The organism is Streptacidiphilus jeojiense, from assembly GCF_000719095.1.
GTDB classification, from domain to species: Bacteria; Actinomycetota; Actinomycetes; order Streptomycetales; family Streptomycetaceae; genus Streptacidiphilus; species Streptacidiphilus jeojiensis.
Genome location: NZ_JOEH01000044.1, coordinates 1 through 42242 on the forward strand (window position 1 = coordinate 1; position 42242 = coordinate 42242).

The window sequence follows — 42242 nt, forward strand, 5'->3', positions numbered from 1 at the left end:
GGGCAACGGCAAGGGGCAGATCTTCGTCAAGGGCGAGGTGATCAAGACCGTGCCGGAGTCGAAGATCGTGGAGACGCTGATCGAGGAGGCCCTGAAGCTGGCGGAGCAGATGCAGGACGCGGGTGTCGCGTCCGGCGAGCCCACCGTCGCCGTCAGCTGACCGCAGCCCCCAGCCGAACCGGCCAACTGCCCGACTGCTGAACGAAGGTGATCACATGTCGCTGCTGGAGTCCATTCAGAGCCCCGCCGATCTGCGGCTGCTCCCCGCCGACGAGCTGCCACGCCTCGCCGAGGAGATCCGTGACTTCCTGATCGAGGCCGTCACCCGAACGGGCGGACACCTCGGACCGAACCTGGGCGTGGTGGAGCTGACCATCGCGCTGCACCGGGTGTTCGACTCCCCGAAGGACCGGATCCTCTTTGACACCGGTCACCAGAGCTACGTCCACAAGCTGCTCACCGGCCGTCAGGACTTCAGCCGGCTGAAGGCGGCCGGCGGCCTGTCCGGCTACCCGTCCAGGGCCGAGTCCGAGCACGACGTGATCGAGAACTCGCACGCCTCCACCGTCCTCGGCTACGCCGACGGCCTGGCCAAGGCCAACGAGCTGCAGGGCCGGGACGACCACAGCGTGGTCGCGGTGATCGGCGACGGCGCGCTGACCGGCGGGATGGCCTGGGAGGCGCTGAACAACATCGCCGAGGCCCGGAACCGTCCCCTGGTCATCGTGGTCAACGACAACGAGCGCTCCTACGCGCCGACCATCGGCGGGCTGGCCAACCACCTGGCCACCCTGCGCACCACCCAGGGCTACGAGCGCTTCCTGTCCTGGGGCAAGGAGGCGCTGCAGCGCACCCCCGGCGTCGGCGCCCCGATCTACGAGGCGCTGCACGGGGCCAAGAAGGGCTTCAAGGACGCCGTCGCCCCGCAGGGCATGTTCGAGGACCTGGGCCTGAAGTACATCGGCCCGATCGACGGCCACGACCCGCAGGCGCTGGAGTCGGCGCTGAAGCGCGCCAAGGGCTTCGGCGGCCCGGTGATCGTGCACTGCCTCACCGAGAAGGGCCGCGGCTACCGCCCGGCCGAGCTGGACGAGGCGGACCACTTCCACCAGGTCGGCGCGATCGACCCGATCACCTGCGAACCGCTGCGCCCGTCCAGCGGCATCTCCTGGACCTCGGTGTTCGGCGGCGAGCTGGTGGAGATCGGCAGGGAGCGCAGCGACGTGGTGGCGATCACCGCGGCCATGCTCCAGCCGGTGGGCCTGGGCAGGTTCGCCAAGGAGTTCCCGGACCGGATCTACGACGTCGGCATCGCCGAGCAGCACGCCGCGGTCAGCGCCGCGGGCCTGGCCACCGGCGGGCTGCACCCGGTCGTCGCGGTCTACGCGACCTTCCTCAACCGGGCCTTCGACCAGGTGCTGATGGACGTGGCGCTGCACCGCTGCGGGGTCACCTTCGTGCTGGACCGGGCCGGGGTCACCGGCACCGACGGCGCCAGCCACAACGGCATGTGGGACATGTCCATCCTCCAGGTGGTCCCCGGCCTGCGGATCGCCGCTCCGCGCGACGCCGACCAGCTCCGCGCGGAGCTGCGGGAGGCACTGGAGGTGGACGACGCGCCGACCGTGGTCCGCTTCCCCAAGGCCGAGGTCGGCCCGCCGATCCCGGCGATCGAGCGGATCGGCGGCGTCGACGTGCTGATGCGCACCGCCGAGCCCGGCACCGCGCCGGACGTGCTGATCGTCGCGGTCGGCACCATGGCCCCGGCCTGCCTGGACGCGGCCGCGCTGCTCACCGCCGACGGACTGACCGCGACCGTGGTCGACCCGCGCTGGGTCAAGCCGGTCGACCCGGCGCTCACCGAGCTGGCGGCCCGGCACCGGCTGGTCGTCACGGTGGAGGACAACGGCCGCGTCGGCGGCGTGGGCTCCGCGGTGGCGATGGCGCTGCGGGACGCCGAGATCGACATCCCGACCCGCGAGCTGGGCATCACCCAGGAGTTCCTGGCGCACGCCTCACGCAGTGAGATCCTGGACCAACTCGGCCTCACCGGACCCGGCGTCGCCGCGCAGACCGCGGGCTTCGCCAAGGCGATCGGGCTGGGGCGGCGCCGGCAGCAAGAAGCCGTACCGACCGGATTGGAAGCCCAGCGTGGCATCTGACATCGTGACACCCAAGGCAGACGGGACCCCCGAGGCGGAGGAGCAGGCCGTGGCGCCGGCCTCCGCCGGCCGCCCCTTCGACGTCGCCGCACTGCTGGCGGAGCGCGGGGCCGAGCGCTACCAGCTGCACAGCGAGTACCTGAACCACCAGCTGCCGCGGATGCTGCACACCATCGGCTTCGACAAGGTGTACGAGCGGGCCCAGGGCGCGTACTTCTACGACGCCGAGGGCAACGACTACCTCGACATGCTGGCCGGGTTCGGCATCTTCGCCCTCGGCCGGCACCACCCGGTGGTCCGTCAGGCGCTGCACCAGGTGATGGACCTGGAGCTGGCCGACCTGACCCGTTTCGACTGCCAGCCGCTGCCGGGCCTGCTCGCCGAGAAGCTGCTGTCCTACGCCCCGCACCTGGACCGGGTCTTCTTCGGCAACAGCGGCACCGAGGCGGTGGAGACCGCGCTGAAGTTCTCCCGCTACGCGACCGGCAAGCGCCGGATCCTGTACGCCGACCACGCCTTCCACGGGCTGACCACCGGCTCGCTCTCGGTCAACGGCGAGGAGGGCTTCCGCAAGGGCTTCGCCCCGCTGCTGCCGGACACCGCGCTGGAGCTCGGCGACCTCGCCGCGCTGGAGCGCGAGCTGAAGAAGGGCGACGTCGCCGCGCTGATCGTGGAGCCGATCCAGGGCAAGGGGGTGCACCCCACGCCGCCCGGCTACCTCAAGGCGGCCCAGGACCTGCTGCACCGTCACAAGGCGCTGCTGATCGCCGACGAGGTGCAGACCGGGATCGGCCGCACCGGCGACTTCTTCGCCTACCAGCACGAGGCCGGGGTGGAGCCCGACCTGGTGTGCGTGGCCAAGGCCCTGTCCGGCGGCTACGTACCGGTCGGCGCCACCCTGGGCAAGCAGTGGATCTTCGAGAAGGTCTACTCCTCGATGGACCGGGTGCTGGTGCACTCCGCCAGCTTCGGCTCCAACGCCCAGGCCATGACGGCGGGGCTCGCCACCCTGCACGTCATGGAGGACGAGCAGGTGGTGGCGAACGCCCGCCGGGTGGGCGACCTCTTCCGCGAGCGGCTGGCCGAACTCAAGCCGAAGTACGAGATGCTGGCCGACGTGCGCGGCCGGGGCCTCATGATCGGCATCGAGTTCGGCCGCCCCAAGTCGCTCAAGCTGCGCACCGGGTGGACGGCCCTGCAGGCGGCCCGCAAGGGGCTCTTCGCGCAGATGGTGGTGGTCCCGCTGATGCAGCGGCACCGGATCCTCACCCAGGTCTCCGGTGACTTCCTGGAGGTCATCAAGCTCATCCCGCCGCTCACCATCACCGAGACCGAGGTGGACCGCTTCGTCGCGGCCTTCACCGAGATCATGGACGAGGCGCACAGCGGCACCGGCCTGATGCGGGACTTCGGCAAGACCCTGATCAAGCAGGCCGTCGCCAACCGCTAGGGACTGTCCGGACAGCTCGTACGACGGGCCGTCAGACCTCCAGGTGCTCCTCGATCTGCTTCATCCGGTGCCGCGCCATCGCCAGGTTGGCGCGGTGCCGGTCCAGGGCCAGGTAGAAGAAGATGCCCTTGCTGCTGTGCCGGGTCAGCGGCCGGATGATGTGGTACTGGTTGGTGAGCGTGATCAGAATGTCCTCGATCGTCTCGTTGTGGAGATTGAGCATCTCCATGGTCCGCATCTTGGCGCGGACCACGTCGGTGTTGCCGGCGGCGGCGACGTTGAGGTCCAGTTCCTTGGTGGCGCCGAGGGTCCCGAGGGCCAGGCCGCTGCTGTAGTCGACGATCGCGACGCCCAGCGCTCCCTCGACACTCATGGCCTCCTTGAGCGCGGTCTCCATGTTCGGCATGTGCGGGCATCCTCCTGAACGGGGTCGGACGGGGGGACCATTCGTGGTCCCCGCAGTCCACGACCCTAGGAGCCGGGTCTTGCGGCACATGCCGCTTGGTCGAAAGTGATCAGGAGAAGCCGGTGGATCAACCTCGCTGGATCACCGCTTGACTCTTTATGATCGCTAAATGTCCGATAAAGATCGCTGAATCGGCGGTCCGGTCGGTTCGAAGATCACCCCGCGGCCCGGCGGGACGCCTTCCAGCTGCACCGGTATTGAATGGCCGGGGGAATGGGCGGTGTTTACGGCCGTCGCCCGAGTGACCAACGCCATATCGACGGTTGCGTTTGAAGTGACGAACGCAACAGCGGGGCGGAGGGAATCTGCAGGATCAGCGGCTCGAATTGGCGTGCCGGGCCGCCAGTTCCTCGCGCCGCAGGATCAGTACCGGGCGCTCCGGCGCGACCGCGTCGGTGCGCAGCGCCCTGCGCCGGTTCCAGAGGGCGCGCATGCGCTGGTCCGCGGTGGCGATCACCGGCTCAAACAACGGCAGCACCAGCAGCACCAGGGCCCCCGCCGCCCAGCCGGCCAGCACGTCGCTGACCCAGTGCGTGCCCAGGTACACGGTCGTCAGGCCCACGGTGGTGCCCAGGAACCCGGCCAGCACCGCCGCGATCCGGCGGTGCCGGACCGCGAGGTAGGCGAGGACGCCCCAGGTCACCACGGCGTTGGCGGTGTGCCCGGAGGGGAATATGCCGCCGCCCTGGAAGAGCGCGCTGGAGTCGATGACGTGGGCGTAGTGCGGTCCCAACCGCCCCATGCCGATCTTCACCGCCCCCACGGTCATGTTCAGCAGCACCAGCGCGACGCCCAGCACCAGCAGCGGCCGCCAGCTCCGGCTGCGCCAACTGCGCCAGCCCAGCCAGGCGGTGGCGATGATCGCGGAGGGGCCGCGCTGGCCCAGCACCACGTAGGAGTTGAGGAATCCCTGGGCCTCGGGCCAGTGCTCGTACGGCTTGTAGAGCATCACGTCCCAGTCGAACGCGACCAGGCGCGAGGTGGCCAGTACGGCCACGATCACGGCCAGATAGAAAGCAGAAGTGAAGAGAAAGAGGGCTTTGTGTGTGCGACTCAGCGGGGACCACGGATTCGCCGCTGGAGCGGGCTGTCGCGGGGCTGTCGTCCTGGCGGGCTCTGCCGGTGGGGCCTCTCTCTGCTGGTTTCGCACCTCTTCGACTTTACAGGGGGTGCCAGGGGTGGTCCGCAGCCGGTAGGCCTTCGTAATAACGCTGTTACCTCTGCGGTCGTAAGTTCTGTATAAACGGTCCCGGTACGCCGGGAGTGGTACGGGAGTCGGCTTGAATAGTGATCAGAAGCGAATGCAATCAGCCGCTCGAAGGTTTGGTCGGGGAATTTCGGGGCAGTCGTGGAAGTTAAGCTTCGGATGAGAATTGCCGCGCATGCGTTTCTTTTCGCCGCCACCGGAAATACGAGGGCCCGGGACCAGGTGACCTGGTCCCGGGCCCTGGTGGCGGGCACGGCGGGTGTCAGACCGTGCCGCCGCCCAGCGTCAGCCCGCCGTCCAGCACCAGGGTCTGCCCGGTGATCCAGGACGCCTGCTCCGACAGCAGGAAGGCCACCGCCCCGCCGACGTCCTCGGGCACCCCCAGCCGCTTCAGCGGGTAGGTCGCCGCCACCTCCTCCTCGTGGCCCACGAACAGGGCCTCCGCGAACTTGGTGCGCACCACCGCGGGCGCCACCGCGTTCACCCGCACCGTGGGGGCCAGCTCGTAGGCGAGCTGCTGGGTGAGCTGGATCAGCGCCGCCTTGCTGGCCCCGTACATGCCGATGCCGGGCGCCGGGCCGAGCGCGCTGACCGAGGAGACGTTGACGATCGCGCCGCCCCGCTCGCGCAGCGAGGCCTTGTGCACCAGCTGCACCCAGCCCAGGGTGGACACCAGGTTGATGTCCAGGATCTTCCGGGCCGCGGCCAGGTCCAGATCGACCATCGGGCCGTAGGCGGGGTTGGTGCCGACATTGTTGACCAGGTGGTCGATCCGGCCGAACCGCTCCATGGTCCGGTCCACGACCTCGGCGCGGTGCGCCTCGTCATGGCTCTTCCCGGCGATGCCGAGGGCCCGCTCCGGACCTCCCAGCCGCTCCACGGCGGTGGCGAGGCTCTCCGCGTCCCGTCCGGTGATCACCACCCGCTCGCCCCTGGCCACCAGTGCCTCGGCCACGGCGAAGCCGATGCCCCGGCTGGCTCCGGTCACCAGCGACACCTTGTCGTTCGGTGTTGCAGTCATGCGTCCGTCCTTTTCAGAGCGTGAGGTCGACCAGCTGCGCGAGCGCGGCCCGGTGCCGGTCCGCGGTGCCCAGAGCGATGGAGGCGCTCTTGGCCCGCTTGAGGTAGAGATGGGCCGGGTGCTCCCAGGTGAAGCCGGTGCCGCCGTGCAGCTGCACCGCCTCCTCCGCGGCGACCACCGTGACCTGCGAGGCGAAGGCCTGCGCCAGTGCCGCCGCCACCGGCAGGTCCGGCGATCCGGCCGCCGCGGCGCCGGCCGCGCTGCGGGCCACGGCGCGCAGCTGCGCCACCGAGACCCAGAGGTCCGCCAGCCGGTGCTTCACCGCCTGGAAGGAGCCGACCGGGCGGCCGAACTGGTGACGCTGCTTCACATAGGCGGTGGTGGTCTCCAGCGCCCACTCGGCGACGCCCAGCTGCTCGGAGGCCAGCAGCGCGGCGCCGATGGCGAGGGCGGTGTCCAGCGCGGCCACCGCGGCCTCACCGGAGGCGATCCGGCGACCGGCCGCCCCGGCCAGGGTGAGATCGGCCAGCGGCCGGGTCATGTCCAGGCTCACCACCGGCGCGGCGGTGAAGTCCCGCACCGCGTACAGCCCGGGGGTGCCGTCCTGGTCCAGGGCCGGGACCAGCAGCGTGGTGGCCGTCCGGGCGTCGGCGACCAGGTGCACCGTCCCGTGCAGCAGGCCGTCGGAGCGCAGCTGGACGGCCGAGGGGAACGGCGACCGCGGCGCGGCGGCGAAGGGCACGGCCAGGGCGGCCACCACCTCGCCGGAGGCGACCAGGGGCAGTAGCTCGGTGTCCTCGGCCGCCAGCAGCGCCGCCGTGGCCAGCACCGCGCTGCCGAGGTAGGGGACCGGCGCGGCGGCGCGGCCCAGCTCCTCCAGGACCACGGCGGTCTCCCGCCAGCCCGCACCGGCGCCGCCCCACTTCTCCGGCACGGCAAGGCCGGTGACGCCCAGTTCGTCGGCCAGGGCCCGCCACAGGGCGGTGTCGACGGGCTGCTCGGACTCGGTCCTGGCCAGCGTCGCCGCCTGCGGCGCCCGGGCCGCCAGCAGCGCCCTGACGTTGCCGCGGAGCTCCTGCTCCACCTCGGAGTACTGCAGGTCGGTCCGCAGGTCTGTGGGTTCGCTCATCGCGGCAGGTCCTTCCAGGCGACGTCCTTGTCGACGCGGATCTCCTGGGGCAGTCCCAGGACCCGCTCGGCGATGATGTTCCGCAGGATCTCGGAGGTCCCGCCCTCGATCGAGTTGCCCTTGGCGCGCAGATAGCGGTAGCCGGGGGTGCCGCCCTCCATGGAGGGGTGCGAGGGACGCCGGAAGGTCCAGTCGTCGTAGACCAGGCCCTCGCCGCCGAGCAGCTCCAACTCCAGGCCGGAGATCTGCTGGTTCAGCCGGGCGAAGGCCAGCTTGGCGGCGGAGCCCTCCGGGCCCGGCTGCCCGGCGGCGAGCTGCTGGCGCAGCCGTTCGCCGGTGAGGCGGGCCGCCTCGGCGTCCACCCACAGCCGCAGCAGGCTGTCCTGAAGCCCGGGGGTACGCAGTTCGGGCCGCTCGCGCCAGGTGCGGGCGACGGTACCGATCAGCCCGCCCTCGCGGGGGACGGCGCTGCCGCCGATGGCGACCCGCTCGTTCATCAGCGTGGTCTGGGCGACCCGCCAGCCGTCGCCGACCTCGCCGAGCCGCCGGCTGTCGGGGATCCGCACGCCGGTGAGGAAGACCTCGTTGAACTCGGCCTCGCCGGTGGCCTGGCGCAGCGGGCGGACCTCGACGCCGGGTGCGGTCATGTCGCAGACGAAGTAGGTCATGCCGCGGTGCTTGGGCACCGAGGGGTCGCTGCGGGTGACCAGGATCGCCCACTGCGCCTCGTGGGCCAGCGAGGTCCACACCTTCTGCCCGTCCACCACCCAGGAGTCGCCGTCGTGGACCGCGCGGGTGCCGAGCGCGGCCAGGTCGGAACCGGCGCCGGGCTCGCTGAACAGCTGGCACCAGACCTCCTCGCCGGTCCACAGCGGGCGCAGGAAGCGCCGGTGGATCTCGGCGTCGCCGAAGGCCAGGAGGGTGGGCGCGGCCATGCCGAGGCCGATGCCGTGCCGTCCGGGGTCCAGGGTGGGGGCGCCGGCGGCGGCGAACTCGTCGTTGACCGCCTGTTGCAGGGAACGCGGCGCGGCTCGGCCTCCCAGGCCTTCGGGGAAGTGGATCCAGGCCAGGCCCGCGTCGTAGCGGGCGCCCAGGAACTCCGCGACGGGGGTGCGCACGGGGTCGTGCTCGGCGAGTAGCTCGCGCACGGCGGCGCGGAGGGATGATTCGGTGACTTCTGGTGTGCTCATGTGGGTGGGGCCCTCTCGACGGTGAGCGGAGGATTTTCGGGTGCGGCGTGTGCCGGGCTGGTCGCGCAGTTCCCCGCGCCCCTGGGTAGGTGCAACCTGCTCACGGTGGGTCAGTTGCAGCCCCCTAGGGGCGCGGGGAACTGCGCGACCAGCCAACTACGGTCCGCACCCGAAGAACCGCCTAGTCCAACGGTCCGCCGGCCACGTACACGACCTGGCCGGAGACGAATCCGGCCCCTTCGCTGACCAGGAAGGAGACCGTGTGCGCGATGTCGTCCGGAACGCCGACACGGGCCACCGGAATCTGCGTGGCCGCCGCGGCCTTGAAGTCCTCGAAGCCCATGCCCACCCGCTCCGCGGTGGCCGCGGTCATGTCGGTGGCGATGAACCCGGGGGCCACGGCGTTGGCGGTGACGCCGAACTTGCCGAGCTCGATGGCCAGGGTCTTGGTGAAGCCCTGCAGCCCGGCCTTGGCGGCCGAGTAGTTGGCCTGGCCGCGGTTGCCCAGCGCGGACGAGGACGAGAGGTTGACGATGCGTCCGTAGTGGGCGTCCACCATGTGCTTCTGGACCGCCTTGGACATCAGGAACGCGCCCTTGAGGTGCACGTTCATGACGGTGTCCCAGTCCGCCTCGGACATCTTGAAGAGCAGGTTGTCCCGCAGCACGCCGGCGTTGTTGACCAGCACGGTCGGCGCGCCCAGCTCGGCCACGATCCGCTCCAGCGCGGCGGCCACCTGCGCCGCGTCGCTGACGTCGGCGCCGACGGCGAGGGCCGTGCCGCCGGCGGCGGTGATCTTCTCGACGGTGTCCTTGCCGGCCGCCTCCTCCAGGTCCACCACGGCCACGGCGAAGCCGTCGGCGGCGAGGCGGATCGCGGTGGCGGCACCGATGCCGCGGGCGCCGCCGGTGACGATGGCGACGCGGGGGGTCTGTTCGGTCATGGCTGTTGTCATTCCTTCACTGAGGGGAAGTGAGTCAGTTGGATGTGGCTTCGGCGCGGTAGGGCTTCAGTTCGCGGTGGGCCAGCGAGCGCCGGTGCACCTCGTCGGGGCCGTCCGCGAAACGCAGCGTACGGGCCGAGGCCCACAGTTGGGCAAGTGGGAAGTCCTGGGAGATTCCGCCGCCGCCGTGCGCCTGGATCGCCTTGTCCAGGATCCACTCCACGGTGGACGGCGTGGCGATCTTGATGGCCTGGATCTCGGTGTGGGCGCCCTTGTTGCCGACCGTGTCCATCAGCCAGGCGGTCTTCAGCACCAGCAGCCGCAGCTGCTCGATCCGGACCCGGGATTCGGCGATCCACTCCTGCACCACGCCCTGCTCGGCCAGCGTCTTGCCGAAGGCGGTGCGGGAGACGGCCCGACGGCACATCAGTTCCAGCCCGCGCTCGGCCATCCCGATCAGCCGCATGCAGTGGTGGATCCGGCCGGGGCCGAGCCGGGCCTGGGCGATGGCGAAGCCCATGCCCTCCCCTGCGATCAGGTTCTCGGCCGGGACCCGGACGTCGTCGAAGACGACCTCGGCGTGGCCGCCGTGGGCGCCGTCGGTGTAGCCGAAGACGTGCATGCCGCGGAGCACCTGCACCCCGGGCGTGTCGCGCGGCACCAGGATCATGCTCTGCTGCTTGTGCTTCGGCGCGTCGGGGTCGGTCCGGCCCATCACGATGAAGATCTCGCAGGTGGGGTCCATGGCCCCGGAGGACCACCACTTGCGCCCGTTGATCACGTAGTGGTCGCCGTCTCGCTCGATCCGGGTGGCGATGTTGGCGGCGTCGGAGGAGGCGACCTCGGGCTCGGTCATGCAGAAGGCGCTGCGGATCTCGCCCTCCAGCAGCGGCTCCAGCCAGCGCTTGCGCTGCTCGGGGGAGCCGAACTCGGCCAGCACCTCCATGTTGCCGGTGTCGGGCGCGGCGCAGTTGAGCGCCTCGGGGGCCAGGTGCGGTACATGGCCGGTGATCTCGGCCAGCGGCGCGTACTGGAGGTTGGTCAGCCCCGCGCCGCCGTGCTCCGTACCCGGAAGGAACAGGTTCCACAGGCCACGACGGCGAGCCTCGGCTTTCAGCTCGGCCATCACCGGCGGCCGGGTCCACTCGTTCTCGGCGGCGGCGAGCTGTCGCGCGGCGACCGCCTCGGCCGGGTGGACCATCTCGTCCATGAAGGCCAGCAGCCGTTCCTGCAGTTCCACGGTGCGGTCGTCGTACCGGAAGTCCATCAGTCTGCCTCCAGCTTGAGAAGGGTCTCCAGAGCGGAGGTGACCAGCGGGGCAACCATGTCGCCCACGTGCGAGAAGCCCTCGCCGACGGTCTTGCCCTGGGTGTAGCGGAAGTGGATGCCCTCGGCGATGACCGCCAGCTTGTAGCCGGCGAAGGCGGTGTACCAGGGGAGCGGGGTGAGGTCCAGGCCGGTGCGCCCGGCGTAGCGGTCGAGCAGGTCGTCCATGGCGGGGAAGCCGGCCGCGGCGCTGACCGCGCCGGCGACCGGGTTGCCGGGCAGGTCGCGGGAGACGTCCCAGTAGACCTTCATCAGGCCGACGTCGGCGAGCGGGTCGCCCAGGGTCGCCATCTCCCAGTCGAGTACTGCGGCGACGCTGTCGTCCGCCGCGATCACGGTGTTGTCCAGGCGGTAGTCGCCGTGCACGATCGCGGCCCGCTGGCCGGTCGGGACGCCCTGGCCGAGCCGCTGCTGCAGTTCGTCCATGCCGGGGATCTCCCGGCTCCGGGAGGCCTCGAACTGCCGGAACCAGCGCGTGACCTGACGCTCCAGATAGCCCTCGGGGCGTCCGAACTCCGCCAGCCCCACCGCTGCCGGGTCGACCGCGTGGAGCTCGGCCAGCACGTCGACCAGCCGGTAGGAGAGCGCCCTGGCCCGCTCCGCGCCGAGGTCCTTGGAATCGTCGGCGAAGCGGTAGACCCGTCCGTGGACCTCGTCCATCAGGTAGAACGGCGCGCCGATCACCTCGGCGTCGGTGCACAGCAGGTGCACCGCGGGGACCGGGACGCGGCTGTCGGCCAGCGCCGCGATCACCTGGTACTCCCGGGACATGTCGTGCGCGGTCGCCAGCACGTGGCCCAGTGGCGGCCGGCGCAGCACCCAGTGGTGCACGCCGTCGCGCAGCAGGTAGGTCAGGTTGGACTTGCCGCCGGTGATCAGCTCCGCGGTGAGGCCGCCCTCGACCAGTCCCGGACGGACCCGGTCGAGGTGGCCGCGCAGGCGGCCCAGGTCGAGGCCGGGGGGATCGAGCGATTGCTCGGGCATGCATACCTCCTGGCTCGGGATACGGCAGAGTGGTGCGCATGGTGGGGGCACCGGTGCCGCTGTCCGCCACCATACCGACTGGTAGGTATGTCGGCTAGAGTGGTCCCGGACACGCCGGAAAGGAAAGCCATGGCCACAGCAACGCGCGGTGCGGCTCCGCCCGTGCAGGAGCGCCTGCTCGCCGCCGCCAGCAGGCTGTTCGCCGAGCGCGGCTTCGCGCTGACCTCCGTGCAGGAGATCGTCGAGCGCGCCGGGGTGACCAAGGGGGCGATGTACCACTACTACGCCTCCAAGGACGACCTGCTCCAGCAGATCTACACCCGGCTGCTGGACGTGCAGTCGGCCCGGCTGGAGGCGATCGCCGGGGCCGGCCTGCCGGTGCGCGAGCGGCTCCGCGCCGCCGCCGCCGACGTGGTGGTCAGCACCCTGGAGAACCTGGACGACGCGATGGTCTCCTGGCGCTCCATGCACATGCTCCCGCAGGAGCGGCTGGCCCAGGTGCGGCTGGAGCGGCGGCGCTACCACGAGCGGTTCCGGGCGCTGATCGAGCAGGGCCAGGACCAGGGCGTGCTGCGGACCGACGTCTCCGCGGACCTGGCCACCCACCAGTTCTTCGGCGGGGTGCACCACCTCGGCAGCTGGTACCACGCCGACGGCGAGCTCACCCCGGCTTCGATCGGGGAGACCTTCGCCGACCTGTTGCTACGCGGACTTGACCCGTCCGGATGATCGCGTATGACCGGAACGGACCATCCCGGATCACGATTAGGCCGCAGGTCCGATCGGCGTGTCGTCTGGCTTCGGTTGGTTTGTATAGTGTGCGCCAGCAGCCGTCGGTTGCTCGGTGAAACCTCCCCGCACTGCACGGCCCCGGCCGGAGTACGCGGGAAGCGGGTACGCCGCTGCCATGCCGCGTGTCACCCTCCCACAGGGGGCGTGCGAAGGCGTTTCAAGAGGGACGGTTCTCTATGGTGCTGGGGGAGATCGATATGACGGGTGCTCCGCTCCGCCTCTCCCAGTCACCGGGACAGCTGCTTCGGATAGCCCAGCAGGTGCATACCCGGCTCTGGGCCGAGCACGTCGGTCAGGACCTGACCGCTCCGCAGTACGCCGCGCTGATCGCGCTGGCCGTCGAGCCGGGCGCGGACCAGCGCACGGTCGGGGAGCGGGCCTCGCTGGACAAGGCGACGATGGCCGAGATGGTGGGCCGGCTGGTGCGGCGCGGCCTGGTGCTGCGCCGCCGCGACCCGGCGGACGGGCGGCGCAAGCTGCTCACCCTGTCCCCGCTCGGCGTCCGGATCGTCGACGAGGTCTCCCCGGGCGTGGCCCGGGTGCAGCAGAGCCTGCTGGAGCCGCTGACCGAGGCCCAGCGCAGCGACCTGATGTCGATGCTGGCCCGGATGGCGCGGATGGAGGACGTGGCGCTGGAGACCATGGTCGAGGCCAGGCCCATCCTGGACGCGCCCCGGGTGGTCGGCTACCTGATCCGGGTGGCTCAGCAGGTGCACACCCGGCTGTGGACCGAGCTCGCCTCCAACGAGCTGACCGCGCCGCAGCACGCGGTGCTGGCGGCACTGGCCGAGGAGCCCGGCATCGACCAGCGCACGGTGGGGGAGCGCGCCTCGCTGGACAAGGCCACCATGGCCGAGCTGATCAGCCGGCTGGTCCGGCGCGGCCTGGTGCTGCGCCGCCGCGACCCCTCGGACGGCCGCCGCAACCTGCTGGCGCTGGCCCCGGCCGGGGCCCAACTGCTGGAGCAGGTCAACCCCGGGGTGACCGAGGTGCAGAACCGGATGCTCGCCCCGCTGGAGCCCGAGGAGCGCGAGCGCTGCGTCGAACTGCTGGCCGTGGTGGCGCGCATCGCGCAGTAGTTCGATCGAGTAGGCAGCGCGGCCCCGGTACCGGATCGGTACCGGGGCCGCTCCGCGTTTAATCGGTTGCCGGAGGGCGGCGGCAGGCGCCATCGTCATGGGCTATGCGCAGCTTCTGACGTGATGTCAACCCGTGCCGCCCCGTGACCGCACCGGCGAGCGGCTGTTCCTGCCCGTACCACCGCATTGACGGAGCGTCATGCCGCTTGCCCGAATTCCGCTGCCCGATCCGGGCAGTCCCGATCTGCGTTCCCCCGGCCGCTTCCTGGCCTGGCTGGCCCGTTCCCAGCGCCGTGGCCAGTGGATGTCCATGCTCTGGGGCACCCTGTTCCTGGGCTGCCGCAGCGCGGTCCCGTTCTGCATCGGCGCCGGCATCCAGGCCGTGGTCGAGCACCGCCGCGGCGAGCTGTGGGCGGCGGGGGCCGCCGCGCTCGCGCTGGGCGTGCTGCAGACCGTCGCCTCCTCGCTCTGGCACCGCCAGGCGGTGTGGAACTGGATCCACGCCGCCGCCCAGACCCGGCAGCTGGTCGCCCGACAGGCCTCCGAGCTGGGTTCCGGGCTGGTGCGCCGGATCGCCACCGGCGAGATGGTCGCGGTCAGCTCCGGCGACGTCGAGAAGATCGGCTGGTTCGTGGAGACCAGCTCCCGCTGCGCCGCGGCGCTGACCACCTGGCTCGGCCTGTCCGCGGTGGTGCTGTACCGGGAACCGCGGCTCGGCCTGGCCGTGCTGCTGGGCGTCCCGCTGCTGGCCGTCGCGGTCTGGCCGCTGCTGGGCCCGCTGGAGCGGCGCTACACCCGCCAGCGCGAGCTGGGCGGCAAGGCGGCCGAGCTGGCCGCCGACACCGTCGCCGGGCTGCGGGTGCTGCGCGGCATCGGCGGTGAGCAGCTGTTCCTGGACCGCTACCGGGCCGCCTCGCAGCAGGTCCGCCGGGCGGCCGTGCGCACCGCCCGGACCAGCTCCCTGATGCAGGCTCAGCAGCTGCTGCTGCCGGGCCTGTTCATCCTCGGGGTGACCTGGTACGGAGCCCGTCTGGTGGTGTCCGGCGACATCGGCGTGGGCGAGCTGGTCGCGGTCTACGGGGCCGGCGCCTCGCTGGCCTGGCCGCTGATGCTGATCGGTGAGACCGCGGAGTCCTGGACGGCGGCCCGGGTCGCCGCCGCGCGCGCCGTCCGGGTGCTCTCGGTGACCCGGGACGACCGGCCGACTCCGGACACCATGGCCGACACGCCGACGGAGACCGCGCCGACGGACACGGCGCCGCTGTCCGCGCCCGAACGCTCCGACCTGCACGACCCGGTGACCGGTCTGACCGCCGCCGCCGGCCGGCTCACCGCCGTGGTCTGCGGCGACCCGGACCAGGCCGGCGCGCTGGCGGCCCGGCTCGGCGGACACGTCACCGGCGGTGCCGACCCGGGAGCGGGGGAGCCGTCGGCCACCCTCGGCGGACGCGAACTGGACCGGCTGCCGCTGGCGGCGGCCCGCACGGCCGTACTGGTGCACGACAAGGACCCGGTGCTGCTCTCCGGGACCCTCGCCGAACTGTTCGACGTCCCCAGGTCCGGCGCGGTCGATCCCGGGCGCGCCCTCGCCGCCGCCTGCGCCGACGACGTGCTGGCCGCCCTGCTGGACGCCTCGCCGGATGCCGGCGGCGACCCGATGCGGGCCAGGATCACCGAACGCGGCCGCTCGCTCTCCGGCGGCCAGCGGCAGCGCCTCGCCCTGGCCCGGGCGCTGGTGGTCGACCCGCCGGTGCTGGTCCTGGACGAACCCACCAGCGCCGTCGACTCGCACACCGAGAGCCGGATCGCCGCCGGGATCGCCGAGCTGCGGCGGGGACGCAGCACCGTGGTGCTGGCGACCAGCCCGCTGCTGCTGGACCGGGCCGACCAGGTGGTGCTGATCCAGGACGGCCGGGTCGCGGCCCGGGGCACCCACCGCGAACTGATGCACGACGAACCGCGCTACCGCGCGGTGGTGACCCGCGAGACCACTGAGGACCAGGTGACCGCATGAGGGCCCCGGAACAGCACGCGACCCGGACCACGGCGCTGCTCCCGGTCGGTTCGCCGGCCTCGGTGCGCCGCTACCTGCTGCTGCTGGCCCGCCGCCACCGGGCCGGCTTCGGCACCGCCGTCGGCCTGCACGCCGTCGGCGCGGCGGCCGGGCTGGTCGGCCCCTGGGTGCTGGGCGAGGTGGTGCAGAACCTCAGCACCGGCAGCACCGACGCCTACATCACCCGCGCCGTCCTCTTCTACCTGGCCGCACTGCTGGTGCAGTCGCTGTTCACCGGACTGTCCCGGCTGCGCGGCGGCATCCTCGGCGAGGAGATCCTGGCCGACCTGCGCGAGGACTTCCTGGTCCGCTCGGTCGCGCTGCCGCCCGGGGTGCTGGAGCGGGCCGGCACCGGCGACCTGGTCTCCCGGGCCACCACCGACGTGGACCGGCTGGCCACCACCGTCCGCGACGCCGTCCCCGAACTGTCGGTGGCCGTGGTCTCGCTGGTGCTGATGCTGGGCGCGCTGTTCGCCACCTCCCCGCTGCTCGCGGTCACCGCCCTGATCGGCACGCCGATCATCGCCTGCGGCTGCCGCTGGTACTTCCGCCGGGCCCCGCAGGCCTACCGGGACGAGTCGGCGGCGTACGCGGCGATCAACACCGTGCTCGCCGAGACCGTGGACGCCGGGCACACCGTGGAGGCGCTGCGGCTCGGCCCGGAGCGGGTCGAGCTGACGGACCGTCGGATCGGCCAGTGGGTCGACTGGTCCCGCTACACCCTGTGGCTGCGGGCCAACGTCTTCTTCCCGTCCATCGACTTCCCGTACGCGCTGAGCCTGGTGGCCACGCTGACCCTGGGCGGTGTCTACACCCTGCATGGCTGGACCACCCCGGGCCAGCTGACCACCGGCGTGCTGTACGCGCAGATGCTGACCGGGCCGATCGACCTGATCCTGCGCTGGTACGACGAGATCCAGGTCGGCCAGGCCTCGATGGCCCGGCTGGTCGGCGTGCGGGAGATCCCCGACCCGGAGACCGACGAGGGCCTGCGGCCGCAGGGCCGGGAGGTGCGGGCAGACCGGGTCCGCTTCGGCTACCGCGAGGGCGCCGACGTACTGCACGGCATCTCCCTCGACGTGGCGCCGGGCGCACGGATCGCCCTGGTGGGACCGTCCGGCGCGGGCAAGTCCACGCTGGGGCGGCTGCTCGCGGGGATCTACACCCCCCGGGCCGGCGAGGTGACGCTGGGCGGGGCGGCGCTCTCCGGGATGCCGCCGGAGCGGGTGCGGTCCGAGGTGGCGCTGGTCAACCAGGAGCACCACGTCTTCGTCGGCACCCTGCGGGACAACCTGCGGTTGGCCCGCCCCGACGCGGACGACCAGGAACTGCGCGGGGCGCTGGACGCGGTGGACGCGGACCACTGGTTCGACGCCCTCCCGGACGGGCTCGACACCGCGGTCGGCTCCGGCGGCAGCCAGCTCACCCCGCCGCAGGCCCAGCAACTGGCCCTGGCGCGGTTGGTCCTGGCGGACCCGCACACCCTGGTCCTGGACGAGGCGACGTCCTTGCTGGACCCCCGTGCGGCCCGTCACCTGGAACGGTCCCTGGCCAAGGTCCTGGACGGGCGGACGGTGGTCGCCATCGCCCACCGCCTGCACACCGCGCACGACGCCGACCTGATCGCCGTCGTCGAGGACGGCCGCATCACCGAACACGGCACCCACGACGCCCTCCTCACCGCGGACCGCGCCTACGCTGCGCTGTGGCAGAGCTGGCGCAGCGACGGCACCTAGGTGCACGTTGGGCAGCGGAGCCAGTTGCAACCACATAGGGGCGCGGGGAACTGCGCTGCCAACCATGCAGGACCGTAGCTGGCTGAGCGCGCAGTTCCCCGCGCCCCTATGGGTCTGCAACTGGCTCAGTTGCACTTGCTAAGGGGCGCGGGGAACTGCGCGACCAGCCCTCTACGGAGGTGCATGGTTGGCAGCGCGCGCAGTTGATCAAGCAGAGCCTCGCGCCCCTATGTGTGGTCGGCGTTGTGTGATTCGAAGACCTTGGGGCGGGCTGAGCGCAGCGCAGTCGTGATTGCGCCGAGGAGGACGGCGTCGTCGCCGAGTTCGCTGGGGGCGACCCGCGGCCGCAGCGGGGTGAGCAGGTGCAGGGTGTCCTGCACCGTCTGCAGCAGCAGGTCCGCGCTGTGGCCCACGCCGCCGCCCAGGACCACCAGGTCCGGGTCCAGGACGGAGGACACTGCCGCGACCACGTGCGCCAGCCGCTCCCCCTCCTGCCGCACCGCGGCCACCGCCGCCGGGTCCCCTTCCCGCGCCGCCTCGAACACCCGCTTCGCGGTCAGCGGCTGAGGACCCGTCATCCCCAGCTCACGCGCCCCGCGGACCACGGCCTCGCCGGAGACCGCGTCCTCCAGCGTCCCCCGGAGGGCAGCACCCTGCACCGGGGCGGGTCCGGCCGGCGGCATCGGATGGGTCAGCAGCGGCAGGAAACCGATCTCACCGGCCGCGCCGTGCGCCCCGCGGAACAGCTCCCCGTCGGCCACCACGCCCATCCCGAGCCCGGTGCCGATGAGGATGTAGACGAAGAGCCGGCTGTCCCGGCCCGCGCCGCAGGCGTATTCGCCGATGGCGGCCAGATTGGCGTCGTTGTGCAGGGTCAGCGAGGTGCCCAGGCCCTCCCGCATCCCGGCGACCAGGCCGCTGCGGCCCCACCCGGGGAGGTTGACCGCGTAGCGGACCCGTCCGGTCCGCTCGTCGAACACGCCGGGCGCGCCGACCACGGCCTCCACGATGTCGCCCCGCCGGAGCCCGGCCGCGGCGGTGACCCGCTCGGCCGCGGCCAGCACCGACTCGGCGACCGCGCTGCCGCTGCGGCCGTTGTTGGGGACGTCCTCGCGGGCCACCACGGTGCCCGCCAGATCGGCGACGGCCAGCCGCAGCCAGGCCCGGCCGATGTCGACGCCGAGGACGTACCCCGCGGTGGGGTCGGCCTCGTACAGCACCGCGGTCCGGCCCCGGTCGGGGACGACGGTGCCGGCCTCGCGGGCCAGGCCGACCTGCTCCAGGGCGGCCAGTGCGGCGGAGACGGTGGGCTTGGACAGCCCGGTGTCGCGGGCCAGCTGCGCCCGCGAGGCGGGGCCGGCCGTGCGCAGCCGTTCCAGCAGCAGCCATTCGTTGTTGCTGCGCAGCCGCCGGCGGTTCCAGCGCTGGTCGGCCGGGGGATCGGCGGGGTGCTCGGTCATGCTGCCTCGGCTGCCTCTCCGGTCTGGCGACCAGTCCTGGACTCCTGCGGTGATCACTGTAATGACCGAACCCGACCGAACCCTTGACGCCCTAAGTAAAGATACTTAACTTAATCCCACCCCATCTGTCCACTGCTGGGGCAGCGTCCACTCATGGAGGTCCGCAGTGCCGACCGCACCCACGCCCGCGCCCGCCCCACCGTCGACGGAATCCCCAGGACTGGTCCGGCGCATCGGCCTGTTCCAGGCGACCGCCATCAACATGAGCCAGATGTGCGGCGTCGGTCCCTTCATCACGATCCCGCTGATGGTGGCCGCCTTCGGCGGTCCGCAGGCGATCATCGGCTGGATCGCCGGCGCGGCGCTGGCCCTGGTCGACGGGCTGGTCTGGGCCGAACTCGGAGCCTCGCTGCCCGGTTCCGGCGGCACCTACGTCTATCTGCGGGAGGCGTTCCAGTACCGCTCCGGGAAGCTGATGCCCTTCCTCTTCGTCTGGACGGCCATGCTGTTCATCCCGCTGATCATGTCCACCGGGGTGGTCGGTCTGGTCTCCTACCTCGGCTACCTCTGGCCGGGCATGACCTCGCTGGAGGGCGACCTGGTCGGGCTGGGCGTGGTCGCCCTGGTGGTGGTGCTGCTCTGGCGGCGGATCGAGAGCATCGGCCGGATCACCGTGGTGATGTGGGCGGTGATGATCCTCGCCGTGCTGGCATTGATCATCGCCTCGTACAGCCACTTCCACGCGGCGCAGGCCTTCGACTGGCCGGCCCACGCCATCCAGCTCACCCACGGCAGCTTCTGGATCGCCTTCGCCTCCGGGCTGACCATCGGCATCTACGACTACCTCGGCTACAACACCGCCTCCTACACCGGCGCCGAGATCAAGGACCCCGGACGGGTCATGCCCCGCGCCATCGTCTACTCGATCATGGCGATCATGTGCATCTACCTGCTGATGCAGATCGGTGTGCTGGGCGTGGTGAACTGGCACGACATGCTGGACACCAACTCGGCCGCCTACACCTCGGTCGCCTCGGTGGTGCTGGAGCGGGCCTGGGGCCACAGCGCCGCGCAGGTGGTGACGGTGCTGATCCTGATCACGGCCTTCGCCTCGGTCTTCACCGGGCTGCTCGGCGGCTCCCGGGTGCCCTACGACGCGGCCCGGGACCGGGTCTTCTTCAAGCAGTACGGAAAGCTGCACCCGCGGCACCGCTTCCCGGTGCTCGGCCTGCTGAGCATGGGCGTGATCACCGCCGCCGGCTTCCTGCTCGGCCGCCACACCAGCCTGCAGACCCTGATCAGCCTGCTGACCACGGTGATGGTGATCGTCCAGTCGCTGGCCCAGGTGCTGGCGCTGGTGGTGCTGCGCAGGCGGCAGCCCGCCCTGCACCGCCCCTACAGGATGTGGCTCTACCCGCTGCCCGGCGTGCTCGCCGGCATCGGCTGGCTGGTGGTGTACGGCTTCGCCGACAAGGCGGCGCCGGGCATCCATCCGATCGAGTGGTCGCTGGCCTGGCTGGCGGCGGGCTGCCTGGCCTTCGTGCTGTGGTCCCGCTTCGAGAAGGTCTGGCCGTTCGGGCCCAAGGAGATCCGCGAGGAGTACCTGGAGCGGCAGCGGCTGGAGGACGCGCCGGTGGCGTCGTAGCGGCCGCCGTCCGTTGCCCCGTGCGGCGCAGTCCGCCGTGCGGGGCAGGCCGGGCCTGCCCAGAATGGGCCCATGGCCAAGAAGAGTGACACCGCGGAGCGCCGCAAGGTCGGCGGGGTGACCGTCAATGCGCGGACGGTGGTCTTCGCAGTCGTCGCGGTGCTGGCTGTCTGGTTCATCCTGATGAACACCTCCTCGGTGAAGATCCACCTCTGGGGGATCTCCACGGTCACCTCACCGCTGTGGGTGGTGCTGGCGGTGATGCTGGTGGCCGGGATGCTGCTGGGATGGTTCGTGCGGCGGTACCGGGACCGCGCCTGAGGGCGTTGAAAGAGGCGTGCGGGGCTCCGGTTGCGCCCCCGTCGGGTGACCCCCGCCACACGGCCGGTGCCGTCCACGAAGCCCGATAGTTGATCCACTCCTTACCTGGGAACAAGCTGTCGTTCATCTGGGGGAGGGCTGTCCCCGGCCTCGCGGCAACCGGGGCCCCGCGGGTGTTTATCCCCTGCTCACGCCCGTGTGTCCGGATTCCGGAACAACTGGAATCCGGTGTTTCGGTTGTCCGGGGGCTGGGTATCCGCGGCTCCGGAACGGCCTCGCGAACGGTGTTCGACTACGGAGTCGCATAGTAATAGGGCCCTTGGACCTGGGCCGACGACCCGCTAACAATGGCGAAGTCGTCACGGCAGTCCCGCTGGTCGCAGCGGGGTCGCCTTCAGTCCGGCACCAACCGAAACCGGTGCCCCAGGCGCTGATCCGGCTCCCCAGGGCACCTGTCCCGCCCTGAGGAATCCGTCGGCCAGCCGCCGAGCCCAGCCGATTGAGGTCCCTCTCCCATGCTGCACCGCAAGCCTGTACTTCGTATGCGCAAGCGCACGGCCGCCATCGTCGCCGCTGTCTCCGTCAGCGGGATGGCCGTCGCCGGCGCCGTGGTCGTCGACTCCTCCGCCGCGGCCCCCAGCTCCTCCGTCTCGCAGGCCGACAGCCTGCAGAAGGTTGCCGACCTGCAGACCGCGGCCTCCGCCTCGGCCTCCGCGTCCGCCAAGGCCGCCGCGGACAAGGCTGCCGCCGCCAAGGCCGCCGCCCGGAAGGCCGCCGCCGTCAAGGCCTCCGCGTCCGCCTCGGCCGCCGCCAAGGCCGCTGCCCAGAAGGCGGCCGCGGAGAAGGCTGCCGCCGCCAAGGCCGCTGCGGACAGGGCCGCCGCCGAGAAGGCCGCTGCCGCCAAGGCCGCCGCCGACCAGCTCGCCGCGGAGAAGGCCGCCGCCGCCCGGGCCGCCGCCGCTGCCACGCAGCAGGCCGCCTCCCGCTCGGAGACCCGGACCACGCTGAGCGGCAGCCCGCAGTCCATAGCCGCGCAGATCATCCCGGCCGACCAGCTGGACTCCTTCGACGAGATCATCTCCCACGAGAGCGGCTGGGACGTCCACGCCACCAACGCCTCCTCCGGTGCCTACGGTCTGGGCCAGGCCCTGCCCGGCTCCAAGATGGCCTCGGCCGGATCCGACTGGCAGGACAGCGCCGAGACCCAGATCCGTTGGGCGCTCAGCTACATGAACGACCGTTACGGCAGCCCGAACGCCGCCTGGCAGTTCTGGCAGGCCAACAACTGGTACTGACAGCCGCCGCAGGCTGAGCACCGCTTCCCGTCCGGTCGGTGAGCCCCGTCCCACCGGGGTTCCCCGACCGGACGCGGGCGGTTCCCGGCTCAGGCGCCGCCGCAGGAGAGCAGGCCGGTGGTCGGGTCCAGGGCGCAGCCGGCGGGCAGCGTCGGCGGTTCGGTGAAGCGGACGCTCAGGAACCAGGCGTCACTGGCGAAGCCGGCCTTGTCGAAGCGGGTCGCGGCCTCGAACCTCGCCTCGTTGAAGCGCACCGCCTGCTCGAAGGTGACGCCGGTGAACCAGGCGTCGCCGGCGAAGTGCGCCTCGTTGAAGCGGGCGGTGCCGCCGTGGAAGAAGGCTCCGTTGAAGCGGGCCGCCTGGGCGAAGGAGGCGCCGCTGAAGCGGGCGGCCGCGTTGAAGGTCGCCCCGCCGAACCGGGCCGGGCCGTCGAAGACGGTCTTGTCGAACCGGGCCGCGTCCTCGAAGGTGGCCTCGCCGAACTGGGCCTCGGCGGCGAAGCGGGCGCCGGCGAACTGGGCCACGCCGGCGAATGAGGCCCCGCCGAACCAGGCGGCCTGGCTGAACACGACGTCACCGAACCACGCCGTGCCGTGGAACGCGGCCTCGCCGAAACGGACCACCTCCCTGAAGACGGCATCGCCGAACTGGGCGTCCACGGCGAAGCCGGCCCCGTTGAAGTTCGCCTCCTGGGCGAACACGGTGCCGTTGAACTGGCCGACGCCGGTGAAGTCCGCCGCGTTGAAGAGCGCGGCGTCCGAGAAGACCGCCTCGCTGAACTGCGCCAGGCCGGCGAACGAGGCCGCGTTGAACCAGGCGACCTCGGCGAAGGTGGCGTCGTCGAACTGCGCGGCGCCGGCGAAGGTCGCGTTGCCGAAGCGGGCCGGGCCGGTGAACGAGGCCGCGTCGAACTGGGCCGCGCCGCTGAACGCCGCGCCGGTGAACCGTGCCGCCTCGCCGAACCTGGCGCTGTTGAAGCGGGCCTCGCCGTGGAACGTGGTCCGGTTGAACCGCGCGGGGGCGTTGAACAGCGCCGCGTTGAACCAGGCGGTGGCCTGGAAGTCGGCGCCGCCGAACCTGGCCCCGTCCTCAAAGACCGTCTCGTTGAACCAGGCGGCGTCCTTGAAGACCGCGCCGTTGAACCAGGCCAGCTCCGCGAACCGGGCCCCGCTGAACCGGGCCTCGCCGAGGAAGTCGGTGCCCTCGAAGCGGGCCGCGCCGTGGAAGGTGCACCGGTCGAGCCGGATCCCGCGCACCGTCGCGCCGGACAGGTCCATGTCGTGCAGCTCGGCCCCGCTCAGGTCGATCTCCGCCTCCTGCCAGAAGCCGAGGTGGTCCGGGTGCAGCCGGTCGGTCAGCTCCTTGAGGGCAGCGGCACGGACCAGGTCCTGTCCGACGGCGTCCGGGGCGGTCGCCGGGGAGGCCGGGAAGCGCAGGTACTCGCACAGGTACTTCAGGCAGTTGGAGCGGTTGCGGTCCGAGTCGTCGGCGATCCGCACCAGCGCCTGTATGCCGGCGATGCGCTCCTGGGCCTGGTCGCTCACCAGTTGCCGCACCGCCGCGGTGTACCGGTCGGAGAACGACTGGTTGTGCCGGAGCGTCAGATCGGCCCGCATCTGGAGCCGCGTCGCCTCACGGTTCGAGGCGTCGGCCCGCTGGCCGCGGTAGGCCAGCGCCACGCCCGCCACGGTCGACACCGCGGCCACCGCGGGTAGCACGGTCTGCGCGGCGTAGACGGCGGCGGCCCAGGTGGCGCCCCCGGCCAGGGCCACGTACAGCACCACGTAGAACCGGGTACGCCGTCGCGCGGCCGTGGCGACGGTGCCCGCCGCCGGCCGCCTGCGCCACACCACCACGAACGTTCCCCCTCCCCCTCACGCCAGTTGATGGTACGTCAGCAGGGTGCGGGGGAGTTCCGGTTCACCGCTACGAAGGGTCCTCCGCGGCGACGTCCTCCGCGGCGACCGGCTCGACCGGCTCGGAGTCGGGCGCGGCCTCGGCCCTTGACGCGGCGTCACGCAGCTTCAGCGCCTCCTCCAGGGTGGGCGACTGCTCCCAGATGCTGTGGAAGGCCAGCCGCAGCGTCTCCGCCAGCGAGGGGTGCCGGATCACCAGCGCGGTGGTGGCACCGGTCCTGGCCACCGGGTCGGGCATGTCGCACAGCACCGTGGAGCCGTCGGTGACGATCAGCTTCAGCGGCAGGCTGTCGGCGATCCTGATCTCCTCGCCGACCTCGGCGAAGCGCCGGATGACCTCCAGCATCGCCGGGTCGTCCAGCACGTCGCGGCTGTAGAGCGCGCGGTTGGTGCGGCCGGCCGCGTGCATCCGGGCGGTGGCCTCCAGGCCGGCGGTGTTCTCGGACGGGGTCACCCACGGCGGCCGGGAGAAGCTCAGCAGCTCGCGCTCGGCCTCGGACTGGATCCGGGCGAAGCGCTCGCTGATGTCGGCCGCGTCCCGCAGCACCTCGACGTAGTCCAGCGGGTCGGTGTGGGTGCGACCGCTGTCCCAGGTCGGCAGCAGCTCCCGGGCGAGCTCGTCGGAGAGCCGCTCCAGCCGGCCGAGCGAGCGGCGCTGCTGTTCCATCAGCCGGTCGACGGCGATCTCGGGGGCGACCGCGGAGTAGCCAGCCACCCGTCCCGGGTGCAGCACCGCGAGTTGGCGCCGGGTCAGGCCCTCCAGTACGTCGTACACGCGCTGCCTGGGCACCTGCGCCTCGCGGGCGACCTCGGCCGCGGTGAAGACGTCGCGCCGGATCAGCGCGAGGTAAACCCGCGCCTCGTAGTTGGTGAGGCCTAGCTCTTCGAGGTCCGCTGCGCGCCTGTCGTCCGTTTGCATGCAGGCACCGTAGCGGCGATGGTCCCCGCTTTGGCAAGCCGTGTCCACGACGTGGCTGAAAGACCTTTCTCACAGGTTTTTCCAAGGGAAGTGTGCTGTTCGCTGAGAACTTCTTGTGGGGTTGTCATGCATTCGCTAATCTTCTCGGCGCTGAGCACCACTCAACGGGGTGTCAGGTAGGATGCTTTGTCATGTGCCTGACGTTACCCCCGGTCGGTGGCGGGTCGCCCCACGAAGGCGTCCCGGGTGCCGGCCTCATCCCCCTGGAGGGCCGTCTGTTGCACACCCCCAGCACCACTCGTCGCGGACTGCGCAGAGCCGCAGCCGCCGCAGTCTCCGCCGCCGCGCTGGTCGCCGGCGTCTTCGCGGCCGCCGCCCCGGCGACCGCCGCCACCGGCCAGAGCGGGTCCTCCGCCGCGGTCCACGTCAAGCGCCTCTGCGCCACTCCGGCGAATGTGCACCAGATGGCCTGCCTCGCGCTGGCCAGGACCGATGTCACCCAGCCCGCGGCACTGCGGGCCAACGCGGTCTCCCCGCTGGCCACCCCCTCGGGCTACGGCCCGTCCAACCTGAAGAGCGCCTACGCCCTGCCCGCCAACGGCGGCGCCGGCGCCACGGTGGCCATCGTGGACGCCCAGGACGACCCCAACGCGGAGTCCGACCTCGCCGCCTACCGCACCCAGTACGGGCTGTCCGCCTGCACCACCGCCAACGGCTGCTTCAAGAAGGTCAACCAGACCGGCGGCACCAGCTACCCGACCGCCGACTCCGGCTGGGCCGGGGAGATCTCGCTGGACCTCGACATGGTCTCCGCGGTCGCCCCCGCCGCCCACATCATCCTGGTCGAGGCCACCTCGGCGAACATGAGCGACCTGGGCACGGCCGTCAACGAGGCCGTGGCGCTGGGCGCCAAGTACGTCTCCAACAGCTACGGCGGGTCCGAGGACTCCACCGACACCAGCTCCGACTCCAGCTACTTCAACCACCCGGGCGTGGCCATCACCGTCTCCGCCGGTGACAGTGCCTACGGCGCCGAGTACCCGGCCGCCTCCAAGTACGTCACCTCGGTCGGCGGCACCTCGCTGAGCACCGCCTCCAACTCCCGTGGCTGGACCGAGAGCGTCTGGTCCACCAGCAGCACCGAGGGCACCGGCTCCGGCTGCTCCGCCTACGACGCCAAGCCGACCTGGCAGACCGACACCGGCTGCTCCAAGCGCACCATCTCCGACGTCTCCGCGGTCGCCGACCCCGCCACCGGCGTGGCCGTCTACGACAGCTACGGCGCCTCCGGCTGGCAGGTCTACGGCGGCACCAGCGCCTCCTCCCCGATCATCGCCAGCGTCTACGCCGACGCCGGCACCCCGGGAGCGAGCGACTACCCCGCCAAGTACCCGTACCAGCACACCACCGCCCTCAACGACGTCACCAGCGGCAGCAACGGCAGCTGCTCGCCCAGCTACCTGTGCACCGCCGGCGTCGGCTACGACGGCCCGACCGGTCTGGGCACCCCCAACGGCCTGACCGCCTTCACCGCGGGCACCGGCACCGGCGGCAACACCGTCACCGTGACCGGGCCCGGCAACCAGAGCGGCACCGTCGGCACCGCCGTCTCGCTGCAGATCAGCGCCTCCGACTCGGGCAGCTCCACGCTGACCTACTCGGCCTCCGGCCTGCCGGCCGGACTGTCCATCAACTCCTCGACCGGGCTGATCTCCGGCACCCCGACCACGGCGGGCACCTCCTCGGTGACCGTCACCGCCACCGACGCTACCGGTGCCAGCGGCAGCGCCTCCTTCAGCTGGACCATCGCCACCTCCGGCGGCGGGGGCGGTTGCACCGCGGCCCAGCTGCTGGGCAACCCCGGCTTCGAGACCGGCTCCGCCTCGCCCTGGACCGCCAGCTCCGGCGTCATCGACAACTCCAGCAGTGAGGCCGCCCACAGCGGCAGCTGGAAGGCCTGGCTGGACGGCTACGGCAGCACCCACACCGACACCCTGTCCCAGTCGGTGACCGTGCCCGCCGGCTGCACCACGGCGACGCTGACCTTCTGGCTCCACATCGACACCGCGGAGACCACCACCAGCACCGCCTACGACACCCTCAAGGTCCAGGCCACCAGCGGCGGCACCACCACGACCCTGGCGACCTACTCCAACCTCAACAAGGGCACCGGCTACACCCAGCGCAGCTTCAGCCTCTCCTCCTACGTCGGCCAGACCGTCACCCTGAAGTTCACCGGGGTGGAGGACTCCAGCCTGCAGACCAGCTTCGTCATCGACGACACGGCGATCAACGTCTCCTGACGTCCTGACGTCCTGACGCAGCCTGCAGCGACACCGGTACGACTGCCCCTGCCACGGGTCTCCCGCGGCAGGGGCAGTCTGCTTGCCTGCCGTAAGGCAAGGCTGGTGTTCCGCGTTGTCGGTGGTGCACGATACGGTGCCCACCTGCTCGCATCCGAGCACCGAACGGTGAACCACCCAGGAGCCCAGCCACCCATGTCCGACTCCCCGGTCGACACAGCGACCGAACCCACCGGGACCCCGCCCGAGCCCTCACCGGAGGCGCCCGCCGACGGTCCCAACTACCTGAGCCACAAGCAGATCATGGTCGTCATGGGCGGCCTGATGGCGGGCATGCTGCTCGCCGCCCTCGACCAGAGCATCGTCGGCACCGCCCTGCCCACGATCGTCAGCCAGCTCGGCGGCATCGACAAGCTGTCCTGGGTGGTCACCGCCTACCTGCTCACCTCTACTGCGGCCACCCCGCTGTGGGGCAAGATCTCCGACCTCTACGGCCGCCGGATCATCTTCCAGTCCGCGATCGTGATCTTCCTGATAGGTTCCGCGCTCGCCGGGCTGAGCCAGAACATGGGCGAGCTGATCGGCTTCCGGGCGATCCAGGGCATCGGCGGCGGCGGTCTGATGTCGCTGGCCTTCGCCATCATCGGCGACGTGATCCCGCCCCGGGAGCGCGGTCGCTACCAGGGTCTGATGGGCGCGGTCTTCGGTCTTTCCAGCGTGGCCGGACCGCTGCTCGGCGGCTGGTTCACCGACTCCATCGGCTGGCGCTGGATCTTCTACATCAACCTGCCGATCGGCCTGGGCGCCCTGGTGGTCTGCTCCTTCGCGCTGAAGCTGCCGGTCAACCGCCGCGAGCACAGCATCGACTACCTGGGCTCGGCCGCGATCGTCACCGGCGTGACCAGCCTGCTGCTCTACCTGAACTGGGCCGGCACCAGCTACGGCTGGGCCTCCTGGCAGGGCCTGCTGCTGCTCGGCGCCTCGATCCTGCTGACCGCGGGCTTCATCCTGATCGAGCGCAGGGCGGCCGAGCCGATCCTGCCGATGCGGCTGTTCCGCAACCCGATCTTCTCGGTGGGCAACGGCTTCGGCTTCTTCGCCGGGTTCGCCATGTTCGGCGGCATCATCTACCTGCCGGTCTACCTCCAGGCCGTGCAGGGCATGTCGGCCACCAAGTCGGGGCTGGGCATGCTGCCGGCCGTCGCCGGGATCATGGCCACCGCGATCACCTCGGGCCGGCTGATGGCCAAGACCGGCAAGTACAAGATCTACCCGATCGTCGGTGCGGTGGTGATCATCGGCTCGCTGCTGCTGCTCAGCACGCTCAGCAACAGCACCGCGTACTGGCAGGTGGCGCTCTACGCCTTCGCCTTCGGCGCCGGGCTGGGGCTGACCATGCAGACCATGGTCACCGCGATCCAGAACTCGGTGGACTTCCGCGACATGGGTGTGGCCACGGCCTCGGCCACCTTCTTCCGGCAGATCGGAGCCTCCATCGGCACCGCGATCTTCGGGACGGTGCTGACCAGCCGGCTGGCCCACTACATGAAGCAGGAGTTTGCCGGCAGCGGGGGCGCCGGGGGCGGCGGTGCGAAGTTGGACGCCAACAACGTCCAGGCCATCCAGCACCTGCCGGCGGCGGTGAAGGGGCACGTGACCAATGCGTTCGCGCACTCCATCGGGGACCTGTTCCTGACCGGGGTGCCGTTCATCGCCATCGCGCTGGTGTTCGCACTGGTGCTGAAGGAGAAGCCGCTGGCCACGATGGACCCGTCGGCAGCACCGCCCGCGCACTAGGGGACTTCGGCTGCGGGTTGTGGATGGCTGGTCGCGCAGTTCCCCGCGCCCCCAAGGGGGCTGCAACGTCCCGCAGTGGTTCAGTTGCAGCCCCCAGGGGCGCGGGGAACTGCGCGACAAGCCCACTACGGTCCGCAGCGAGAAACCTGCCTACGCCGAGGCCCGGGCCATCTCGTCCAGGGCCTTCAGCAGGACCGTGAACTGCGGACCGCACCCCACCGGCAGTACCTCGTGCGGGGTGTCGTCGAAGAGCAGGACGACCAGGTCGCCCGTGCAAGCGGTCATGCTCCAGCCGGGGCCGTCCGCCCGGACCAGTCGGGTGTCCTCGCCGGCCGGCGAGGAGCGTACCCGGCCGGCCGGCGGCGGGGTCTCGGTGTACTCGCGGATCTCGGCGAGCACCTTGGCGATCCGCTCCGGGACCTCCTCGGGGTGCTCGTCGAACTCCACCGAGTCGGCTATCTGCTCGCGCCACATACGCCACTGGTGGGCGATGTCGTCCGCGCCCATCCGGCGCTGCGCCGGCCCCCACTGCTTGGGGTCGGGCGGCGTCAGCAGCGGGTGGTCGTCCTCGTCCGGCTCCGGGTCGTGCGGTTCGGGCAGCCCGGTGGTGCTCACCGTCAGCGCCAGCGGCCAGCCGGGCAGCGAGTCCACCACGGTGCGCTCGGGCGGGGTCAGGTCGTAGGGCATGCCGCAGTCCCAGGCCGCGATGGCACAGCCCACCAGGGCGGCGTCGTCCGAGACCACGGTCCAGCGGGCGCCGTCCGAGTCCTGCCCGAACAGCAGCCCGTAGCCGTCCGCCCAGGCCTCCAGGCCCAGGGCGGCGCAGGCGGCCGGGTAGTCGTCACCGAGCAGGCTCGGGAACTGGCCCGGCGTCAGCAGTACCGCGCTGAGCACGTAGAACGCGTCTTCGTCGACCTCTGCCACGGGGAGCCACCGCCCTTCTCTGCGAGCATGCCTCCTGCCCCAGCGGCCCCGGAGGTCGGCTCATGCTAATGAGCCGACCCCGGAAACGGCCAGGGGTTGCCTCCGGAGCTCTCAGCCCGCGGTGATCGCGCGCAGACTCTCCTTGAGCGAACCCATCGTCGCCAGCACGGCCGTCGGCTCGTAGCCGCAGTGCGCCATGCAGTTGTCGCAACGGGGGTCCTTGCCGCGGCCGTAGTTGTCCCACTCGGTGCTGTCCAGCAGCTCCTGGTAGGTGTCCACGTAGCCGTCGGACATCAGGTAGCAGGGCTTCTGCCACCCCTTCAGCGAGTAGGACGGGATCGCCCAGGGGGTGCACTCGAAGTCGACCTTGCCCTCGAGGAAGTCCAGGTAGAGCGCCGAGTGGTTGAGCCGCCAGCTCTTGCGGCGGCCGTCGGCGAACGCCTTCTTGAACATCGCCCTGGTCTGCTCCACGCCCAGGAAGCGATCCTGGTCGGGGGCCTTCTCGTAGGCGTATCCGGGCGAGATCTGCATCCGGTCGACCTTCAGGTCGTCGTTGAGGTACTGCAGCACCTCGATGACGTCCTGCGGGCTGTCGTTGTTGAAGAAGGTGGAGTTGGTGAACACCGTGAAGCCGGCCGCCTTGGCCTGCTTGATGGCCTCGATGGCCTGGTCGAACACGCCGACCTTGCTCACCGACTCGTCGTGCCGCTCGCGCAGCCCGTCGATGTGCACCATCCAGGCGAAGTTGCGGTTCGGCTTGAACTTGTGCAGGTGCTTGGGCAGCAGCACGGCATTGGTGCAGAGCACCACGAACTTGTTCCGGTCCAGCAGCGCCTGGGTCATCTCGGCGATCTGCGGATGCATCAGCGGCTCGCCGCCGGCCAGCGACACCATCGGTGCGCCTGCCTCCTCGACGGCGCCGACGACCTTCTCGACCGTCATGCGCTGCTTGAGCATGCTGGCCGGTTCCTGGATCTTTCCACAGCCCGCGCAGGCGAGGTTGCAGGCGAAAAGGGGTTCGACCTCCACAATCAGCGGGAACTTCTTCCGCCGAAGGATCTTCTGCTTGAGGAGGTACGTGCCCATCTTGACGGTCAGATTAAGTGGGAGTCCCATGATCACTGTCTCCGTTCCCCCGGGCCCCAGGGTTGGTGCCCTCCACTAACATACAGTCTGTATGGAACAGGATGTAGGTATGTCAGTGCCCAGGATCAGGCGAAGCCGAAGCGCGGAGCACGTTGCGGACACCCGGCGTGCGCTCCTGCGCGCGGCGCGTGAGCTGTTCGCCGAGCGCGGTTATGCCGCGACCGGGACGGAGGACATCGTGGCCGCCGCCGCGGTGACCCGTGGTGCGCTCTACCACCACTTCAAGGACAAGGCGGACCTGTTCCGTGCGGTGATGGCCGAGTGCGCCCAGGAGATGGCGGAGCGCCTGGTCGCCCAGGAGACCGCCCGCGCCGAGACCAACCCCGGCGACGCCTGGCAGCTGCTGCGCAGCGGCTTCCAGTCCTTCCTGGACGCCTGCAACGACGCGCAGTTCCAGCGCATCGTACTGATCGAGGGCCCCGCCGTGCTGGGGCACAGCGCCTGGGACGCCCTGGTGGAGGAGCACGGCTACGTGCTGCTGGCCGAGGCGCTGACCGACGCCATCCGCGAGGGCAACGTCGACGACCTGCCGGTCGGGCCGCTGACCCGGATGCTGGCGGCGCTGATCTCCGAGGCCAGCCTCTACATCGCCCGCGCCGACGACCATGTCAGGGCGCGCCAGGAGGCGGGTCTGGTACTGGAGCGACTGCTGATCGGATTGGGACGCGTCCCGGGCGTGTCGCCGGCGCTTGTTACCGGCCAGTCATAAGTCTTCCCGCGCGGGCCGCGGTGCCCTACCCTCCTGATTGCGCCACTGATTACTGGCATGGTTTTGCCGGCACGGTGGACCAGGCCCGCCGAGAGGAGTTCGATGAGCAGCAGTGCCGAAGAACCGGTGCAGCACGTCCGGGTCGCCGTCGTCGGTTCCGGCTTCGGGGGTCTCGGGGCCGCGGTGCGGCTGCGCGAGGCGGGGGTCACCGACTTCGTCGTCCTGGAGCGGGCCGGCTCGGTCGGCGGGACCTGGCGCGACAACAGCTACCCGGGCTGTGCCTGCGACGTCCCCTCGCACCTGTACTCGTTCTCCTTCGCGCCCAACCCGGACTGGCCGCGCACCTTCTCCGGGCAGCCGGAGATCCGGGCCTACCTGGAGCGCATCGCCGACCGCTTCCGGCTGCGGCCGCACCTGCGCCTCCACCACGAGGTGCTGGGCGCCCGCTGGGACGCCGGGCGGACCCGCTGGGAGCTGGACACCAGCCAGGGCCGCTACACCGCCGAAGTGCTGGTCGCCGCCGGCGGGCCGCTGTCCGACCCGGTCGTGCCGGACCTTCCCGGCCTGGACGGCTTCCCCGGCGAGGTGTTCCACTCGTCCCGCTGGAACCACGACTACGACCTGACCGGCAAGCGGGTCGCGGTGGTCGGCACCGGCGCCTCCGCGATCCAGATCGTGCCGGCGATCCAGCCCCGGGTCGGGAAGCTGGTGCTGCTGCAGCGCACCCCGCCGTGGGTGATGCCCCGGATGGACCGCGACATCACCGCCGCCGAACGCCGGCTGTACCGGCTGCTGCCGGTGACCCAGCGGGCCCTGCGCACCGCGCTGTGGGCCGTCAGGGAGGGCCAGACCGGCATGTTCACCAAGCGCCCGGCGCTGCTGCGGCTGGCCGAGCGGCTCGCCAAGCGCAACCTGGACGCCCACATCAAGGACCCGGCGCTGCGGGCCAGGCTCACCCCCGACTACCGCTTCGGCTGCAAGCGGGTGCTGCTGTCCACCAGCTACTACCCGGCGCTGGCGCAGCCCAATGTGGAGGTGGTCGCCTCCGCGCTGAAGGAGGTGCGCGGCAGCACCGTGGTCGGCGCCGACGGCAGCGAGCACGAGGTGGACGCGATCGTCTTCGGCACCGGGTTCCACGTCACCGACATGCCCATCGGCGAGCGGATCACCGGCGCGGCCGGACGCACCCTGGCCGAGGAGTGGAAGGACGGCATGGTCGCGCTGCGCGGCACCACCGTCAGCGGCTTCCCCAACCTGCTGATGGTGATCGGCCCCAACACCGGTCTGGGCACCAGCTCCATGGTGCTGCAGATCGAGTCCCAGCTGAACTACCTGGTCGACTACCTGCGCCGGCTGGACGCCACCGGCAGCGCCGCGCTGGACCCCACCCCGGAGGCCCAGCGGCGCTGGAACGAGGAGGTGCAGCGGCGGATGGCCACCACGGTGTGGAGCACCGGCGGCTGCAACAGCTGGTACCTGGACGCCAACGGCACCAACACCACGCTGTGGCCCGGCACCACCGCCCGCTTCCGCCGCGAGACCAGGACCGTCGACCTCGCCGAGTACCGACTCGTCAGCAAGCAGGCCCCGTCGGCCCCCGCTGCCGCAGACGCCCCCGCTGCCGCGGACGCCCGCGCAGACGCCTGAAAGGACCCCACCGGCATGCCCAAGAAGTCCCTCGAAGGCCAGGTCGCCGTCGTCACCGGCGCGGCGCGCGGCGTCGGCGCCGAGCTGGCCCGAGCCCTGGCGGTGCGCGGCGCCACCGTCGCCCTGGTCGGTCTCGAACCGGAGGAGCTGGAACGCGCCGCCGCCGAGTGCGGGCCCGGAGCCGGCTGGTGGGAGGCGGACGTCACCGACCTGACGGCGCTTCAGGCCGTCGCGGAGCAGGTCGTCGAACGCTTCGGCCGGGTCGACATCGTGGTGGCCAACGCCGGGATCGCCATCGGCGGCACCTTCCTGGACTCCGACCCGGCCGCCTTCCAGCGGGTGATCGAGGTCAACCTGCTCGGCAGCACCACCACCGCCCGGGCCTTCCTGCCCGCGCTGATCGCCTCCCGCGGCTACCTGCTGCAGATCGCCTCTCTGGCGGCGATGACCCCGGCGCCGCTGATGACCGCCTACTGCGCCAGCAAGTCCGGGGTGGAGGCCTTCGCCCACGCGCTGCGCGGGGAGGTCGCCAACCAGGGGGTCAAGGTCGGCGTCGGCTACCTCAGCTGGACCGACACCGACATGGTGCGCGGCGCCGACGAGGACGAGGTGATGCGCGAGATGCGGGCCCACCTGCCCTGGCCGACCAACCGCACCTACCCGCTCGCCCCGGCCGTCCAGCGCATCGCCGACGGCATCGCCCACCGCTCGGTCCATGTCTACGCCCAGGGGTGGCTGCGCTCCTACCAGTTGATCAGGGGTCAGATTCCGCTGGTGCTGGGCCGGGTGGCGCCGATGCAGCTGCGCTCGCTGGAGCCGCGACTGCGGGCCACGGCCGAGGACCGCCGCGGCCTGGTCGGCCGCGGCGGCGCCGCCGACGAGCAGGCCCGGGCCGCCCGGGGCGCGGCTCGTTAGCGGGCGCCGACCCGGTCGGTACGGTGGGGGCATGACCTCATCGACTGACGCGCGTTCGCTCCGGGTGGCTCTGCTCGGGACCGGGATCATGGGCGCGGCCATGGCCCGCAACCTTCTGAAGGCCGGTCACCAGGTGACCGTGTGGAACCGCACGCCGGAGCGGGCGCAGGCGCTGGCCGCCGACGGCGCCCGCTTCGCGGCCGACCCGGCCGAGGCCGTCCGCGACGCCGAGCTGATCCTGACCATGCTGCTGGACGGGCCCGCCGTGCTGGCGGCGATGCGGGACGCCGCGCCCGAGCTGCGGGCCGGGACGGTGTGGACCCAGTGCAGCACGGTCGGCCTGGAGGCCCTGGACGGTCTGGCCGGCTTCGCGGCGGAGCACGGCCTGGTGCTGGTCGACTCGCCGGTGCTTGGCACCCGCCAGCCCGCGGAGGCCGGGCAGCTCGCGGTGCTGGCGGCTGGTCCGGCCGAGGCCCGCCCGCTGGCTGACCAGGTGTTCGACGTGGTCGGCGGGTCCACCCGCTGGCTGTCCGAGGACGCTGCCGGGGGAGCCGCCACCCGGCTCAAGCTGGTGCTCAACGGCTGGGTGCTGACCCTGGTCAACGGCACCGCCGAGGCGCTCACCCTGGCCGAGGGGCTGGGCGTGGACCCGCAGCTGTTCCTGGACACGGTGGCCGGCGGCGGGCTCGACGTCCCCTACCTCCAGTCCAAGGGCAAGGCGATGCTGAGCGGGGACTTCACCCCCAGCTTCACCCTGGACGGGGCGCTCAAGGACGCCCGGCTGATCGCCGCCGCCGGCGAGCAGGCCGGGGTCCTGCTGGACCTGGCCCCGGCGGCGGTGACCCGCCTGGCCCGGGCCCAGGCCCAGGGCCACGGCGGCGAGGACATGGCGGCCAGCTGGTTCGCCGGCCGGCCCTAGGGTCAAGCAGAGCTGCAGGTCAGTTGAGGGTGTCCGGGTCGGGGCCGATGCGGCCGGCGTCGCCCTGGTCGAGGGCGGTGACCGCGGTCAGGTCGGCCTCGTCCAGGGTGAAGCCGAAGACGTCGAGGTTCTGCCGGATCCGCTCCGGGGTGACCGACTTGGGGATCACGATGGTGCCCTGCTGCAGGTGCCAGCGCAGGATGACCTGGGCCGGGGTGCGGCCCAGCCGCTGCGCGATGCCGGTGATCACCGGGTGCTGCAGCAGCGAGCCCTGGGCCAGCGGGCTCCAGGCCTCGGTGGCGATGCCGTGCTCGGCGTGGAAGGCGCGCAGCTCCTGCTGCTGGAGCAGCGGGTGCAGCTCGACCTGGTTGACGGCCGGCACCACGCCGGTCTCGTCGATCAGCCGGCGCAGGTGGGCGGGCTTGAAGTTGGAGACACCGATGGCGCGGGCCCGGCCGTCGGCCAGGATCTTGCCCAGCGCGCGCCAGGTGTCCAGGTAGGTGTCCCGCTCCGGGGTGGGCCAGTGGATCAGGTAGAGGTCGACGTGGTCCAGGCCGAGCTTGTCCAGGCTGGCCTCGAAGCCGGCCAGGGTCCGGTCGTGGCCCTGGTCGCTGTTCCACAGCTTGGTGGTGACGAACAGCTCCTCCCGGCGCAGCCCGGACGCGGCGATCGCGGCGCCGGTGCCCTTCTCGTTGCCGTAGATCGCGGCGGTGTCGATGCTGCGGTAGCCGGCCTCCAGGGCGGTGCCCACGGCGGCGGCGGTCTCGGCGTCCGGCACCTGCCAGACACCGAAGCCCAGCTGGGGGATCCGGACGCCGTTGTTGAGGGTGATGACGGGCTGGTTCACGAACTGTCCTTCGGTACGACGGTGTGGGGCTGCCGTCTAAACTAGTTGCATACGCTGGCTATTGCAAAATCCTGCTATTTCCGGTCCTGGCGCAGCGCCTGCTGCAGCCCCTCCAGCGCGACCACCAGGAAGCGGGCGTCCCGGGCCACCAGGTGCCGGGGGTCGGTGCTGTCCTCGTCCGGGTCCGGCAGTTCCTCCGCCCAGGCCTGGTACTGGAGCCGGACCGCGGTCAGGTCGACCGGCTGGCCCAGCCGGACCGCCTGGGCGGCGCGGGCGGTCTCCTGCCGGAGCACCGCGGCGAAGCGCTCCGCGCCCGGGACGGGTTCGCCGTCGCCCAGCGGCGGCAGGTGCGCCTCCAGCAGCAGGGCGGCGCGGCCCAGCCCGGCCATCGCCGAACGGGCCCCGCTGAGCTGCGAGTTCCGCAGGCCCCGGTGGCGCACCGGTTCGTCGGCCGCCTGGCCGGTGGCCGTCACCAGCTCGGCCCTGGCCTGGCGGTGGTCCAGCAGCGCCTCCCTGACGGCGCGGTAGGAGTCCGCCGACGGCGCCCCGAAGGCGGCCACCGCCGCCGCGGCGTAGCGGCCGCCGGCCTCGATGTAGGCGGCCAGCCGGTCCGGCAGCCGTACCGTCTGCCAGGTCGGGAAGACGGCGTAGGCGATCAGTGCCAGGGCCCCGCCGAGCAGGGTCTGGCCGACCCGCTCCTCGGCGGTGCTGACCAGCCCGTTGCTGTCCATGGCCAGCAGGAACACGACATAGGCGGCGATGCAGGCGCTCATCGCGGCGTAGCCGGTGAGGATGGTCAGGTAGGCGCCGCCGATGGCGGTCACGGCCAGGGCGGTGAGCACCCAGTCGTTCGGCGCGGCGGACCAGATGACCACGGAGGCGAAGACCACGCCGAGAACGGTGCCGACGATCCGGCCCACGCCCCTGGAATAGGTCTGAGAGAAGTCGGGCCGCATCACCATCACCGCGGTCAGCGGCGCCCAGTAGCCGTGCCCGAAGGGCAGCAGCATGCCGATGGTCTCGCCGACCGCCGCCACCACCCCCACCCGGACCGCGTGCCGCAGCACCGGGGAGGACCAGCGCCAGTTGCGGCGCACCGCATGGGCGGCCACCGGCAGCAGCTCGTGCACCGAGGGACGGGACAGGCCGCCCAGCGGGGCGGAGGCGTCGCCGTCGCCGCCGGGCGACTCCAGCGAGTCCGCGGTGTCGGCCAGCAGCCCGATCAGCACCAGCCCGGACTGCCGGGCGGCTCCGGCGAGGACCGGGCCGGTCGAGCGCAGCGCCAGCGCCCGGTAGGTGCGCTCGGGGACCTCGACCGGGCGCCCGGTGCGGATGGCGCGGGCCACCGCGTCCAGCACCTCGGCCGCGGCGCCGAGGATCTCCCGGGCCCGGTCCCGCTCCGGGCCCTCCTCGGCGGCGCCGACCCGGGGGTCGGCCAGCGCCGCCATGGCCGGGCGCATCCGCTCCATGGTGCCGCGGCGGCCGCGCAGCTCGGCCGGCCGGTTCCGGGCCTGACGGCGGGTCACCGTGGCCGCGTTCCTGGCCGCCATCAGCGGGTCGGGGTCGAATCCGGCGAAGGGGTCGTGCCGCAGCCGCCGGGCGTAGTCGGCCATCGAGGCGTAGGCGTCGGCGAGGGCGTCGCGCTGGGCGCCCCAGCGCCGGATCGGCCAGACCACCACCAGCAGCGCCTGGACCACCCCGCCGACCGCGATCACCCCGGCGTGCGCCAGCGCCTGCGGGACGTTCTCGGTCAGCGCGACCACGACCAGCATCGCCGAGATGGTGTTGGTCGCGACCACGCCCGCGGCCGGGCCGAGCGACCAGGCCAGCCCGCCCATGAACGCCCAGACTCCGACGACCAGCACGAACAGCGGCGGCCACGGTGAGGCGAGGTAGCCGACGAAGGTGCTCAGCGACAGTCCGGCGGCCGCGGCCAGCGCCAGCAGCGGACGCGGCCGGTAGCTGCGCTGGAAGGTGGCCACCCCGGCGATGAACGCGCCGATCGCGGCGGAGGCCGCCAGCTGCGGACTGCCCAGCAGCAGCGCGCCGAACGCGGTGATCCCGGCCCCGATCGCACCGCGCAGGGCCCGCAGCGGCTCGTTGTAGGCGCGCTGCAGGGTGAAGCCGGTGCGGGCGGTGCTCTTGAGGGCCGTGGTCCAGGGCATGGCGCTGAGCCTAGATGTCCGACCGGCTTGTGATGGTATGTCAGCCGTGGGTGCGCGGGATGCGGCGCTCCCAGCGGCGCTCGAAGACGGTCCGGCCGTCCTCCTCGGCGGTCACCTGGTTGTCCGTCAGGAAGTGGCCGGCGTCGGCGCGGATCTCGGAGCGGGTGGTGACGGTGACGTTCCAGCCGAGCTCGGGGCGGCTCAGGCCGACCCGCCAGACCGACAGGGTGCGGGCACTGAGCGGGTCGGCGCCGCGGATCGCATAGGTCTCCAGCGCGTCCTCGCTGAACTCCAGGCCGTCCGGGTAGCTGCGCGAGCCGCCGTAGCGGGGGTCCACCTCCAGCAGCCACTCGTCGGTGGCGACGTCGCGGCGGACGATCCGCTCCGGGCCGAGGCCCTCCGGGGCGGCGTAGACCACGCCGAGCGGCGGGGCCTGCTCGGGCTCCTCGAAGGCGATCGGGGCCCTGGCCGCGTCGCCGCTGCTGTCGCGGACCGGCAGTAGCAGCGCGCTGGCGCCGGGGTCGACGGTGAACCCCTGGTCCGAGGGGTGCGGCCAGATCCAGGGCCAGTACGCGGAGGAGAGCGCCAGCCGGATCCGGTGCCCGGGCGGGAAGGCGTGCGCGATGGCGACCAGGTCGAAGGAGACGTCCTCGGTCTCCCCGGGGACCCACTCCACCGAGCGCTCCCGGCCGTGCCGGCTCAGCAGGTTGAGCACCCCCCGGGTGACCAGGGTGGACGAGCCGTCGGGGGCCACGTCGCAGAGCCGGGCGACGATCTGTGCCCGGGCGCTGGGGCAGGTCACCCGCAGCCGCAGCCGGGCGTTGCCGAGGATCTCGGTGTGCTCCCCGAGCGGCGCGGAGTCGAAGCAGACCGAGCGGCCGTCCTCCTCGCGCTGGTCCGGCGGCAGGTCGGAGTCGTTGCCGAAGGGGAAGAAGCGGCCCGCGTCGACCCCGGTGTGCTGGGGCGAGACGACCTGGACCGGGCCTTCGGTGGTCGTGGTCAGGCCGTCATTGAGCCGATAGGGCGTCATGTCGACATTGACGGAGGGCCAGGAGTCGTCGCCGATCCAGCGTCCGGGCCGTTCGGCGTAGCGGGTGGCCGGGGGCACCGACTCGTTCATCCAGGTGCGCAGCCTGGGCTCGGCCATCACGCCGGTGTCGCTGCTGGGGTGATCGTCCTTGAGCCAGTGGTCCCACCAGCGCAGGGTCTCCTGGAGGAAGCCGATCGCCGGCCCGGGCGGCAGCCCCCGGTCGGGGTACTGGTGCGACCACGGCCCGACCAGGCCGCGCATCGGCGCCTCCAGGTGCTCGGCGAGGCGGAACACGGTGTCCCGGTAGGGGTCGGCCCAGCCGCCGACGGCCAGCACCGCGGCCTTGATCGCGGAGTAGTCCTCGCAGACGCTGCCGTGCCGCCAGTAGCCGTCCCTGGCCTGGTGGTCCAGCCAGGTGTGGATGAAGGGGTCGACCTGCTCCAGCCGCTCCAGCCACATCCCGCGCCAGCGGTCGCCGACGAACTCCGGGTCGGGCGGTCGGGAGACGAAGGCCAGCATGGTCGCGGCCCAGGCGTGCATGTCCACGGCCAGCACGGAGCCGCCCATGTAGTGGACGTCGTTGTCGTAGCGGTCGTCGGTGGAACAGACGGTGACGATAGCCTTCAGCGGCTCCGGGGCGAGGGCGGCGATCTGCAGGCTGTTGAAGCCGCCCCAGGAGATGCCGAACATGCCGACCCGTCCGCTGCACCAGGGCTGCTCGGCCAGCCAGTGCACCACCGCGACGCCGTCGGCCAGCTCGGTGGCGTCGTACTCGTCGCCGGGCATCCCCTCGGAGTTGCCGTGCCCGCGGATGTCCACCCGGACCGAGGCGTAGCCGTTGCCCGCGTACCAGGGGTGCCGCTGGGCGTCGCGCGGCGCGGTCCAGTCGCCGAGGCGGTAGGGGAGGTACTCCAGCAGCGCGGGGACCGGCTCGTCGGTGACGGGGCGCCAGATCCGGGCGTAGAGCCTGATCCCGTCCCGGACCGGGATGGTGACGTCCTCGCAGACGATCGGGTACGGGAAGTCCTCGCGGTAGTGCATCTGCCGGCTCCTTCGGCTGGATGGGCGTCGGTTGGCTGGGCGTCAGCGGACGGGGTGCTCAGCGGACGGGGTGCATGGTGCGGCGCAGCCACGGACCGGCGGCGATCACGGCGAGACCGACCAGCACCACGAAACCGCCGTTGAGGCCGAAGTAGGCGGGGTCGGAGATGGTGCCGTAGAGCTTCACCGACTGGGCCTGGATGCCGTTGGCCAGGGCCAGTGAGAGGAACCAGAGCGCCATCGACTGGCTGGCGAACGCGGCCGGGGCCAGCTTGGTGGTCACCGACATGCCGGTGGTCTCCAGCAGGATGTCGCCGAGGCCGAGCACCAGGTAGCAGGTGATCAGCCAGGCCCCGGACATCACCCAGTCACCGGTGCGGTTCATGGTGGCCGGAACCATGATCAGGAAGGACAGGCCACCGAGGATCACACCGTAGGCGATCTTGTTGGAGGCGTGCGGCTGGCGGTGCCCCAGCCGTACCCAGGTCGCCGCGACCACCGGCGCCAGCACCACCTCGGCGACGCCGAGCACCGACCCGTACCAGGAGGAGGGGAAGTGCCAGCCGAAGAACTCGGTGTTGGCGTGGTCCAGGGCCAGCAGGTTCATGGTCGAGTAGGACTGGAACAGCACCAGGTTGAAGGCCACTGAGGCGCCGAACAGCACCAGGTAGGGCCGCAGCCGGCCGCGCTCCGCGGCGGTGACCCGCGGGCTGCGGAAGAGGAAGGTGAAGTAGGCGATCGGGGTGACCACGGAGACCCCGGTGACGATGTTGACGGTGAGGTCCATGGTCAGCACGCCGGCCAGGGCGAGGATGCCGAAGGCCACCACGACGGCGGCGATGCCGGCCAGGATCATCCGCACTGCGCGGCGCATGGCCTCCGGCGGCAGCGCCGACTCGGCACCGTCCTGACGCCCGGCCAGGTGCCCGCGGCCCAGCACGTACTGGACGACGCCGAAGGTCATCCCGATCGCCGCGGCGGAGAAGCCCCAGTGGTAGCCGATCTTCTGGCCGAGCCAGCCCGCCACCAGTGGGCCGAGGAAGGCGCCGATGTTGATGCCCATGTAGTACAGCGCGAAGCCGGCGTCGCGGCGCTCGTCCTCGGTGCTGTAGAGCTTGCCGACCAGGGTGGAGACATTGGGCTTGAGCAGTCCGGTGCCGACGATGATCAGGCCGAGGCCGATCCAGGTCATGCTGGTGGTCGGGACGGCCATCACGTAGTGGCCGCAGGCGATGCAGATGCCGCCGTACAGCACCGACCGGTACGAGCCCAGCAGCCGGTCGGCCAGCCAGCCGCCGGCCACCGAGATCAGGTAGATCATCGTGCTGTAGGCGGCGTAGACGGAGGAGGCGGTGCCGTCGGCCATGCCCATGCCGCCGTCGGCGGCCGAGGCGGTGAAGTAGAGCGTCAGGATCGCGGTCATGCCGAGGTAGGAGAAGCGCTCCCACATCTCGGTGCCGAAGAGGGTGAGCAGTCCGCGGGGATGGCCGAAGAAGGAGTGGTCCTGAGTCGGGTCGGTCTCCGCCGAAGGGGTGGCCTCGCTCGCGCCCAAGAGAACTGCCTCCGTCCGTGGCGCAGTCAGGTCGGGCCCCGTTTGCACCATATGTCTGACTTGAGATCAGTAGGAGCATAGGCGAGGGCTCGGGACCTGTCTCTTATACACATCTCCGAGCCCACGAGACTCCTGAGCATCTCGTATGCCGTC

Annotated in this window: 32 protein-coding genes and 1 pseudogene; 16 read left to right on the top strand and 17 right to left on the bottom strand. The window is 71.7% G+C overall.

Translation table 11 applies throughout. From position 1 onward, the window contains the following. From IF29_RS46570 to IF29_RS0137925, 3 genes and pseudogenes are all read left to right on the top strand, one after another. Positions 1 to 160: pseudogene (locus IF29_RS46570) on the top strand (flavodoxin-dependent (E)-4-hydroxy-3-methylbut-2-enyl-diphosphate synthase); the annotation flags it as partial. A 55-nt stretch (positions 161 to 215) separates the two neighbouring features. Then, on the top strand, positions 216 to 2162 hold the full coding sequence (gene dxs / locus IF29_RS0137920; RefSeq protein ID WP_037598225.1) for a 1-deoxy-D-xylulose-5-phosphate synthase: 1947 nt from the start codon (positions 216 to 218) through the stop codon (positions 2160 to 2162). A 49-nt stretch (positions 2163 to 2211) separates the two neighbouring features. After that, a complete protein-coding gene (locus tag IF29_RS0137925) occupies positions 2212 to 3612 on the top strand; it encodes an aspartate aminotransferase family protein (RefSeq protein ID WP_030265813.1) in 1401 nt (466 codons plus the stop codon). A 31-nt stretch (positions 3613 to 3643) separates the two neighbouring features. Here the strand turns inward: IF29_RS0137925 and IF29_RS0137930 are convergent, their stop codons facing one another. The 8 genes from IF29_RS0137930 to IF29_RS0137965 all read right to left on the bottom strand — a co-directional run bounded on the left by IF29_RS0137930 (position 3644) and on the right by IF29_RS0137965 (position 11878). Beyond that, the gene (locus IF29_RS0137930) at positions 3644 to 4018 is read right to left on the bottom strand and encodes a hypothetical protein (protein ID WP_030265816.1); all 375 of its coding nucleotides are present in this window, start codon (positions 4016 to 4018) and stop codon (positions 3644 to 3646) included. A gap of 373 nt (positions 4019 to 4391) precedes the next feature. Further along, positions 4392 to 5081 (bottom strand): phosphatase PAP2 family protein, encoded by a 690-nt coding sequence (locus IF29_RS0137935; RefSeq protein WP_051726565.1) that lies wholly within the window; start codon positions 5079 to 5081, stop codon positions 4392 to 4394. A gap of 466 nt (positions 5082 to 5547) precedes the next feature. Further along, positions 5548 to 6306 (bottom strand): SDR family oxidoreductase, encoded by a 759-nt coding sequence (locus IF29_RS0137940; protein ID WP_030265823.1) that lies wholly within the window; start codon positions 6304 to 6306, stop codon positions 5548 to 5550. A 13-nt stretch (positions 6307 to 6319) separates the two neighbouring features. Then, the gene (locus IF29_RS0137945) at positions 6320 to 7435 is read right to left on the bottom strand and encodes an acyl-CoA dehydrogenase family protein (RefSeq protein ID WP_030265827.1); all 1116 of its coding nucleotides are present in this window, start codon (positions 7433 to 7435) and stop codon (positions 6320 to 6322) included. Continuing rightward, a complete protein-coding gene (locus tag IF29_RS0137950) occupies positions 7432 to 8625 on the bottom strand; it encodes an acyl-CoA dehydrogenase family protein (protein ID WP_030265828.1) in 1194 nt (397 codons plus the stop codon). Before IF29_RS0137950 ends, IF29_RS0137945 begins: the two co-directional genes overlap by 4 nt. Positions 8626 to 8806: 181 nt before the next feature. Then, on the bottom strand, positions 8807 to 9568 hold the full coding sequence (gene fabG, locus IF29_RS0137955) for a 3-oxoacyl-ACP reductase FabG (protein ID WP_030265832.1): 762 nt from the start codon (positions 9566 to 9568) through the stop codon (positions 8807 to 8809). Positions 9569 to 9602: 34 nt separating this feature from the next. Then, positions 9603 to 10835, bottom strand: coding sequence for an acyl-CoA dehydrogenase family protein (locus tag IF29_RS0137960; RefSeq protein ID WP_030265834.1), 1233 nt, complete (start codon positions 10833 to 10835; stop codon positions 9603 to 9605). Then, positions 10835 to 11878 (bottom strand): phosphotransferase family protein, encoded by a 1044-nt coding sequence (locus tag IF29_RS0137965; RefSeq protein WP_030265837.1) that lies wholly within the window; start codon positions 11876 to 11878, stop codon positions 10835 to 10837. The genes IF29_RS0137960 and IF29_RS0137965 overlap by 1 nt, the downstream gene beginning before the upstream one ends. Before the next feature lie 129 nt (positions 11879 to 12007). Here IF29_RS0137965 and IF29_RS0137970 point away from each other — a divergent pair, with 129 nt between their 5' ends. From IF29_RS0137970 to IF29_RS44160, 4 genes are all read left to right on the top strand, one after another. Next, the gene (locus tag IF29_RS0137970; RefSeq protein WP_030265840.1) at positions 12008 to 12607 is read left to right on the top strand and encodes a TetR/AcrR family transcriptional regulator; all 600 of its coding nucleotides are present in this window, start codon (positions 12008 to 12010) and stop codon (positions 12605 to 12607) included. Between the two features lie 260 nt (positions 12608 to 12867). After that, positions 12868 to 13749 carry a MarR family winged helix-turn-helix transcriptional regulator gene (locus IF29_RS45575; protein WP_198037663.1) on the top strand — a complete coding sequence of 294 codons (882 nt, stop codon included), beginning with the start codon at positions 12868 to 12870 and terminating at the stop codon, positions 13747 to 13749. A 199-nt stretch (positions 13750 to 13948) separates the two neighbouring features. Further along, complete coding sequence (locus IF29_RS0137980) at positions 13949 to 15763, top strand: ABC transporter ATP-binding protein (RefSeq protein ID WP_037598227.1); 1815 nt, start codon at positions 13949 to 13951, stop codon at positions 15761 to 15763. After that, on the top strand, positions 15760 to 17538 hold the full coding sequence (locus tag IF29_RS44160) for an ABC transporter ATP-binding protein (protein WP_051726567.1): 1779 nt from the start codon (positions 15760 to 15762) through the stop codon (positions 17536 to 17538). Before IF29_RS0137980 ends, IF29_RS44160 begins: the two co-directional genes overlap by 4 nt. Before the next feature lie 227 nt (positions 17539 to 17765). Here IF29_RS44160 and IF29_RS0137990 read toward each other — a convergent pair whose 3' ends face one another. Further along, positions 17766 to 18998, bottom strand: coding sequence for an ROK family transcriptional regulator (locus IF29_RS0137990; RefSeq protein WP_030265848.1), 1233 nt, complete (start codon positions 18996 to 18998; stop codon positions 17766 to 17768). Positions 18999 to 19164: 166 nt separating this feature from the next. On the opposite strand from IF29_RS0137990, the gene IF29_RS0137995 reads away from it, so the two are divergent. The 3 genes from IF29_RS0137995 to IF29_RS0138005 all read left to right on the top strand — a co-directional run bounded on the left by IF29_RS0137995 (position 19165) and on the right by IF29_RS0138005 (position 22259). Then, entirely contained in the window at positions 19165 to 20643 is a 1479-nt protein-coding gene (locus tag IF29_RS0137995) for an APC family permease (RefSeq protein WP_030265850.1), read from the top strand. Positions 20644 to 20715: 72 nt separating this feature from the next. Then, on the top strand, positions 20716 to 20964 hold the full coding sequence (locus IF29_RS0138000; RefSeq protein WP_030265853.1) for a LapA family protein: 249 nt from the start codon (positions 20716 to 20718) through the stop codon (positions 20962 to 20964). Positions 20965 to 21506: 542 nt separating this feature from the next. Beyond that, positions 21507 to 22259 (top strand): aggregation-promoting factor C-terminal-like domain-containing protein, encoded by a 753-nt coding sequence (locus IF29_RS0138005; RefSeq protein WP_030265856.1) that lies wholly within the window; start codon positions 21507 to 21509, stop codon positions 22257 to 22259. 89 nt (positions 22260 to 22348) lie between these two features. On the opposite strand, the gene IF29_RS0138010 is transcribed toward IF29_RS0138005, so the two are convergent. Next, positions 22349 to 24112, bottom strand: coding sequence for a pentapeptide repeat-containing protein (locus tag IF29_RS0138010; protein WP_157624137.1), 1764 nt, complete (start codon positions 24110 to 24112; stop codon positions 22349 to 22351). A gap of 73 nt (positions 24113 to 24185) precedes the next feature. Continuing rightward, positions 24186 to 25094: a TrmB family transcriptional regulator gene (locus IF29_RS0138015; protein WP_063757709.1), complete on the bottom strand. Its 909-nt coding sequence runs from the start codon at positions 25092 to 25094 to the stop codon at positions 24186 to 24188. Between the two features lie 278 nt (positions 25095 to 25372). Here IF29_RS0138015 and IF29_RS0138020 point away from each other — a divergent pair, with 278 nt between their 5' ends. Both IF29_RS0138020 and IF29_RS0138025 read left to right on the top strand, forming a co-directional pair. Beyond that, positions 25373 to 27397 carry a putative Ig domain-containing protein gene (locus IF29_RS0138020; RefSeq protein WP_030265864.1) on the top strand — a complete coding sequence of 675 codons (2025 nt, stop codon included), beginning with the start codon at positions 25373 to 25375 and terminating at the stop codon, positions 27395 to 27397. Between the two features lie 195 nt (positions 27398 to 27592). Then, positions 27593 to 29194, top strand: a complete 1602-nt coding sequence (locus IF29_RS0138025; RefSeq protein WP_030265866.1) for an MDR family MFS transporter — start codon at positions 27593 to 27595, stop codon at positions 29192 to 29194. Between the two features lie 150 nt (positions 29195 to 29344). On the opposite strand, the gene IF29_RS0138030 is transcribed toward IF29_RS0138025, so the two are convergent. Then, a complete protein-coding gene (locus IF29_RS0138030) occupies positions 29345 to 30118 on the bottom strand; it encodes a hypothetical protein (RefSeq protein WP_030265869.1) in 774 nt (257 codons plus the stop codon). 111 nt (positions 30119 to 30229) lie between these two features. After that, positions 30230 to 31234 carry an adenosyl-hopene transferase HpnH gene (gene hpnH / locus IF29_RS0138035; RefSeq protein WP_030265872.1) on the bottom strand — a complete coding sequence of 335 codons (1005 nt, stop codon included), beginning with the start codon at positions 31232 to 31234 and terminating at the stop codon, positions 30230 to 30232. Positions 31235 to 31313: 79 nt separating this feature from the next. On the opposite strand from hpnH, the gene IF29_RS0138040 reads away from it, so the two are divergent. The 4 genes from IF29_RS0138040 to IF29_RS0138055 all read left to right on the top strand — a co-directional run bounded on the left by IF29_RS0138040 (position 31314) and on the right by IF29_RS0138055 (position 35454). Beyond that, positions 31314 to 31973, top strand: coding sequence for a TetR/AcrR family transcriptional regulator (locus IF29_RS0138040; RefSeq protein ID WP_051726568.1), 660 nt, complete (start codon positions 31314 to 31316; stop codon positions 31971 to 31973). A gap of 102 nt (positions 31974 to 32075) precedes the next feature. Next, on the top strand, positions 32076 to 33620 hold the full coding sequence (locus IF29_RS0138045) for a flavin-containing monooxygenase (RefSeq protein WP_030265879.1): 1545 nt from the start codon (positions 32076 to 32078) through the stop codon (positions 33618 to 33620). 15 nt (positions 33621 to 33635) lie between these two features. After that, positions 33636 to 34535: an SDR family oxidoreductase gene (locus IF29_RS0138050; protein WP_030265882.1), complete on the top strand. Its 900-nt coding sequence runs from the start codon at positions 33636 to 33638 to the stop codon at positions 34533 to 34535. A 31-nt stretch (positions 34536 to 34566) separates the two neighbouring features. After that, positions 34567 to 35454, top strand: coding sequence for an NAD(P)-dependent oxidoreductase (locus IF29_RS0138055; protein WP_030265885.1), 888 nt, complete (start codon positions 34567 to 34569; stop codon positions 35452 to 35454). Positions 35455 to 35473: 19 nt separating this feature from the next. On the opposite strand, the gene IF29_RS0138060 is transcribed toward IF29_RS0138055, so the two are convergent. The 4 genes from IF29_RS0138060 to IF29_RS0138075 all read right to left on the bottom strand — a co-directional run bounded on the left by IF29_RS0138060 (position 35474) and on the right by IF29_RS0138075 (position 42140). Then, a complete protein-coding gene (locus tag IF29_RS0138060) occupies positions 35474 to 36301 on the bottom strand; it encodes an aldo/keto reductase (protein ID WP_030265888.1) in 828 nt (275 codons plus the stop codon). A 74-nt stretch (positions 36302 to 36375) separates the two neighbouring features. Beyond that, a complete protein-coding gene (locus IF29_RS0138065; RefSeq protein ID WP_030265891.1) occupies positions 36376 to 38466 on the bottom strand; it encodes an FUSC family protein in 2091 nt (696 codons plus the stop codon). Between the two features lie 40 nt (positions 38467 to 38506). Continuing rightward, positions 38507 to 40537: a CocE/NonD family hydrolase gene (locus IF29_RS0138070; protein WP_030265894.1), complete on the bottom strand. Its 2031-nt coding sequence runs from the start codon at positions 40535 to 40537 to the stop codon at positions 38507 to 38509. Positions 40538 to 40595: 58 nt separating this feature from the next. Further along, positions 40596 to 42140, bottom strand: a complete 1545-nt coding sequence (locus IF29_RS0138075; RefSeq protein WP_051726569.1) for a peptide MFS transporter — start codon at positions 42138 to 42140, stop codon at positions 40596 to 40598. Positions 42141 to 42242 lie beyond the last annotated feature (102 nt).

What these genes read in the sequence shown, in the direction of transcription:
- dxs (WP_037598225.1), top strand. Translation starts at nt 216, where the DNA reads ATGTCGCTGCTGGAGTCCATTCAGAGCCCCGCCGATCTGCGGCTGCTC.
- IF29_RS0137930 (WP_030265816.1), bottom strand. Translation starts at nt 4,018, where the DNA reads ATGCCGAACATGGAGACCGCGCTCAAGGAGGCCATGAGTGTCGAGGGA.
- IF29_RS0137940 (WP_030265823.1), bottom strand. Translation starts at nt 6,306, where the DNA reads ATGACTGCAACACCGAACGACAAGGTGTCGCTGGTGACCGGAGCCAGC.
- IF29_RS0137945 (WP_030265827.1), bottom strand. Translation starts at nt 7,435, where the DNA reads ATGAGCGAACCCACAGACCTGCGGACCGACCTGCAGTACTCCGAGGTG.
- IF29_RS0137950 (WP_030265828.1), bottom strand. Translation starts at nt 8,625, where the DNA reads ATGAGCACACCAGAAGTCACCGAATCATCCCTCCGCGCCGCCGTGCGC.
- fabG (WP_030265832.1), bottom strand. Translation starts at nt 9,568, where the DNA reads ATGACCGAACAGACCCCCCGCGTCGCCATCGTCACCGGCGGCGCCCGC.
- IF29_RS0137960 (WP_030265834.1), bottom strand. Translation starts at nt 10,835, where the DNA reads ATGGACTTCCGGTACGACGACCGCACCGTGGAACTGCAGGAACGGCTG.
- IF29_RS0137965 (WP_030265837.1), bottom strand. Translation starts at nt 11,878, where the DNA reads ATGCCCGAGCAATCGCTCGATCCCCCCGGCCTCGACCTGGGCCGCCTG.
- IF29_RS0137970 (WP_030265840.1), top strand. Translation starts at nt 12,008, where the DNA reads ATGGCCACAGCAACGCGCGGTGCGGCTCCGCCCGTGCAGGAGCGCCTG.
- IF29_RS45575 (WP_198037663.1), top strand. Translation starts at nt 12,868, where the DNA reads ATGACGGGTGCTCCGCTCCGCCTCTCCCAGTCACCGGGACAGCTGCTT.
- IF29_RS0137980 (WP_037598227.1), top strand. Translation starts at nt 13,949, where the DNA reads ATGCCGCTTGCCCGAATTCCGCTGCCCGATCCGGGCAGTCCCGATCTG.
- IF29_RS44160 (WP_051726567.1), top strand. Translation starts at nt 15,760, where the DNA reads ATGAGGGCCCCGGAACAGCACGCGACCCGGACCACGGCGCTGCTCCCG.
- IF29_RS0137990 (WP_030265848.1), bottom strand. Translation starts at nt 18,998, where the DNA reads ATGACCGAGCACCCCGCCGATCCCCCGGCCGACCAGCGCTGGAACCGC.
- IF29_RS0138000 (WP_030265853.1), top strand. Translation starts at nt 20,716, where the DNA reads ATGGCCAAGAAGAGTGACACCGCGGAGCGCCGCAAGGTCGGCGGGGTG.
- IF29_RS0138005 (WP_030265856.1), top strand. Translation starts at nt 21,507, where the DNA reads ATGCGCAAGCGCACGGCCGCCATCGTCGCCGCTGTCTCCGTCAGCGGG.
- IF29_RS0138015 (WP_063757709.1), bottom strand. Translation starts at nt 25,094, where the DNA reads ATGCAAACGGACGACAGGCGCGCAGCGGACCTCGAAGAGCTAGGCCTC.
- IF29_RS0138025 (WP_030265866.1), top strand. Translation starts at nt 27,593, where the DNA reads ATGTCCGACTCCCCGGTCGACACAGCGACCGAACCCACCGGGACCCCG.
- hpnH (WP_030265872.1), bottom strand. Translation starts at nt 31,234, where the DNA reads ATGGGACTCCCACTTAATCTGACCGTCAAGATGGGCACGTACCTCCTC.
- IF29_RS0138040 (WP_051726568.1), top strand. Translation starts at nt 31,314, where the DNA reads ATGTCAGTGCCCAGGATCAGGCGAAGCCGAAGCGCGGAGCACGTTGCG.
- IF29_RS0138045 (WP_030265879.1), top strand. Translation starts at nt 32,076, where the DNA reads ATGAGCAGCAGTGCCGAAGAACCGGTGCAGCACGTCCGGGTCGCCGTC.
- IF29_RS0138050 (WP_030265882.1), top strand. Translation starts at nt 33,636, where the DNA reads ATGCCCAAGAAGTCCCTCGAAGGCCAGGTCGCCGTCGTCACCGGCGCG.
- IF29_RS0138055 (WP_030265885.1), top strand. Translation starts at nt 34,567, where the DNA reads ATGACCTCATCGACTGACGCGCGTTCGCTCCGGGTGGCTCTGCTCGGG.
- IF29_RS0138065 (WP_030265891.1), bottom strand. Translation starts at nt 38,466, where the DNA reads ATGCCCTGGACCACGGCCCTCAAGAGCACCGCCCGCACCGGCTTCACC.
- IF29_RS0138070 (WP_030265894.1), bottom strand. Translation starts at nt 40,537, where the DNA reads ATGCACTACCGCGAGGACTTCCCGTACCCGATCGTCTGCGAGGACGTC.
- IF29_RS0138075 (WP_051726569.1), bottom strand. Translation starts at nt 42,140, where the DNA reads ATGGTGCAAACGGGGCCCGACCTGACTGCGCCACGGACGGAGGCAGTT.